Annotated in this window: 48 protein-coding genes (2 of these 48 running past the window's edge); 21 read left to right on the top strand and 27 right to left on the bottom strand. The window is 66.2% G+C overall.

Annotated features, from left to right (window positions below; all coding sequences use genetic code 11):
• Nucleotides 1-572, top strand: partial view of a serine hydrolase domain-containing protein gene (locus tag ACQP0C_RS06980; RefSeq protein WP_433731677.1) — the end only. 730 nt of this gene lie to the left of the window's left edge; 572 of the gene's 1,302 nt are visible here — the last part of the coding sequence; its start codon lies off the left edge, out of view; its stop codon occupies nt 570-572.
• A gap of 6 nt (nt 573-578) precedes the next feature.
• Here the strand turns inward: ACQP0C_RS06980 and ACQP0C_RS06975 are convergent, their stop codons facing one another.
• Nucleotides 579-1,790: a hypothetical protein gene (locus tag ACQP0C_RS06975; protein WP_433731675.1), complete on the bottom strand. Its 1,212-nt coding sequence runs from the start codon at nt 1,788-1,790 to the stop codon at nt 579-581.
• A 198-nt stretch (nt 1,791-1,988) separates the two neighbouring features.
• Here ACQP0C_RS06975 and ACQP0C_RS06970 point away from each other — a divergent pair, with 198 nt between their 5' ends.
• The 3 genes from ACQP0C_RS06970 to ACQP0C_RS06960 all read left to right on the top strand — a co-directional run bounded on the left by ACQP0C_RS06970 (nt 1,989) and on the right by ACQP0C_RS06960 (nt 5,834).
• Nucleotides 1,989-2,930 carry an esterase/lipase family protein gene (locus tag ACQP0C_RS06970; protein ID WP_433731673.1) on the top strand — a complete coding sequence of 314 codons (942 nt, stop codon included), beginning with the start codon at nt 1,989-1,991 and terminating at the stop codon, nt 2,928-2,930.
• A 117-nt stretch (nt 2,931-3,047) separates the two neighbouring features.
• The gene (locus tag ACQP0C_RS06965) at nt 3,048-4,169 is read left to right on the top strand and encodes a metallophosphoesterase (protein ID WP_433731671.1); all 1,122 of its coding nucleotides are present in this window, start codon (nt 3,048-3,050) and stop codon (nt 4,167-4,169) included.
• A gap of 459 nt (nt 4,170-4,628) precedes the next feature.
• Entirely contained in the window at nt 4,629-5,834 is a 1,206-nt protein-coding gene (locus tag ACQP0C_RS06960) for a permease (protein ID WP_433731669.1), read from the top strand.
• Here the strand turns inward: ACQP0C_RS06960 and ACQP0C_RS06955 are convergent.
• The 4 genes from ACQP0C_RS06955 to ACQP0C_RS06940 all read right to left on the bottom strand — a co-directional run bounded on the left by ACQP0C_RS06955 (nt 5,814) and on the right by ACQP0C_RS06940 (nt 9,689).
• On the bottom strand, nt 5,814-6,191 hold the full coding sequence (locus ACQP0C_RS06955; protein WP_433731667.1) for a hypothetical protein: 378 nt from the start codon (nt 6,189-6,191) through the stop codon (nt 5,814-5,816). The two genes, ACQP0C_RS06960 and ACQP0C_RS06955, sit on opposite strands and share 21 nt — an antisense overlap.
• Before the next feature lie 77 nt (nt 6,192-6,268).
• A complete protein-coding gene (locus ACQP0C_RS06950; RefSeq protein WP_433731665.1) occupies nt 6,269-7,198 on the bottom strand; it encodes a hypothetical protein in 930 nt (309 codons plus the stop codon).
• Nucleotides 7,195-8,643: a pyridoxal phosphate-dependent aminotransferase gene (locus ACQP0C_RS06945; RefSeq protein ID WP_433731663.1), complete on the bottom strand. Its 1,449-nt coding sequence runs from the start codon at nt 8,641-8,643 to the stop codon at nt 7,195-7,197. Before ACQP0C_RS06945 ends, ACQP0C_RS06950 begins: the two co-directional genes overlap by 4 nt.
• Nucleotides 8,640-9,689, bottom strand: coding sequence for a helix-turn-helix domain-containing protein (locus ACQP0C_RS06940; protein WP_433731660.1), 1,050 nt, complete (start codon nt 9,687-9,689; stop codon nt 8,640-8,642). Before ACQP0C_RS06940 ends, ACQP0C_RS06945 begins: the two co-directional genes overlap by 4 nt.
• Before the next feature lie 407 nt (nt 9,690-10,096).
• Here ACQP0C_RS06940 and ACQP0C_RS06935 point away from each other — a divergent pair, with 407 nt between their 5' ends.
• Complete coding sequence (locus ACQP0C_RS06935; RefSeq protein WP_433731657.1) at nt 10,097-10,429, top strand: hypothetical protein; 333 nt, start codon at nt 10,097-10,099, stop codon at nt 10,427-10,429.
• A gap of 115 nt (nt 10,430-10,544) precedes the next feature.
• On the opposite strand, the gene ACQP0C_RS06930 is transcribed toward ACQP0C_RS06935, so the two are convergent.
• Nucleotides 10,545-10,964 (bottom strand): MerR family transcriptional regulator, encoded by a 420-nt coding sequence (locus ACQP0C_RS06930; protein WP_433731655.1) that lies wholly within the window; start codon nt 10,962-10,964, stop codon nt 10,545-10,547.
• A 49-nt stretch (nt 10,965-11,013) separates the two neighbouring features.
• On the opposite strand from ACQP0C_RS06930, the gene ACQP0C_RS06925 reads away from it, so the two are divergent.
• Complete coding sequence (locus ACQP0C_RS06925) at nt 11,014-11,964, top strand: alpha/beta hydrolase (protein WP_433731653.1); 951 nt, start codon at nt 11,014-11,016, stop codon at nt 11,962-11,964.
• Nucleotides 11,965-11,973: 9 nt separating this feature from the next.
• Here ACQP0C_RS06925 and ACQP0C_RS06920 read toward each other — a convergent pair whose 3' ends face one another.
• Nucleotides 11,974-12,744, bottom strand: coding sequence for a hypothetical protein (locus ACQP0C_RS06920; RefSeq protein WP_433731651.1), 771 nt, complete (start codon nt 12,742-12,744; stop codon nt 11,974-11,976).
• A gap of 211 nt (nt 12,745-12,955) precedes the next feature.
• Here ACQP0C_RS06920 and ACQP0C_RS06915 point away from each other — a divergent pair, with 211 nt between their 5' ends.
• Nucleotides 12,956-13,675, top strand: coding sequence for a DsbA family oxidoreductase (locus ACQP0C_RS06915; RefSeq protein ID WP_433731649.1), 720 nt, complete (start codon nt 12,956-12,958; stop codon nt 13,673-13,675).
• A gap of 14 nt (nt 13,676-13,689) precedes the next feature.
• On the opposite strand, the gene ACQP0C_RS06910 is transcribed toward ACQP0C_RS06915, so the two are convergent.
• Nucleotides 13,690-13,854, bottom strand: a complete 165-nt coding sequence (locus ACQP0C_RS06910; protein WP_433731647.1) for a hypothetical protein — start codon at nt 13,852-13,854, stop codon at nt 13,690-13,692.
• 91 nt (nt 13,855-13,945) lie between these two features.
• Here ACQP0C_RS06910 and ACQP0C_RS06905 point away from each other — a divergent pair, with 91 nt between their 5' ends.
• Nucleotides 13,946-14,287, top strand: a complete 342-nt coding sequence (locus tag ACQP0C_RS06905; RefSeq protein ID WP_433731645.1) for a hypothetical protein — start codon at nt 13,946-13,948, stop codon at nt 14,285-14,287.
• A gap of 7 nt (nt 14,288-14,294) precedes the next feature.
• Here ACQP0C_RS06905 and ACQP0C_RS06900 read toward each other — a convergent pair whose 3' ends face one another.
• A complete protein-coding gene (locus tag ACQP0C_RS06900; RefSeq protein ID WP_433731643.1) occupies nt 14,295-15,629 on the bottom strand; it encodes an aspartate aminotransferase family protein in 1,335 nt (444 codons plus the stop codon).
• 87 nt (nt 15,630-15,716) lie between these two features.
• Between ACQP0C_RS06900 and ACQP0C_RS06895 the strand changes: the two genes are divergently transcribed.
• From ACQP0C_RS06895 to ACQP0C_RS06865, 7 genes are all read left to right on the top strand, one after another.
• Complete coding sequence (locus ACQP0C_RS06895; RefSeq protein ID WP_433731641.1) at nt 15,717-16,676, top strand: LysR family transcriptional regulator; 960 nt, start codon at nt 15,717-15,719, stop codon at nt 16,674-16,676.
• Between the two features lie 414 nt (nt 16,677-17,090).
• The gene (locus ACQP0C_RS06890; protein ID WP_433731639.1) at nt 17,091-18,725 is read left to right on the top strand and encodes an acyl-CoA carboxylase subunit beta; all 1,635 of its coding nucleotides are present in this window, start codon (nt 17,091-17,093) and stop codon (nt 18,723-18,725) included.
• Nucleotides 18,726-18,736: 11 nt separating this feature from the next.
• Nucleotides 18,737-18,925, top strand: coding sequence for an acyl-CoA carboxylase subunit epsilon (locus ACQP0C_RS06885; RefSeq protein ID WP_433731637.1), 189 nt, complete (start codon nt 18,737-18,739; stop codon nt 18,923-18,925).
• Nucleotides 18,926-19,249: 324 nt separating this feature from the next.
• Nucleotides 19,250-19,657 (top strand): hypothetical protein, encoded by a 408-nt coding sequence (locus tag ACQP0C_RS06880; RefSeq protein WP_433731635.1) that lies wholly within the window; start codon nt 19,250-19,252, stop codon nt 19,655-19,657.
• Nucleotides 19,647-20,471, top strand: a complete 825-nt coding sequence (locus ACQP0C_RS06875; protein WP_433731633.1) for a hypothetical protein — start codon at nt 19,647-19,649, stop codon at nt 20,469-20,471. The genes ACQP0C_RS06880 and ACQP0C_RS06875 overlap by 11 nt, the downstream gene beginning before the upstream one ends.
• Nucleotides 20,468-20,953 carry a roadblock/LC7 domain-containing protein gene (locus ACQP0C_RS06870; protein ID WP_433731631.1) on the top strand — a complete coding sequence of 162 codons (486 nt, stop codon included), beginning with the start codon at nt 20,468-20,470 and terminating at the stop codon, nt 20,951-20,953. The genes ACQP0C_RS06875 and ACQP0C_RS06870 overlap by 4 nt, the downstream gene beginning before the upstream one ends.
• Nucleotides 20,950-21,321: a hypothetical protein gene (locus ACQP0C_RS06865; protein WP_433731628.1), complete on the top strand. Its 372-nt coding sequence runs from the start codon at nt 20,950-20,952 to the stop codon at nt 21,319-21,321. Before ACQP0C_RS06870 ends, ACQP0C_RS06865 begins: the two co-directional genes overlap by 4 nt.
• An 83-nt stretch (nt 21,322-21,404) precedes the next feature.
• Here ACQP0C_RS06865 and ACQP0C_RS06860 read toward each other — a convergent pair whose 3' ends face one another.
• Nucleotides 21,405-22,550 carry an esterase/lipase family protein gene (locus ACQP0C_RS06860; protein WP_433731625.1) on the bottom strand — a complete coding sequence of 382 codons (1,146 nt, stop codon included), beginning with the start codon at nt 22,548-22,550 and terminating at the stop codon, nt 21,405-21,407.
• Between the two features lie 273 nt (nt 22,551-22,823).
• Complete coding sequence (locus ACQP0C_RS06855) at nt 22,824-24,308, bottom strand: long-chain-fatty-acid--CoA ligase (protein WP_433731623.1); 1,485 nt, start codon at nt 24,306-24,308, stop codon at nt 22,824-22,826.
• A gap of 139 nt (nt 24,309-24,447) precedes the next feature.
• On the opposite strand from ACQP0C_RS06855, the gene ACQP0C_RS06850 reads away from it, so the two are divergent.
• Both ACQP0C_RS06850 and ACQP0C_RS06845 read left to right on the top strand, forming a co-directional pair.
• Entirely contained in the window at nt 24,448-25,098 is a 651-nt protein-coding gene (locus ACQP0C_RS06850) for a TetR/AcrR family transcriptional regulator (protein WP_433731621.1), read from the top strand.
• A gap of 361 nt (nt 25,099-25,459) precedes the next feature.
• A complete protein-coding gene (locus tag ACQP0C_RS06845) occupies nt 25,460-26,170 on the top strand; it encodes a hypothetical protein (RefSeq protein WP_433731619.1) in 711 nt (236 codons plus the stop codon).
• A gap of 21 nt (nt 26,171-26,191) precedes the next feature.
• Here ACQP0C_RS06845 and ACQP0C_RS06840 read toward each other — a convergent pair whose 3' ends face one another.
• Nucleotides 26,192-27,208, bottom strand: a complete 1,017-nt coding sequence (locus tag ACQP0C_RS06840) for an alpha/beta hydrolase (RefSeq protein ID WP_433731616.1) — start codon at nt 27,206-27,208, stop codon at nt 26,192-26,194.
• Nucleotides 27,209-27,682: 474 nt separating this feature from the next.
• Between ACQP0C_RS06840 and ACQP0C_RS06835 the strand changes: the two genes are divergently transcribed.
• Nucleotides 27,683-28,723, top strand: coding sequence for a hypothetical protein (locus ACQP0C_RS06835; protein WP_433731614.1), 1,041 nt, complete (start codon nt 27,683-27,685; stop codon nt 28,721-28,723).
• Nucleotides 28,724-28,763: 40 nt separating this feature from the next.
• Here the strand turns inward: ACQP0C_RS06835 and ACQP0C_RS06830 are convergent, their stop codons facing one another.
• Nucleotides 28,764-29,582, bottom strand: a complete 819-nt coding sequence (locus tag ACQP0C_RS06830; RefSeq protein WP_433731612.1) for an SAM-dependent methyltransferase — start codon at nt 29,580-29,582, stop codon at nt 28,764-28,766.
• 401 nt (nt 29,583-29,983) lie between these two features.
• Here ACQP0C_RS06830 and ACQP0C_RS06825 point away from each other — a divergent pair, with 401 nt between their 5' ends.
• Nucleotides 29,984-32,065 carry a serine/threonine-protein kinase gene (locus ACQP0C_RS06825; protein WP_433731610.1) on the top strand — a complete coding sequence of 694 codons (2,082 nt, stop codon included), beginning with the start codon at nt 29,984-29,986 and terminating at the stop codon, nt 32,063-32,065.
• 14 nt (nt 32,066-32,079) lie between these two features.
• On the opposite strand, the gene ACQP0C_RS06820 is transcribed toward ACQP0C_RS06825, so the two are convergent.
• Both ACQP0C_RS06820 and ACQP0C_RS06815 read right to left on the bottom strand, forming a co-directional pair.
• Nucleotides 32,080-32,772 carry a hypothetical protein gene (locus tag ACQP0C_RS06820; RefSeq protein WP_433731608.1) on the bottom strand — a complete coding sequence of 231 codons (693 nt, stop codon included), beginning with the start codon at nt 32,770-32,772 and terminating at the stop codon, nt 32,080-32,082.
• Nucleotides 32,773-32,813: 41 nt separating this feature from the next.
• Nucleotides 32,814-33,671: an SGNH/GDSL hydrolase family protein gene (locus tag ACQP0C_RS06815; RefSeq protein WP_433731606.1), complete on the bottom strand. Its 858-nt coding sequence runs from the start codon at nt 33,669-33,671 to the stop codon at nt 32,814-32,816.
• Between the two features lie 36 nt (nt 33,672-33,707).
• Here ACQP0C_RS06815 and ACQP0C_RS06810 point away from each other — a divergent pair, with 36 nt between their 5' ends.
• On the top strand, nt 33,708-34,217 hold the full coding sequence (locus ACQP0C_RS06810) for a MarR family winged helix-turn-helix transcriptional regulator (RefSeq protein ID WP_433731604.1): 510 nt from the start codon (nt 33,708-33,710) through the stop codon (nt 34,215-34,217).
• 165 nt (nt 34,218-34,382) lie between these two features.
• Here ACQP0C_RS06810 and ACQP0C_RS06805 read toward each other — a convergent pair whose 3' ends face one another.
• The 11 genes from ACQP0C_RS06805 to ACQP0C_RS06755 form a co-directional block, all read right to left on the bottom strand.
• Nucleotides 34,383-36,251 (bottom strand): MFS transporter, encoded by a 1,869-nt coding sequence (locus tag ACQP0C_RS06805; protein WP_433731602.1) that lies wholly within the window; start codon nt 36,249-36,251, stop codon nt 34,383-34,385.
• A gap of 47 nt (nt 36,252-36,298) precedes the next feature.
• On the bottom strand, nt 36,299-37,246 hold the full coding sequence (locus ACQP0C_RS06800; protein ID WP_433734459.1) for an SAM-dependent methyltransferase: 948 nt from the start codon (nt 37,244-37,246) through the stop codon (nt 36,299-36,301).
• A gap of 77 nt (nt 37,247-37,323) precedes the next feature.
• A complete protein-coding gene (locus ACQP0C_RS06795) occupies nt 37,324-37,563 on the bottom strand; it encodes a hypothetical protein (RefSeq protein WP_433731600.1) in 240 nt (79 codons plus the stop codon).
• On the bottom strand, nt 37,560-37,898 hold the full coding sequence (locus ACQP0C_RS06790; protein ID WP_433731598.1) for an antibiotic biosynthesis monooxygenase family protein: 339 nt from the start codon (nt 37,896-37,898) through the stop codon (nt 37,560-37,562). Before ACQP0C_RS06790 ends, ACQP0C_RS06795 begins: the two co-directional genes overlap by 4 nt.
• A complete protein-coding gene (locus ACQP0C_RS06785) occupies nt 37,895-38,212 on the bottom strand; it encodes an antibiotic biosynthesis monooxygenase (RefSeq protein ID WP_433731596.1) in 318 nt (105 codons plus the stop codon). The genes ACQP0C_RS06790 and ACQP0C_RS06785 overlap by 4 nt, the downstream gene beginning before the upstream one ends.
• A 2-nt stretch (nt 38,213-38,214) precedes the next feature.
• On the bottom strand, nt 38,215-39,048 hold the full coding sequence (locus tag ACQP0C_RS06780; protein ID WP_433731594.1) for an SDR family NAD(P)-dependent oxidoreductase: 834 nt from the start codon (nt 39,046-39,048) through the stop codon (nt 38,215-38,217).
• Nucleotides 39,045-40,295, bottom strand: coding sequence for a beta-ketoacyl synthase N-terminal-like domain-containing protein (locus ACQP0C_RS06775; protein ID WP_433731592.1), 1,251 nt, complete (start codon nt 40,293-40,295; stop codon nt 39,045-39,047). The genes ACQP0C_RS06780 and ACQP0C_RS06775 overlap by 4 nt, the downstream gene beginning before the upstream one ends.
• Nucleotides 40,292-41,554, bottom strand: coding sequence for a beta-ketoacyl-[acyl-carrier-protein] synthase family protein (locus ACQP0C_RS06770; protein WP_433731590.1), 1,263 nt, complete (start codon nt 41,552-41,554; stop codon nt 40,292-40,294). The genes ACQP0C_RS06775 and ACQP0C_RS06770 overlap by 4 nt, the downstream gene beginning before the upstream one ends.
• The gene (locus tag ACQP0C_RS06765; RefSeq protein ID WP_433731588.1) at nt 41,551-42,477 is read right to left on the bottom strand and encodes a cupin domain-containing protein; all 927 of its coding nucleotides are present in this window, start codon (nt 42,475-42,477) and stop codon (nt 41,551-41,553) included. The genes ACQP0C_RS06770 and ACQP0C_RS06765 overlap by 4 nt, the downstream gene beginning before the upstream one ends.
• Nucleotides 42,474-42,731 carry an acyl carrier protein gene (locus ACQP0C_RS06760; RefSeq protein WP_433731586.1) on the bottom strand — a complete coding sequence of 86 codons (258 nt, stop codon included), beginning with the start codon at nt 42,729-42,731 and terminating at the stop codon, nt 42,474-42,476. Before ACQP0C_RS06760 ends, ACQP0C_RS06765 begins: the two co-directional genes overlap by 4 nt.
• Nucleotides 42,732-43,121: a TcmI family type II polyketide cyclase gene (locus ACQP0C_RS06755; protein WP_433731584.1), complete on the bottom strand. Its 390-nt coding sequence runs from the start codon at nt 43,119-43,121 to the stop codon at nt 42,732-42,734. It lies immediately after the preceding gene.
• 968 nt (nt 43,122-44,089) lie between these two features.
• Here ACQP0C_RS06755 and ACQP0C_RS06750 point away from each other — a divergent pair.
• A complete protein-coding gene (locus ACQP0C_RS06750) occupies nt 44,090-44,704 on the top strand; it encodes a hypothetical protein (protein ID WP_433731582.1) in 615 nt (204 codons plus the stop codon).
• Between the two features lie 55 nt (nt 44,705-44,759).
• Here ACQP0C_RS06750 and ACQP0C_RS06745 read toward each other — a convergent pair whose 3' ends face one another.
• On the bottom strand, nt 44,760-57,671 hold the 3' portion of the coding sequence (locus ACQP0C_RS06745; protein ID WP_433731580.1) for an amino acid adenylation domain-containing protein. 5,202 nt of this gene lie beyond the right edge of the window; only the last 12,912 of its 18,114 coding nucleotides appear in the window; the start codon falls outside the window, past its right edge; the stop codon is at nt 44,760-44,762.

Genomic DNA, 57,671 nt, shown 5'->3' with positions numbered 1-57,671 from the left:
CCGACGATTTCGTCAAACTCGGTCTGCTGGTCGCCAATCGCGGAAATTGGCATGGCATCCAGGTCATTTCGGCCGACTACCTCGCGCAGGCGAGTCAACCGTCGCAGACCAGCCCGTGTTACGGCTTCCTCTTCGTCGTCAACGGACCCGAATGCGCCGCCGAATTCCCCGGTCTGCCCGCCGATGCCGTCAAGATGTCGGGGATGATGCGCCAGGACAGCTACATTGTGCCGAGCCTCGACCTGGTGGTCAGCTGGACCGGCGTCACCGTTCCAGGCGCTGCGGGGACCTTCCAGAACGACGCGCTGCGCGCCATCAATGCGGCCTTCCGGGAACCGCGGCTACCGGATCCGGGACCCTACGTGCCACAAGAGGGCGTCAGCCTGGACGATCCGATGATCACCAACCCCGACGCGGTCCTCGACGCCTTCGGCATCGGCCCCACCGCCTATTCGGGCTGCGGTCCGCTGCTCTGCCTCGGCAAGGCCCCGGCCGCGCCATTCGCGGATTGGCCGTCCGGCTGCTTCATCCTCGGCTGCGTCGGCCCCGCCCCGACTCCCGGCATCCGCTGAACCCGTTCAGGTGGCCGGAATTTCGCGTTGGAACCAGTCGAGGATCTGCGGCAGCGCGACGCGGGCGGTGGCGGAGTGGTCGATATCGCCGAGGTCGGTGAGGGTGGCGCGGTCGGTGTGCAGCGCTTGCACGCAGTGTTCGGCATTGGCGTAGAGCACATTTCGGTCGCCGGTGGCGGCGTAGAGGTGCACCGGGACGCGTGGGGTCCAGTCGCAGGTACCGTCGCTGGCGGCCACCGCCGATTGCGAGGTTCCGGTCGGATGTTGGGCCTGAGCCAGAAATTTCGGTGTCAGCAGCAGTTCCGGGCGCACGGGTAGGGCGGTGCCGATGGTGATCTCGTTCTGCTGTCCGTCGAAGAGTTGTTCGATGCGGTCGGCGATGGGTTCGGAGAATGCGTCGGCAGGTCGATCGTAGAGGTGGTAGATGCGGTTCATCGAGGTGATCCAGTAGGCCAGGAAGAAGACCGCGATCGCCGGGGGGACGCGTCCCTCGATGGCGCCGGGCGTCTCGACCTGCGCGAGGTCGTAGGGCCCGCTGATCGGCGCGAGCGCGGACAGGCCGAGGCCAGGGGCCTCACCGCCCTGTAGCGCCTTGCCCAGTGCCGTCGCGGCCTGTCCGCCCTGGGAGAAGCCGGTGACGAGAATGTCCGGGTCCAGATCGCGCTGCCGTTCGGCGGCCACGGTGCGGGCGGCGCGCAAGAGGTCGACCGAGGCGCTGACCTCTGAGGGCGCGTGGGTGTAGGGATGGAAGCCCGGACCTTCGCCGAGTCCGAGGTAGTCCGGCGCGACGGCCGCGTAGCCCGCCGCGGCGAACATAATGGTGCGGGCACGTTCTGGGCGGGTCGTGCCATTGACCGAGGGCGCGTCACTCTTCAGCACCAGCGTGCCGTGTTCGTAGGTGACCACCCGCAGTCGCCGGGAATCGGTGCGCGGCAAGGCGATAAGTCCGCTCGCCGTTGTCGCGCCGCCCGCCGGGGTGATAGTGCGATAGACGATGCGGTAGGCGTCGACGCCATTGCGCACCGGCGTACCGATATTCGCATCGGCCAGATACGCCGTGGTCTGCTCGGTCGACAACTGCTCGACCGGGGTGGTGGAGACCACCTCGCCGCGCGGTATCGCCGGAGCGGGTTTGTTATCGGAACCACAGGCGGTCAGCACCGAAACCAGCACTGCCGCGACGAACATTGCGATAACCGAACGCGGCGTGCTTGGCATGAATTCGGCTTCCTCTCCAACGACCACATCGATCGACAGCGGTGCTCAACTCCATCGTGGCACCGCATTTCCGCGACTCGCCACGCTGGCAAACATGTTTGCCCCGAATTCGCTGTCATGTTATGAAGCAGGAGGTCGACAGCCATATCGGCCCCGATCACCGAGCCGATGGCGGGTTTCGTTTGCAGGTCCTGATTTGTGAGCGAAAGGAGCGTTGCGCTGTTCGCGAAGGGTTCGTCTGTTCGGCGATCGTTGATCCTGCCCGCTCTGCTCATCGGCGCATTCTCGGGCGTGATCACTGCGGCGCACGCCGACGACAGCTCCCCGGATGGCAGCACGCCACCGGCCGGGGCCAATGATTGGGACTGCCGACCGTCGGCGGCGCATCCGGAACCGGTGGTCCTGGTCCACGGCACCTGGGGTAATCAGAATTCCTGGGACGTGCTCGCACCGCAACTGAAAGCGCAAGGCTACTGCGTATTTTCGCTCAGCTACGGTCGCGCGGCCTCCAGTATCCGCGGTGCGGAACCGGGCGTATACGGCACCGAGGACATTCGCAGTTCGGCCCGGGAAGTCGGGGGATTCGTCGACCTGGTGCGCGCGGCGACCGGTGTACCGAAGGTGGATATCGTGGCGCATTCGCAGGGCGGTCCGCTGGTCCGGCAATTCCTGCGCTTCGAGGGCGGCGCGAACTATCGCGATCCCACGCAGAACAAGGTGGACCAGCTGATCACCATTGCGGCGACCAATCACGGCACCACCGCGGAGGGGCTCGGTTATCTACTACCGACCGGAAGCGCACAGGCGCCCGTCCTCGACCTCGTCACTCAATATCTCGGCACGGCCGCGCTACAACAACTGATCGACAGTGAATTCCTGCACAGCCTCAATGCCGGGGGCGATACCGAACCCGGCATCAGGTACACGGTGATCGCCAGCCATCTCGACCGGGTCGTCACCCCGCCCGAGGCCACCTTTCTCACCGCCGGTCTCGGTGCCACGGTCGACAATATCTGGGTGCAGGATCTGTGCCCGGACGATGACTTCAACCATGGCGCGCTGCCGGAATCGCCCACCGTTGGCTTTGTCGTGCAGAAAGCACTCGATCCGTCCTATACCGGACTCCCCTGCCCGGGCTGACGTGCGCGGATGGTGGTCGCCGACGCGGTTGCGTTAACGCTGTTATCGTCGATAGCGCCCATGGCGCCGGGTGGTGGGACCGGGCGCCGCACCGCATCCCGCGAGAAATGATCGTCCGTGAAATACATTCCCCGCATCGCCCTGTTCCTGCTGATTCCCGCCATTCTGTTCCTGCTGCCGTGGTGGACTTTGATCGGCGCAACGACCGAGGGCCCGCTCTTCTGGTCCGGCTCAGCGGTTTTCCTGGCCGGATACGTGTGCTTGCCCGCGTCGATGTTTCTGGGTCATGGACCGAACCAGTCGGATGCGGCGTCCATTGTGGGCGACACGGTGCTGGGCGTGATGTGGGTGCTGTTCAGCTGGTCGGTGCTCGGCAATATCGTCGGGCTCGGGATGGCGGTCGGCGGGGTGGACGATCCGGCCCGCTCCCGAATTGTGGGCCTTGGTGTTCTCGCGATCGCCGCCGCGCTGACGGTTTGGGGTGTGATCGAGGCGCGCCGCGTGCCGCGGGTTCGCACCCTCGATATCGCGATCCGTGGGCTCGGCCCCGCATTCGACGGACTGCGCATGGTGGTCATCACCGATACCCATTACGCCGCACTCGACCGATTGCGCTGGTCGGAGAAGGTGGTCGACGTCGTCAATGCCCAGCAGCCCGATATCGCCTGCCACGCGGGCGATCTCGCGGATGGTTCGGTGGCGAAGCGGCATCCGCAGGTCGACCCGCTCGGCAAGGTCGAGGCCCCGCTCGGCCGGTTCTACATCACCGGCAACCACGAATACTTCGGCGATGCGCCGGGCTGGATCGACCATATGACCTCGATCGGCTGGCAGCCGCTGCACAACCAGCACGAGACGATCACCCGCGGCGATGATCGACTGGTGCTGGCCGGTATCGACGATCCCACCGGCGTCGGCCTGCCCGGCCACGGCCCCGACCTGCCCGCCGCGCTCGCGGGCGCGGACCCGGACGCACCGGTCGTCCTGCTGGCCCACCAACCCAGGCAGGTCACCGAGGCCGCCGCCGCGGGTGTCGCCCTGCAGATCTCCGGCCACACCCACGGCGGCCAGATCTGGCCGTTCCACTATCTGGTCCGCCTCGAACAACCCGTCGTGGCCGGTCTGTCCCGGCACGGCGACACCCAGCTCTACACCAGCCGCGGTACCGGTTTCTGGGGGCCACAGCTGCGCGTCTTCGCACCGAGCGAAATCACCGTCCTCGTATTGCGCAGCGCCTGAACGGATTCGGCCGGTAGCAAAGGCAGCCCGATCCACAGTGGCGTTGCATGTGCACCGAAGCAATGCCCGAGGGCACGGTGCCGAACCCCCGCGCTGACCGCCGAGTTCGGATGCTCTGCACGACGACCCGCCTGAGGACTCCGAGCTCGGGTGTAGGGCTTCGTGCCGACTTCGGCGATGCCACATGCACCGACGACGATGTGCGACCCCACGGTCTCGAACCCCGCGCTGAGCAACCACGGCGCGCCGAGTTCGGATGCTCTGCACGACGACGCGTCTGCGGGCTCCGAGCTCGGGCCGGTGTAGGGCCTTGGTGCCGAGTTCGGCCGTATCCGGACACCGGGCACACGGCTCAGCGCGACGACCGAGCGGCAGCTTGACCATTACCCGGTGGGGGTATAGCTTCGCCGCAGGGGCGGTCGGAGCGATCGCCCGGACCTCCACCGAGACGAGGTTGCGGTGAACGCTATCGGGCATGCGCTGTCGCTGGCCGGGTCGATGACCTGGGAGATCCTCTGGGCGTTGATCCTCGGCTTCGCGCTCTCGGCCGTGGTGCAGGCGGTGGTGCGCAAGTCGACCATCCTGCGGCTGATGGGCGATGATCGTCCGCGCACCCTCGCCATCGCGGCCGGGCTGGGCGCGGCCTCGTCGTCGTGTTCGTATGCGGCGGTGGCGTTGGCGCGTTCACTGTTCCGCAAGGGCGCGAATTTCACCGCGGCGATGGCCTTCGAGATCGGCTCGACCAATCTCGTCATCGAACTCGGCGTCATCCTCGCGCTGCTGATGGGGTGGCAGTTCACCGCGGCCGAATTCGTCGGCGGTCCGATTATGATCGTGCTGCTCGCGGTGCTGTTCCGCCTCTTCGTGCGGTCCAAGCTGGTCGACGAGGCCCGTCGGCAAGCCGACCGCGGTCTCGCCGGATCGATGGAAGGCCATGCCGCCATGGATATGTCGGTGGCGGCCGACGGCTCCTTCGCACACCGGCTGCTGTCACGATCGGGGCTGACCGCGGTCGCACATGGATTCGTCATGGAATGGGCCGCGATTCTGCGCGACCTCGTTCTCGGTCTGCTCATCGCGGGTGCGATCGGCGCGTGGGTGCCGGAGACGTTCTGGCAGAATTTCTTCCTCACCGATCATCCACTGCTGTCGGCCATTTGGGGACCGATCGTCGGACCGCTGGTGGCAATCCTGTCGTTCGTCTGCTCGATCGGCAATGTGCCGCTGGCCGCGGTGCTGTGGAACGGCGGCATCAGCTTCGGCGGCGTGATCGCCTTCATCTACGCCGACCTGCTGATCCTGCCGATCCTGAATATCTACCGAAAGTACTACGGCACCCGAATGATGCTGACCCTGCTCGGCACCTTCTACGCCGCAATGGTCGGCGCGGGATACATGGTCGAAATACTTTTCGGCACCGCCGATCTCATTCCGAAGGAACGCAATGCCATGGTGATGGCGGAGGGAATCAGGTGGAACTACACCACCTGGCTCAATATCGCCTTCCTCATCCTCGCCGCACTGCTGGTCACGATTTTCCTCCGCACCGGCGGAATTCCGATGCTGCGCATGATGGGTGGTTCACCCGACGCCGAGCACGATCACACTCGGCAAGAGCACACCGGTCACGACCATGACCATGGATCACCGCACGTCGGAATGTAATCCGATCGCAGTAACCGAAACCAGACGCGTGACAGCGGCTTCCGCGGTAAGTTCGGCTGCGCCGCCGAGCGCGTGCAGACAATAGTTGGCCAATTCGTCGGCGGGGACGTCATCGCGGAGCTCACCCGCCTCGGCCCCCTCCTCGATCAGCTGCCGGATCATCCCGCGCAACTGCTCCTGCGCATTGGCGATCTGTTCGTCGGGATGCAGGAATCGCACCACTTCGCGGTCGTGGCTGTGGGTTTGCCAGGTGATGTGCGCGTAGGCGGTGAGTACGGCGACGAGGCGTTCGCCGACACTGCGGTCGCGGCTCGAGTTGGTCGCGTCGGTTGTGGTGGGCGCGTATTTCGGGTGCATGGGTGGCAGGCTGGCACTGGTTGTCGCGGCGGCCAGCTGCACCGATCAAGTGACCGTCCCTTGCTGAAAACATCAGGCTACCACTGCTTTTCAGTTATTGAATAGGTCTTCAGCAGAGCAGCGGTGGCCGCGCTGTAGGCAACGCTCGCTTCCAGCGGACGTAGCGTCGGATAGTTGGATCGATGGGTAACGATGACGCCATTGGGAAGGGTTACGTCCCGGTCCGGGATGGTAGCGACGCAATTGCCACCGGACTTGGCGACGAGATCGACGATCACCGTGCCGGGACGCAGTATGTCGAGTGCCGCGCCATCGAGCAGCAGCGGGCCGCGGTTTCCACGATGTACGGCGGCACAAACGATCAGGTCGGGCGGTTCGGCGGCGAGGTGCGCGAGCAGCCCGACCGGATTCGGTAGGAATGTCTTGGCACCGTGCTGGATTGCCAAAGACTCCTGATCGGGGCGATTGCCGATCGCGGTCGGCTCGTCGCCGTGCGCGACCGCCGCGGTGATGGCGGCGAGTCCGGCCTGGCCACAGCCGAGGATCAGGGCGCGCATCGCCCCGTGCGCCGAGCACAGCTGCCGGCCTTGCGCATAGGCGACCTCGCCGGCTATGCGGCTCATGGCGGAGAGGGCATCGATATCGGGGCGCGAGTGCGCAACGGTCTCATAGCCGATGGATTCGATGCCGCGGGTACGCAGTCCCGCGATCACATCGGAACGATGCAGCGGCTCCTGGAATCCGATCAGTGCGGTACCGGGGCGCACCGAATCCAGTGGATATGCGGGAGGTTTCACCCACACGACAATGTCGGAGCGCGCGAAAACCTCGGCACGCTCGGCTATCCGCGCACCGGACGCGCGGTAGTCCGCATCACTGAACCCGATCGACCGGCCCGCATCGCGCTCTACGATGACATCCACACTCGCGAGCCCGCGCACATCGTCGGGGATCAGCGCGACGCGTCGCTCATCGACGGCCGTCTCGCGCAGCACTCCGACAATCATTGTGCGGCAGCACTTTCCAGCATCGGCAGACCACTCTCGGCCAGCACTTTGGGATAGGTCAGGCCCTCCCCGATCTGCTGGATCAACTGCTCGAGCCGCTCGAAGAGCTCATCGACCAAATCGGCCGACTCGCGGCCCGGCGCCTTGCGCGGCGCCAGCACATTGAATCGCACGCCGAGTCGCTCGGATCCGGTCCGGTCCAATGCGACGGTGTCGATCCCGGCACCGGCGAGCAGCAGATCCTCCAGTTCCGCGCTGGTCGCGACACACGCCCGGTCGAGGAGCGCGTCGTCGAAGACCACGGTCAGGAACATGCCCTGCCGACTGCCCAGTGGCCGTATGACTTTCGCATCGAATCGAGCATTGATGGCGGCAATGCGGCCATGTGCTCGGTCGAGTTGTTCGAGCATGCGCACGCGATTGTGCGCGAAGTAGTCCGCTGGCGTGTGCTCGACGACGGCTCGCGCCAGATGCGTGGACTCGCGCTGGAAGGAAATGGTGAGCCGCTCCCGAACCTCGGCAAGCCATTCGGCATTGCCCGAGCACGCCGCGCCCAATTTGCACGGCCCGAAGGCGTTGTAGCCCTTCGAGTTCCCGGTGATGGTCAGCACCTGATCGTACAGCCGCCGCACACCATCGACGGTGGGGATCTGCAGTGCGGCGATCGGAATGTGCTGCGCCACCATGCAGTCGAAGGCCATATCGCAGATCACCGGCATGCCATGTGTCACCAGCACCCGGCCGATCGCCAGCAGTTCCTCGGCCGAATACTCGGTGAATACCGGATTTCCGGGCAGGGTGAGCAGCACCCCGCACAGTTCGCCGCGCTCGGCGAAGTAGTCGAGACAGGATGCCAGCAGCTCTGGATCGATCTTGAAGGAGTCGTCCGGTGCGACCGGGCACGCCTGCATCCGCAGACCGTACTTCTCCACGTGGATGCCCGAACTCTTGTACAGGCCTTCCGGATACACAATGACACCACCGGGACGAGCAAGCGTGGCGACCGCCTCCTCGAGCAGCATGGTGCTCGAGTACGCGCAGACGATGACCTCCTCCGGCGATACCCGCACGCCGGGCACCCCGGCGACCGGCTCGGACAACCGCCCGAACAGCTTGTGCGCCGCCAACTCGCGCAGTATCAGCGGTTGCCGCTTGTGATACAGCGTGCCGTCGGTGTACTCATCGGGCGGCTCGGTGTGCAGCAGCTCGCGCCAGGCCAGATCCAGTGCGGCGACGGCGCTTTCGGCCAATGCGAGACCGGTCTCGCCGTGATAGGCGTCGATGACATCCGAATACATCCGGTCGCCCGCACCCGCGAACTGTGGCCGTGCGCCCAGGTGTCGACGCACTTCCCGCTTACGCACCTCCGAGCGGTTGGTGCGGGCGGCGAGACTCGGCGCCGGGTGCTGCCATGGCAGCGAATCGACGGCAGCCTGCCGAGTCACGGCACCTCACCTTCGACGGGCGACTCCCCCGGCGCGGCCATCTCGCGCCAACTCTGTTCCAGCGCCGCGCGAAACAGCTTGCGGCAGTCGCCATCGGTCAGGCGTTCGAAACCGGCCAGCGCGGGTGCGGCCACAAGATCGTTGACGACGATGCCCGAACCGGCGAGTTTGAGTTCGTAGAGGCGCTCGAACCGGCGCACCGCGAACGCGACATCGTGCTTCAAGGCCGAGAACCGGGTCGCGACGCGCGCCTGTCGGGAATAGTCGTATTCACCTACGGCGACGTACTTTTCGTCCACCACGAGCATGCTCTGCGCATTGCGCGCGTGCTCGCGCTTGACCAGCACACTCTCCACTCCGGACCGCGCCTGTTTCCATAGCTTGTCGTCATAGGGCCATACGTCATCGATGGTGTCGAGGACATACATGCGTCTCACATCGATTCGGGGCGGATGTGTGTTGTCGGCCAGCCGCAGGATCGCGGCGTGATAGTCATCGCCGACGTCGCCGCCGATGGTGCCCAAGTCGGCGGTGTGGATCGCGCGAACGGACTGCTTGGCCTGTTCGAGGATCATCAACCAGTCGCTGACGGTATTCCATTCCCACACCGTCGCGCTGCGCGACGGGATCTGCGCCAGGATCTCCTCGGCCCGCTCCAACTGCCGATCCGCGATCATGCGCAGCGGTTCGATCTCCGCGCGCGCACCGGTCGCATCAATCAGGCTGCCCGCGATGCCGATTGCCCGCTCGACCAGTTCAGGGTCCTTGCCGAGCAGGACATTGAATCGCATGCGCAGATCGTGGTACGCGCCGCCAGCGAGATCGTCGGCGACACCGTCGGTGGTCGGCAATTCCCGGCCGAGCGCGAGGCTCAGACGTTCACGCAGCGGTAGCGGCGGCACCCGGGTGCCGTTCTCGATCTGCTGGATCAGACTGCGCGAACAACCCGCCTTGGCCGCGAGCGCGGCCTGGGTGAACCCACGTTCGGTGCGGAGCCGACGGACCAGATCTCCTACCTGCTCACCGTCCGGCCCTGAGCCAGCCATGCCGCGCCTCCATCCTGCGCTCGGATCCTAATGCTCACGATGTGTCATCCGCCGTCATCATAGTCACGTTACGATGCCGTCCGCCGATTCGAGCAGTGGATGTTTCCTGGATGATCGCTGAAAACCACACGCGCGGACGGATATTGCGCGTGGCAGCCCCGGTGTCGTCGGTGCAATTTCATCCGCACTGGCATGTCGCCACTCAACCTTGCCCGCATAGAACAGATTTCGGACATTCTTCACTCAATATGCTTGAATCTAAGCAATATTGATTGAAAGATATCATTGGATAGCATCTATGCTTAGTTGACATCCCGAAGTGGCGATCCATAGCATTGTTGTCAGCGCCACATCTGATTCGGAATCGCTTCCGGGACAGGTGGTTTCGATCGACCAAGGGAGGGGTCATGACGCTCGAACCGACCGACTGGTTGATCACCAGTGACATCACCCCCGAGACCGCCCACTACACCGGCGACGGCTGGATCCTCAGCTGGCTGCCGGGCCGACTGCTCACCCGTGAGCAGGCCATTACCGGCATGGTGCTCGACGAGACCCTGAGCGATCCGGATCCCGAGGATTACCTGCTGGCCATGGAAATCGCGGCCATGCGCGCCGCCGATCTCGGCCTCGAACTGGCCAAGGCGGTCGTGCTGCTGCACGCCCGCATCCTCGAACGCGACCGGCGTCGGTCCGGCGCCAACTGCCGCATCGCGGTACCGACCACACCGGCCGCGTAACGGCGGTTGGCGCCGCGGAGGGGTCGGCGCCGCCTGACGTCGCGCCGAAACAGGGTCCGGCGAGTACCACTCGCCGGACCCTGTTCTCATGCCCGGGAACGCCGAAATTATTCGGTTACACCCCGCCCCGGCGGCCGGCCAGGGCCGGTTCGGATCGGGTGTCGCCGAAGGTCTGCTTGAAGTCGGGGCACTCGACCAACGGTCGATGCGTGCAGGTGGCGGCGTGGCGGAGGCTGTCGCGCATGCGGGTGAGGCGGGCGATATCGGCGTCGAGCTCCATGGCCTTCGCGGCCATATAGCCGCGCAGCTCGGTGTCCGCGGGCGTCGCAACGAGAAATCGCGCGATCTGCGCGAGCGTGAAACCCGCTGCGCGAGCACAGGATACGAGCGCCAACCGGTCGAGCACTTCGGGCCGATAGGTGCGCCGCAAACCGTTTCGGCCCGCGGATTCGATGAGACCGCGCTTCTCGTAGTACCGCAGCGCCGATGCTGCCAATCCGGACCGCACGGCCACTTCCCCGATATCGAGCTCCATCGCATCTACTCCTTGACTTGAAGCGGACTTCAAGTCAGACGATAGACTCATGAGCGAAACAAAAGAAGAGCAAATCGCCTTGGACCCCCAGGTTCAGGCCTATTTGGACCGTCTCGCCCGCGCCGATTTCGGCTCGGTGCACACCTTCACCCCGGAGCAGGCGCGCGAAGGGTGGCGCCGGCAGATCGCCCTACTCGGCGAACCGGAACCCATCGCCCAGGTCGAGGACCGGACGATCCCGAGCGCGGACGGACCGATACCGATCCGCATCTACACCCCGGAGGGTGAGGGCCCCTTCCCGGCCTTGGTGTTCTTCCACGGCGGCGGCTTCATGCTCGGGGATCTGGACACCCACGACGGCCTGTGCCGCAGCCTGGCCAATGGCGCCGAATGCGTCGTGGTCTCCGTCGACTATCCACGGGCGCCCGAACACAAGTTTCCCGCGGCACCCGATGCCTGCTTCAGCGCAACCCAGTGGGTCGCCGAACAGGCCGCGAGCATCTGCGTCGATGCCACCCGGATCGCCGTCGGCGGCGATAGCGCCGGGGGAAATCTGGCGGCCGTCGTCGCGCGGATGGCACGCGACAGCGGTCCGGCGCTGGTCTTCCAACTGCTGATCTACCCCGATCTCGACTTCCGCAGAACGAATTTCAGCATCCGCGAGTACGCGGGCAAGTACGGCAATATCAGTCGCGATGCCCAGTCGTGGTTCATGGACAACTACCTGAACAGCGATGCGGAGAAACTCGACCCGAAGGTCTCCCCCCTGCTGGCCACCGACCTGGCCGACCTTCCCGCGGCACTCATCATCACTGCCGAATACGACGCGCTGCGCGATGAGGGCGAACAGTACGGTGAGCGGCTCGACGAGGCCGGAGTCCCGGTCACCGTCACTCGCTATCCGGGGATGATCCACGAATTCGTCCGGCACCCCTTCGATGCCAGTCAGCGAGCACGACTCGATGCCGCGACCGCGCTGCGCAAGGCATTCACTCGGTAGCGCATTGCGTCATGGGGTGCTGTCACGGTTCGATTGCGCTCGCGAAAGGACAATGGGCATCCGCCACGACAGACGGACCGGATTGTCGGCCGCGCGACGCACGAGCAGCCATTGGCCGACAGCCGCCATGGTCGAACCGAGCGAGGTCAATACCGCGAGAAATCCCCAGTGCGTGAGTCCGGCGGATGCGTAGTTGGAGGTACCGGTGCCCGGGATGACGAGCTTGCCCCTACCGGTAGCCCAGTTGACTATCTGTCCGATGCTGCCGCCCAGGTCATAGGTCCGACCGGTCATGGCCTTGAGTTCGGCGCCTTTGCTATTGAGGTAGATCAGACAGAGGATCACGAAAAGCGCGGCACACGCCAGTGAAAACGTCGTCAGGCGGGCGAGAGTCTCGGTGCGAAGGCGGATGTTCAGCACGATGGCGCAGAGCGCGATGATGATGGCGGCGCTGGCGAGGATGGCCCAAAGCCCGGTGAGCGGCGGGGTTTTGGGCTTCGCTTGCGACCAGACGTTCAGGTAGTTGGTGGTTATTTCGAGCCGGCCGAAGGCGTTGGCGGCGACCGTGCCGTCGGGCCCCTGTGCGGTGATCCACGACTGGAACAGCAGGATCAGGGTCGCCGTGCTGCCGATCGCGGCAACTATGTAGCCCCAATAACATCGGAACGGTCTCAGCTGCGCCCGGAGCTCGGCCAGCTCCGCGGCGCGGCTTTGCATCGGTCGCACCGGAGCGGTCGCGCGTCGAGATGCGATGGCTCTGGAGGAGTTCGGCTGCTCCATGAGCTCAGCTTAGGTGTCGCAGAACACAGAGACTCGGCGCGAACTCACCTCCAGTGGGAACCTCGGTCGGTGGTGACCACCGCCGTTCGACTACGGCATCGGAGTCATCGATGCGATCGTTGGCACCTGGCAGGCGTCGGTGACCCGCCGACTGGGAACAGATCCAGTAGCCGAGGTGTTGCCAAACCCGGGGGTTCGAACGAGAGCGAGGATGACCGTGCGGGTCGAGATCTGGACCGATATCAACTGCCCCTTCTGCTACCTGGGCAAGCAGCGGTTCGAGCAGGCCTTGGCCGACTTCCCGCACCGCGCCGAGGTCGAGGTGGTGCACCGCTCGTTCGAATTGGATCCGACCCTGCCCGCCGATGAATCCGGTCCGGTCATCGCGAAGATCGCCCGCAAATACGGCATCAGCGAGGCGCAGGCGGCGGCCAATGAGCGCGGCATCGGCGCGCAGGCCGCCGCGATCGGACTGCCCTATCTGACCGAGGGCCGCGACTACGGCAACTCCTTCGATATGCACCGGCTACTGCACTTCGCGCTGGCCGAGGGCAGGCAGGACGACCTGCTCGACGCCCTCTACCGTGCGAATTTCGCCGAAGAGCAGCCGCTGTTCGCCGATCACGAGCGCCTGGTACGGATCGCCGTCGCGGCCGGATTCGACGAATCGGCGGTGCGCGCCGTGCTCGCGGACCCGCATGCCTACGCCGATGCGGTGCGCGCCGACGAGCGGGAGGTCGCACAACTCGGGGCGACCGGCGTTCCGTTCTTCGTCTTCGATCGCAAATACGGCGTTTCGGGTGCCCAGCCGTCCGAGGTGTTCACCCAAGTGCTGGATAAGGCCTGGGCGGATCGCGAACCCGCTATCGCGACGATCGGCGGGGCCGAGGTCTGCGGTCCGGACGGATGTGCGCTGCCCGCGCGCAATTGAGCTGCGGGACAGCGCTATTCACTCGGTTTGTCCGTGGTCGAGGGCGCGATGGGCCCGAGGCGCACGACACCCGCGTCGAGGTCGATCTCGACGCGCGGCCGATGCGTCTGACCATCGCTGTCCTCGCTCCCCTCATCGGTCAGCTTCTGACCCGGGAACAGTTCACCGATAACGCCCACGTCTCCACGATAGTCCGCGCCATGATTCGCGCCATCCCACGGCGACCGTGAGCGACGTGCGGCCGAGGTGAGGCCCCCTACACTGGGCCGCATGCCTGTGCAACGGATGCTCGCCCTGTCCGCGTTCGCCCTGCTCACGCCCCTCGCAGCGGTGGCGTGCTCGGCCTCGGGGCCCGGCTACAAGTCCGCGTGCGAGGTCAGCGGTTGCACGGTCACCTTCACCCGCGGGGTCAATGCCAAGGCCAATGTGCTCGGCATCGATGCCGAACTCGTTGCGGTGAACGGCAATACGGTCACGCTGAAGGTGGGCGGCCAGGAGGTGAGCATCCCGGCCGGGCAGACCCGATCCGCCGACGGTCTCGGCGCGACGGTGCAGGAGATCACCAATGACGAGGTCGTGGTCCGGCTCACCACCGGTGTCAACGCCAACTGATCCGGTATCAGCCCTGAGCGACGACGTCGCCGATCGCCATGTCGAGGATGGACAGGCCGAGAGCGAGTTCGTCCTCGGTGGCGGTAAGTGGCGGGGCGATGCGGAAGACGCCGCCCATGCCGGGGAGCTGGACGATATTCATATGCAGGCCGAGTTCCAGGCAGCGGCGGGTGACGAGCGCGCCGAGTTCATCGGAGCCCTCCTTGGTTTCGCGATCCAGGACGAGTTCCAGTCCGACGAGTAGCCCGCGCCCCCTGATATCGCCGACGACGCTGTGCCGCTGGCCGATTCGCTCGAGACCATCCCGCAGGTAGGCACCGAGTGCGGCGGCACGCTCGGTGAGACCGTCGCGGATGAGCACATCCAGCACCGTATTGCCGACCGCGGCGACCAGCGGGTCCGATACATGGGTGGTGAAGAAGAGGAAGCCACGCTCGTGTGCCCGCCGCTCGATTTCGGCGCTGGTGACCACCGCCGCGAGCGGCAGCCCCGCGCCGAGTGTCTTGGACAGGGTGAGGATGTCGGGCACGACGCCGTCGCGCTCGAACGCGTACCAGGATCCGGTGCGGCACAGGCCGGTCTGCGCCTCGTCGAGGATGAGCAGCATGCCGCGTTCGCGACACTTGTCCCGCAGCGCGGCGAAGTAGCCCGGCGGCGGTTCTACGACGCCGCCGGAGCTGAGGATCGGCTCGACCAGGCAGGCGGCCAGGCTGCCGACCGACTGGGCATCGATCAGGTCGAAGGCGAAATCGAGTTGGCGACGCCAGTCGAATTCGCCATCGGCCGTGGTGAAGTCGGGGCGATAGGAATTGGGTACCGGGATGGCGAAATTGCCCGGTGCGGCGGGACCGTAGCCCTTGCGGCCCGCGCTGTAGGTGGCACTGGCGGCCGCCTGGGTCATCCCGTGCCAGGAGCGGGCGAACGAGACGATCTCGTGTTTTCCGGTGACCAGCTTGGCCATTCGGATCGCGGCCTCATTCGACTCGGCCCCGGTGGTCAGCAGCAGCACCTTCGCGAGCGGTTCGGGCAGGGTCTCGGCCAAGCGGCGGGCGAGGTCGACGACCGGGCGGCTGAGCATGCCGCTGAACAGATGGTCCAGCTCACCGATCTGGCGGCGCACGGTGGCAACGATATCCGGATGTCCGTGTCCGAGAATCGCACTCATCTGACCCGAGGTGAAATCCAGTATCTCCCTGCCGCTTTCGGTGTACAGGAAGCTGCCCTCGGCACGGGCGATGATCTCGCGGGTGAACTCGCCCGCACCCGCGTAGCGCACGAGATGGCGGTCGGCGTCGGCCCAGAAGTCGTCGGTGGACAGTGATGCGGAGGTGGGAGCAGCCATATCTGCGACGGTAAGGCGGGTCCGAGCATCACGTCCATCTCGCAATTCCGGCTGTGCTGTTCGGCTGAGCCGCACAACAATGGAGACATGCTGAACCCCTGGCGTCTGCGCCTGCTCAGCCAACTCGACTCACTTGGCACCGTCCGCGCGGTCGCGCAGGCGGCCAACCTCAGCGCGTCCAGCGTGTCGCAGCAACTCGCCGTGCTCGAGGCCGAAACCAAGACCCGGCTGCTGGAACGCACGGGCCGCCGGGTCCGGCTCACCCCCGCCGGGCTGATGCTGGCCCGCCGCGCCAGGGCGATTCTCGATCAAATGGACGGCGTCGAGGCCGAACTGCGCAGCCTCGGTGACGAACCGGTCGGACAGGTCCGGCTCGGCGCGTTCCAGAGCGCCATCCACTCGCTGTGTGTGCCCGCGGTGACACAGCTGGCACATACCCATCCGCACCTCGATATCGAACTGGTCGAGCTGGAACCGCACGCGAGCATGCCGGCGCTGCGGGTCGGTGATGCCGACATCATCATTACGACAACCGATTTCGTCGAACATCCGCTCGGTGCGGATGTCGATATCGTGCCGCTGGCCACCGACCCGATCGTGCTCGTGCTGCCACCCGGCCGGGCCGCCCGCGGCCCCGCCGACCTCGCCGCCTACGCCGACGAGCCGTGGGCCTTCGATATGCCGAAGTCCTATATGGCGAACCTGGCGACGCGGCTCTGCCGCGAATCCGGTTTCGAACCGCGCGTGGTCTGCCGCTTCAGCAACTACATGATGACCCTGCAACATGTCGAAGCCGGACTCTCGATCGCCCTGCTGCCCGGTTTGGCCGTCGACCCGCGCTATCGCGTCACGACCCGGGAACTCGCCACCCCCGTCACCCGCACGATCACCGCCGTCATCCGCCGCGGCGCACCCCCGCGCGCCGCCGTCAACCTCGTGCTCGACGCCCTGCGCCGCTTCCGTGACCTCCCGATCGCGGACTCGCGTCTCGGGGACAGTCGCCGGATCCTCGCGCCAGCAACGCGATCGCATGCCGGGCCCGGGTGAGCACATCCTCGACGAGGTCTGGCCGAACCCTCTCACAGGCCCATGAACAGGTAGACGGCGTTCATTCGGCCGTCGTTCCCACCGCAACGCCGCCGAGTCGTGGTTGGCCACCGCCCCGACCACGTCACGCTGCGCGCCGTCGGGGCGGCCGCGGGGGTGTCCAGAACCGCGCCCTACCGCCAGCGCGCGCGGCCATCGGCGTCGGCGATCACTACCTCGACGGCCTGGGCGAACATTCGCACGAGCCGAGAACCGTCGAGGGCAGAACGGTCATGCCGCGATTGATCGCGCTGACCCCGCAGAGTCTCGCCCCGCACTGAATTTTCGACCTCGGTTCGATCGGCACAGCAAACATTTCGACGCCCGATCGCGATTATCAATGCACAAGCCGCACCGACCAGGCGAGAGCAGCTGATGATCCCCGAACGACCGCAGGCCGACTACGCACCGGACGCCGACCGCGCTTCAGCACCGAGCATCGATCCGATGCCCGGTCCGGTCTCGATGCGCGCTCACGTCGCCGAACTCGTCGAACGCAAACGCGCCGCCGTCATCGGACCCGATCCGGCGGCCACCGAACGCCAGCACGCGCGCGGTAAGCAGACCGCCCACGAGCGGATCGCGATGCTGCTCGATCCGGGTTCCTTCGTCGAGATCGAGGGCCTGCGCACGCACCAGGCCACCGGCTTCGGCATGGACCGCAAACACCCACCCGGTGACGGTGTCGTCACCGGGTGGGGCACCGTCGAGGGACGCCAGGTCTTCGTCTACGCGCACGACTTCCGGATCTTCGGCGGATCACTCGGCGAGGCGCACGCGCACAAGATCCACAAGGTGATGGATCTGGCCGCCACGGCGGGCGCGCCGCTGGTCAGCCTCAATGACGGTGCGGGCGCGCGCATCCAGGAGGGGGTAACGGCGCTGGCCGGATACGGCGGTATCTTCCGGCGCAATACCCGCGCGTCCGGCGTCATCCCGCAGATCAGTGTGATGCTCGGACCGTGTGCGGGCGGCGCCGCCTACAGTCCGGCGCTGACCGATTTCGTCTTCATGGTGCGCGGCACCGCCCAGATGTTCATCACCGGCCCCGAGGTGGTGACCGCGGTGACCGGCGAGACCATCACGATGGAGGGCCTCGGCGGTGCCGATGTGCACGCGCAGACCTCCGGGGTCGCGCATTTCCTGTACGACGACGAGGCGAACTGCCTGCACGACGTGCGATTCCTGTTATCGCTGCTGCCGTCGAACAATCGCGAACAGCCACCGGTGCACGCCAGTAGCGACCCCGCCGACCGGCGCAGCGAATCGCTCTACGACCTGGTGCCGACCGATAGCAACCGGCCCTACGACATGCGCGCGGTGATCGAGGAAATCGTCGATGACGGCGTGCTGTTCGAGGTGCACGAGCATTGGGCGGCCAATATCGTCTGCGCGCTGGCGCGTTTGGACGGACGGGTGGTCGGGATCGTGGCCAACCAGCCCAGCGTCCTGGCCGGTGTGCTCGATATCGAAGCATCGGAGAAGGCGGCCCGATTCGTGCAACTGTGCGATGCGTTCAATATCCCGATCGTCACGCTGGTGGACGTGCCCGGCTTCCTGCCCGGCGTCGCACAGGAACACGAGGGCATCATCCGGCACGGCGCGAAATTGTTGTACGCCTACTGCAATGCCACCGTCACCCGGATCTCGGTGGTGCTGCGCAAGGCGTACGGCGGCGCGTACATCGTCATGGACTCGCGCTCGATCGGCGCCGACCTGGCACTGGCCTGGCCGACCAACGAGATCGCGGTCATGGGCGCCGAGGGCGCGGCGAATGTCATTTTCCGGCGCGAGATCGCCGCCGCCGACGATCCCGACGCCGCCCGCCGCCAGAAGATCAAGGAATACCGCACCGAACTGATCCATCCGTACTACGCGGCCGAACGCGGTCTCGTCGACGACGTCATCGACCCCGCCGATACCCGCCCCGCACTGATCGCCGCACTGGCCGTGCTCACCAGCAAGCACGCCGATCTCCCGATGCGCAAGCACGGCAATCCACCCCAGTAGGAGCAGCCCGGATGACCACCTTCCTGAAGATCGAGCGCGGCAACCCGACCGATGAGGAACTCGCCGCACTCACCACCGTCCTGCTGTCCGTCATCGCCGAAGCCAGCCGCCCCACCCCTGCGCCCGGCCCGGCATCGGTGCAGTGGCTACGCCCCGAACGCCGCCCCGCCTTCGTGGTCCCGCACAGCTGGGCCGCCTAGTCACGGAATGTTGCCAGCCGATAGCCGTGCAGGCTATCCCCGTTTGCTGATCAGAATGTCGGAGTAGCGCAATCGCCGCACCCATCACCTTCCGGCACCGAAAGCTATTAACACCGAAGGGTATTCGACCGTCCGGTGTCGAAAACTGCTGATTCCGAATCACATTCACGTTGAGCGAGGCGTTGGATACCGAAAGGTATTGATACCGAGGGGTATTCTTAGCGGCGTATCCGGGGGAAATACACCCATCGCCCAAATTTGCGCGGAATTCACCTTCCGTCACCCGTCCACACTGTGTAGCGTCGGGTTCGCTGGAATCCCCGAATGATAGGCCGGGCCGCGGTGATCGGAATCGACGACTGCTTGAAACGCATCATGGACATTCCCGGTGCGCGCAGCGTGACGATGGTGGACGGGGCAAGCGGTCTGGCGATCGCCGCGGCGGGCAGGCACGACCTCGTCGACGAACACGAGGACGCCGCGACCACCACCGACGTGGTCCGCGCCGTACTCGGCTGCCCGGCACTGGCGACCGGCCGCGATGACGACCTCACCGAGATCATCGCCTGCGGCACCCGCGGCTATCACCTGTTGAATCTGGTGAACGGCGACTTCGACGGTCGGCTTTTCGTCCATGTGCTATTCGATGACGACACCGGAAATCTGGCCATCGCGAGATTCCGGCTCCGCGCAATTCTCGCCGAATTGGCGGAGGGCGCACATGGGCGTTGACGTCGCGGCCGAGCTGCGGCGATTGGAAAAGGAAAGAAGTACCGGGGTGCTGTGCGTGGGCGACGGCGCATTTCATCTCGCGAATGGTGCGATAACCGCCGCCGACTGTCTGCGTACAACGAATCTGGACCTGCTTGTTGTCGCGGCGGGGGTGGCGACCACGGAGGAACTGCGAAGGGCCGCGGCCGGGGATCCACACGGTGTGCTGACCCGGACGCGGCTGGAAACCCTGGCATTGCTGTCGGTCTTCGACGCCGCCTACTTCCTGCTCGCCACACCCGTCGTTCCCGAATTCCGACCGGCGCCGCCGCACTGGCTGGCCCCGGTCTGCCATATCCCGCCGCGGATACTGCTGCACGAATGCGCGCGGCGGGGTGATCCGGAGGCCGAACCATGGCCCGCCGATCTGGTCGACCGCGCTCCCGTGGTGCCGGTGCGACGGGTCCGCCGCCGACGCGTCGCACTCACCGGCGGCCAGACCGAGGTGCTCGCCGCCGCCGATGGTCGGCGCAGCGTGGCCGGGATCGCTCGCGACCTCGGCCGCACCAGCTATGGCGCGCTGGTGGCGGTGCGCGAGCTGACCGCGGCGGGGCTGATCGAGCCGCCCGACCTGGCGCCGGTCCCGGCCGGATGGTCCGAACCGATATCGCATGCGGCGACCGCCGTCGCGGTCACCGGGCCGCGGCAGTTCCTGCCGCGCCGGGTGCGCCAGCCGGTATCGGCTCCGGCCACGGCCCCGGCACCCGACAGCTGGGAGCCCGTCGACCGCGACCTGCTCATCCGTCTGCGTGCGGCGTTGGAGGAGCTTGCGTGAGCGCGCGGAAGAAACTGCTCAGCGAACTGATGGGAAGGTTTACGAAGGTGGCGATGACCGGACCGGAACCGAATGCGGTGGTGCTGGCGGAGCTGAAGGCGCTACGCGATCGCCTGCCTCGCGTGACCGGCTCACTGGTCGCCTCCAGCGACGGACTGCTCATCGCGCACGATCTGCCACCCGATATCGAGCCGACCAGAATGGCCGCGCTGGCGTCGGCGCAGCTGTCGCTGTCGTATCAGCTGGCCGCCACCGCACACGGCGGCGGATTCCATGAGGTCGTGGTGCACGGCTCCGGCGGACACGTGGTGATCTACGCCGCGGGCTGGTCCTCGCTGATGGTGCTCGCCGGACCCGAGGTGAATGTCGGCCGCCTGCATCTGGAGTCGCGCCCGGTGGCCCGCGCCATCGCCGATCACCTGACCGCTACCGACTCCGGAAAAGACCGGACCCAGAAAACCGATCGAAAGGAACGAATATGACAAATATGGATCTGGCGCTGAAGGACATGATGGGAATCGATGGCGCGATCGGCGCCGCCGTCGTCGATTACGGCAGCGGCATGGCGCTCGGCATGCTCGGTAGTTCCAAGAGCCTGGACCTGCAGATCGCCGCGGCGGGTAATACCGAGGTCGTGCGGGCCAAGCTGCGGACCATCGAGCAACTCCAGCTCAAGGACGATATCGAGGATGTTCTGATCACGCTGAGCGGCCAGTACCACATCATTCGGCCGATGACCGGCCGAAAGTCCAAGGGCCTTTTCCTCTATGTCGCACTGGACCGCGGCCGGGCGAACCTCGCGTTGGCGCGACACCGCCTCAAGGGCATCGAAGAGGATCTCGAGGTGTGACGTTGCCGCACACCACCTTTCACGGGCGGGCGGCGCGGGCATCTGCCGCGCCGCCCCCGCGTCCGGGCGAATCGCGTTGCGGGCTAGAGCTTTCCGCCGCCGCCGATCATCCAGGGATTGAAGGTGCATGCCAGATTCGGCGCGGCATCCGGGTCCAGTGCGTGCAACGCGATCGAGGCCGACCGCGGCGAATACATGATCGTCAGATGGTCGGACATATCCTGGACGCAGCCATCCTGGAGCGTGATGTTGTGCACCGTGGCATCCGGACCGGGCTGCAGGAAGGTCCACTCGTAGGGGTTCGACACCTCATCGTGGCTAGTGCCGACGGCCGTGTATTCGATGCCGGGAACGGTGTCACCGTATTCGTTGAGCGTGGCGTAGAACCGTGAACCCACGGCCTGCTGAATATTGGCGACACCGACGATCGGTTCGTAGAAACCGAGAATGTTCACGCCGAGATCGGTGATCAACCGGCCCAGTGTCGCCATTCCCATCAGGGAGGTGCCGTGATTGGTGGCGCCGAAGCTGATCACCTTGCCGACCTTGTCCGCACCGCCCTCGAATTTGAGATACCGGCTCGATACCGGTCCGCCCTGGGAATGCGCCACGATATCGACCCGATCCGAACCGGTGGCGGTACGCACGCGATCGATGAATTCGCCCAATTGCCGCGCGGAATCCTCCATCGGCCCGACGCCGTAGCGGCCCGGCAGTATCGGACCGATGCCGCCGCCCTCCAGCAGATTCGAGCGACCGTAGTTGAAAGCGAAGACGCAGTATCCGGCCCGCGCGAGTTGCGGCGACAGGTAGGCGAAGGTGTCATAGGCGTTGAGCCAGGTGCCGTGCACTAGTACGACCGGCCGCGGATGTGCGGCGGACGGGGTGCAGTCGGCCCGGTTCGCACCGGGTGGGGCGGCATCCGGATGAGTCAGGCCGTAGCCGAATGCCGCCAGATAGGCGGATACTTCGGGGCCTTCGCCGACGGCGGCGGTGGCGTGGCTGCGCGCGGCGGATCCGGAGCTGCTGCCGGTATCGACGATCGCCTTCGGCTGGTCGCCATTGGCCGCGGGCCGCAAGCCCGCGTCGAGGTAGTCGGTGAGTTCCTGCTGGGTGAACTGCGGAGCCGAATCCGCGGCCGATACGCCGACATCGAAATTCATGGCGAGCGCGACAATGCCCGAAACAATGGCTGTCACGAGCACTCTTCGGCCAATTCTGTGCTTCATTGCAAAACCTTTCCTGCCGCTCCGTGATCAAATCGTAATAAAGCGGCCAATTCATCATCACTGCCCGATCTGTCGATGTCACTGCGCTCTCGGAACAAGAACACGGTCGACAGACTGTCGTGGAAAACTATAAATAAAAGGGATTCGGGCAGCGCCAAAAGATTTCGCGATCGCAAAAATAACGAACGGTCGAACCGCTCGGCACATATTGAATTGTGTGTCGCCGGGAAATTCTCACCTCATCGCGGTTGGACGTAAAGCGCCCAACGGTCCTCAGCCGAAGCGCTTTTTGAGCTCTCGCTTGAGGACCTTATGGCTGGGACCGAGCGGAAGTTCGGTGACGAATTCGACGCGCCGCGGGTACTTGTGCTTGGCCAAATGCGCACGCCCGTAGGCGATCACCGCTTCGGCGGTCACCGTCCGCGCGGGCACGACGACCGCGCAGACCTCTTCGCCATAGGTGTCATCCGGCAGACCGATGACCGCGACCGCGGCAATATCCGGATGCCGCAGCAGCGCCTCTTCGACCTCGGTCGGGTACACATTGAAGCCGCCGCGGATGATCATGTCCTTGATCCGGTCGACGATCGTCAGATAGCCGTCGGCATCCTTGATCCCCAGGTCACCGGTGCGAAACCAGCCGTCGACCACGGCGGCGGCCGTGGCCTGCGGCTTCCCGAGATACCCATTGAAGAGGTTGTGGCCGCGAATGACCACCTCGCCGAGTTCACCGGTGGGCAGCAGCGCAATCCGTTGCGATTCGGACGGATCGGCGATTTCCACCTCGACACCCCAGACCGAATGTCCGACCGTACCCGGCCGCGCACCGAAATCGGGCTGGTTCACCGCCGCCGTCGGCGAGGTCTCCGACAGTCCATAGCCTTCCAGGATCGGCGCACCGAAGACCTCCTCGAACGCCTCCAGCACCGGCTGCGGCAGCGATGCGCCACCCGAGATGCACAGCCGCAGTCGCGGCGGTTGCGCCAACTCGCGAGCCGCGGCGATCAGGCCGACATACATCGTCGGCACGCCGTGAAATGTATTGACGCCCTTGTCCTTCATCAACCGTATCGCCGCGGCCGCGTCGAATCGGGGCAGCAGCACGAGGGCCGCTCCGGCACGCCAGGTGGCGTTCATCGAGACCGTCTGACCGAAGACGTGGAACAGCGGCAGCGCGCCGAGCGCGACATCATCGCTGCGCACGTCGTTGGCGTCGAAGGCATTCACCGTCGCGTTCATCACCATATTCAGGTGACTCAGCTCGGCCCCCTTCGGCCGACCGGTTGTCCCACTCGTATAGAACACCACCGCCGGATCGTCGGGCCGCCGCGCCACGAAGGTCGCAATGGGTTGTCCGGCAAGGGAATTCGGTTCGACACAAGGTATCGGCACCGCCCCCGCCGCGGTCGCGCCCACCTCCGCGAACCACGGATGGCACACCAGCAGGCGAGCATCGCTGTCGCGCAGCACATGTTCGGCCTCACCCGCCGTCAGCAGCAGATGCACCGGAACCACCACCGCCCCGGCGGCGAGAATCGCGTAGTAGGCAGCCGGAAAGTCGGCGGTATTGGGGCACATGAGCGCCACGCGGTCGCCGGGGCGCACGCCGAGCTCGATCAGGGCCGCGGCCTGACGCCGCGCCCGTTCCCACAGCTCGGCGAAGGTGATCCGCGCCGTGCCCTCGATCAGCGCGATCCGGTCCGGTCGCCGTCTCGCTTGTTCGGCCAGGATGCTCGCCAGGGACAGTGTCGCGTTCATAACGCTCGCCCGGTGAATCTCGTCATCGCTCTCCAAAAAACTAGCAGCGCAAGTTTCAACCAACCGTAGGGCACTGAAACTAGCGGCGCAAGTTTTTGGTGGCCCCTGGAAGAATGCGAGCACCGAGAGGAGGCGATCCATGGCCCGACCCCGCCGACCACTGCTCAGCCACGAGCGCATCGTCGAGACCGCGCTGGCCCTTGTCGACGCGGAAGGACTGGCGGCCGTTTCGACCCGCCGCCTCGCCGCCGAACTCGGCGTACAGGGGCCCTCGCTGTACAACCATGTCGGCACCAAGGACGAACTCATCGATGCTGTGGTCGATTCCGTACTCGGCGAGGTGGACACGTCGATGTTCGGCGAGCTGTCGGCCGACAATCCGGACTGGCGATCGGCCTTGCGACGCTGGGCCCATTCGTATCGCAACGCCGTTGCCGCGCATCCGCACATCGTCCCGGCACTGGCGAGCGGACCCGGCCATCGGCCCAATGCGCTGCGCATGGCCGATGCCGTCTTCGGCGGCCTGGTGGCGGCGAACTGGCCGCGCCGGGAGGCGACAACCGTCGGCACGCTGATGCGCTACTTCCTCACCGGCTCCTCCCTCGGCTCATTCGCCGCCGGCTTCCCCGCCGACGCTGGGGTGTACGCCGACGAATATCCACACCTGAACGAGGCGCACCTGCTCGCCGATCGGCAGCGGCGCATCGATCGGGTCGCATTCGAGGTCGGTCTCGAATCGCTATTGGACGGACTCGAGGGCCGATACCAGTTACTACTCAGTAGTCAGTAGCGGAATCCCTTGCCGGAGCTGTTGATCGGGTCACAACCGGTGCGCCGAGGCCGTAGTGGCCAGCGCCGCACCGGCTCGCTTTACGCGGTCGCACAACGACCACGAAAACGCCTACGAGAGAGCGCGATTCACCGCAACCATGCGACCGATCGGCGCTCGGACCGGGGCTTTTGCTGCCGAGTTCGCGCCGTTGTCTGTGCATGGGATCACGTTGCTCCTTCAGAGCTCAGGGGCATAACGTAACGTCCCGTTAACAGGACGATGTCGTCCTGACCAATTCCTTTATTCGGTCCCGCAGGAGGACATGCCCCGCAGTGCCCGCTCCCTCGATCAGGAAGCGGCGCAGCAGGTGTGGTTAGAAATGGCATACGCAACGCCTTGGCAAGTCAATGAAGTTCAGCTCGGCCGGTCCGAGAACGGTGGCTACCGCATTCGCGAACTGACCGCGCAACGTTTCGATCTACGATCCGACTGGGGCTACCTGTGCGCAGCGGGCCTGAGTCTGCTCACCTTCCTACTACTGTTCCAGCCCTGGGTTTCGGCAACGGGACCGAACGGCACGGTCAGCGCCAATGCCTTCGGCCGCATCGACGGTTTCACCAGCAGCAGTTGGCAATCGGGCGAGCCGGACGCGGTGAGCATCAGCGGCGCCTGGGCCGTCCTCACCACCATGGCGGTCGCTGGCACGGTCTTTTCGGTCGTGCTGTACTTCCGGGTGCGCAGCCGGGCGCTGTCCCGCCTGGTCATGGTCACCAGCGGTGCGGCCGCGCTTCTTGTGCTCATCACCCTGCTGTACCTCAACAGCAAGGCGCCCGAACTGCGCGCCCTTACCGAATCCGCCACTCACGCCGGACTTTTCAGCTGGCTCTTCGGCAATGACATGACCTCGAACCTCGGGATGGGTGAGCATCGAATCGCCAGTGCCGGAATCGATACCGGCGCGACGCTCAGTGCCTTCTCCGCATTCGGCGCCGCGCTGGCCGCCGCTGCCATGGGACTGCGCAAACAGCCGATCAGCGCACTGCGCGTGATCGCGACGCAGCGGCCGTATCGCGCGAAGATCGCTGCCTGACAACCCGACTCGGGTCGACCATCACTTGACGGTCGTATTCACCCAGTCGACAACAGCCCGCTGATAGGCAGCGGTATTCGGTGCGAGATTCACCGAATGTCCGCTGCCGGGCAGTACGAAGGTGTGCAACTTCGCGGCCGGGGCGAAGAACGGCGTCTCCGCGGCCAGCAGGGTGGCCGCGTCTTGGCAGATCGAATACGCGGGGCCGCAAGACAATCGGTCCACACTGCCATTGGCGATCATGACGGGCGCCTTGATGAAACTGGACATCCCCGGCAGCGTGGAGGTCAGGCCGTCCGGATATTCGCTGAGCGAGAAGACTTCCTTGGTCCGCTCGTCCAGCTCGACCACCTTGGGGTCGGCATCCGGGCCGAAGAAGTCCTTGGCCCGGGTGCCGGGCCGGGTCGTGAGATAGCCTGAATCCAGTGCGCGACCAGCGAATATGGGATCGTTGATGGCCTGGTAATAGGTGGCGATGACGCCGAGCACCTCGGGGATATTGAGGGTGTGCGAATAGCCGGTGAGCAGTACGCCGTCGACATCGTTGTGCGCGGTCGCCTCGATGACGGAGGTGCCCGAGGTCAGCGAGTGGCCGACGGTGACGACCTTGCCGAAGGGCTGTGCGCCGGCGAATCCGCGCCGCAGCGACTGGACGATCTCGTGCAGGGCGTCCGCGGTGGCGGTGGCGGTCAGTGTCATGGCCGGGGGGTGACTGCTGTCACCATTGCCGAGCCGGTCCATGGTCAGCGTCGCGAAACCGGCTCGGTTCATTGCCCGCCGGAAGCTGTAGGTCTCCGGCTGGTAGGCGAAGTCCCAATAGGTGGCGTTGTAGTTGGAGCCCGACATCAGCACCATCACGACATCGGTCGGCTGTTGCGGCAGGCACAGCGTCCCGGCCAGATTGCCCTGCGGCACCGGGAACGAGACGGCCTGGCAACTGTCCGGCGCCGCGGTATCGTCGGCATGGGCTACCCCCGGCGCGAGGCAGAGCAGTGCTGCGGCCGCGAATGCGGCAATGGACCGAACCGAGCTTCGCACGGGACGCGCTCCCTTTTGCTGAAATGTGAAAATCGCCAGGCTGGCATCCTGATCAGTCGTTCAGTTAGGCAGGCTATAGCGCGAGTTCGTCGCCGCGCAAGAATTGCTGCAGGCGTCATGGAAAATGGCGGCTTGCACTCCCGATTCCATTGCGGCACAGGATCGGAAAGCGATCGCACCGCCAACACATCCAGTACCCGTGCGTCGAGCGGCGGGCACCCGAGTTCGGCCGGGCTGGCATAACGGTATTCGCTGTCGGCATCGGGCATGGCGTTGGCCAGGTCTTCGTCGGTGTCGTCGTTGGTGATCGAGAGGACCGCGCCATCCCCGCGCCACTTTCTGGCGAATCACGCTACCGCGCACAGTGATTCGTTTGCTGCGAGAAGGCGGAATCCGGCGTCGGCGACAGATCCGAGCAACCGACATGCCGGGCGTAAGACCGGATGCGGGACGTTTGCGATCTACAATCCGGACGTGAGCGCGCGAGCTGTGCATTTTGTTGGAAGCTACCCGGCCGAGAGTACCGACGACGCGATGCGGGCGATGTTGGACGGAGCGGGAGCCCGGCTACGCACGCTGCCGACCGGCGAGACCAGCCGCTATGAGTTCTATATCCAGCCGATCATCGCGGACCTGGTGTCCCAGGGCGCATTGGAGGTGCGCAAGCCCGGCAGCTGGCGGACCAGCCAGGAACGCACCATCCACCGCGTCGCTCACGGCGCCGAACTCACCGGCGACATGATGGACCTCGGCTACCTCCGCGAGACGCGGGAGGCGTTGCCGGTCTTCCAGAAGTTGCGCGAAGCACGCGATCTGCCCGACGTCTCGCTGCAAATGGGCATGCCAACCGATTTCACGCTGACGTTCATCGCCCTCGGTCCAACCGGCCTGCGATCACATAAGCAGGCGTTCACCGACGCCTCCGTGCGCGATATCGCGGCGATCCGCGAACTGGTCGGCGACAATGTGGTCATCCAGTTGGAGGCGACCGCCGAATTGGTGCTGCTGGCGAAAACCCAACCGGCACACCGGCAGGTGGAGGCGGCACTCGGACTCGGCCGCGGCATTGCCGCGCTGGCCGCCGCGGCACCGGCAGGCACCCGATTCGGGGTACATCTGTGCCTGGGCAGCATGAACAACAAGTCCCGTGCCAGAATGCGCGATACCCGGCCGCTGGTCGATCTGGCCAATTCCATTGCGCGGCACTGGCCGTCGGGGCGCGTACTGGAGTACGTGCACGGACCGCTCGCGGCGGGCGATGTACCGCCACCGACACAGCCGGAATTCTATGCGCCACTGCAGGATCTGCGGCTGGGCGAAGGCACGGCCTTCTATGCCGGTCTGGTGCACGACATTCCGACCGAGGCGCAGCAGGTGCAGACATTGCACATGGTCGAAAGCGCGCTCGGCCGATCGGTCGACGGCGTTGCCACTGCCTGCGGACTCGGCCGCAGACCTCGGGAGATCGCCGACGCGCTGGCGGCACGCGCCGATGCCGTCGCCCGGGCGGAGTAGGCGGGCCGCCCCGAATACCGTTGCGGCCCAGAAATTCCGACTAGTTCTTGCGGCCGACGCCGCCGATGAGCACCAACCCGGTTTTCGGCGTATCACCGTCGAGCCACTGTTGTACCGGCACCAGGCCGGGCTCGAGCATTTCGAAACTGTCGAAGTACTTGGCCACTTCGGCCCGCGACCGGAAAAGCACCTGCGCCGTGCTACCGGCGGCCTGCGCGGTCGACTGCGCGATGAAGTCCGGATCGCTTTCGTCGGACCCGTGGGTGAAGATGAAATAGCTTCCTGGCGCCAGTTTCTCGTGAAAGCGCGCGATGATCTCGGCCGGACGTTCGTCGTCCATGATGTAATGCAGCACGCCGACCAGCACGATCGCGACCGGTTGCGAGAAATCGATCTGCGCCTCGGCCTGCACCCGCTCGATGATGTCGTCCGGACGGCGCACATCGGCCAGCATCGGAGTCACCCCGGGCAGCCGGGCCAGCAGCGCGTTGTTGTGCGCGAATACGACCGCGTCGTAGTCGACGGCCACCACCTTCGACGACGCATCGATCTGCTGCACCGTCTCGTGCAGACTGGGTGAGGCCGGAATCCCGGCACCGATATCGATGAACTGACGCACGCCCGCCTCGGCCGCGATCTGCGCGCCCTGGAGCATGAACTTGCGGACCAGCCAGGCCAGAGTTTTGGTATCCGGTGCTATCTGCAACATGCGGTGGGCCAGCATCTGGTCCACCTCATAATTGTCCTTGCCACCCAGCAGGTAGTTGTACACCCGAGCCGAGTTCGGTTTCGATGGATCGACGCCCGCCGGTACCCGCTTGACGTCCGACACCGCACCTCCCTCGATATCCTCGATCATCGTAACAAGCCTTTCCTGCCATCCGGCGGAAAAATGTCGGCGATATGGGATGTCCCCCGCCCCGGCCTCGTTCGGCCGGCGCGGGCAACGCGAATCCGTAAATGATAGCGCTACAACGGCATTCGTCGATCTCACCACCACGTTTCCCGCACGCTACGCGGTGCTGGTCATTTGCCCGCGTATCCGACTCGCACCACCGCGACGCTCAACTCGCCCGCCCACCGACGGCCGGAGAGCACCTACGCTGACCGATCCATCCACTGCCCGCATCTGCCACCGGGTTCGCCTACGACTTCGAGGTGATGCGGCGGGTTTGTCAGGGTCGATACGATAGATACACAACCGTTTCACGAGGCAGATCCTTCGCAGGGCATGCGATCGATCGGTGCGGGAGGTGGTTGGTGGACGACATATCGTTCGGTCGCTACCGGTTGCAAGAGCTGATCGGTGAGGGCGGCATGGGCCAGGTGTGGCGGGCCTACGACACCGACACCGACCGCATCGTGGCGGTCAAATTACTGCCCGAACGCTGTGCCGCCGATCCCGGCTTCCGGGAACGATTCCGGCGCGAGGCACACGCCACCGCCCGGCTACGCGAACCACACGTGATCCCGATCCACGGCTACGGCGAAATCAGCGGCCGCCTCTACCTCGATATGCGGCTGATCGACGGCATCGATGCGAAAACCCTGCTCGCCCGCGACGGTGCGATGCCGCCAGCGACGGCGGTCGCCGTGATCAGCCAGGCCGCGTCGGCGCTGGACGCGGCACATGCCGAGGGTTTGGTGCACCGCGATATCAAACCGTCCAACCTGATAGTCACCGACAGCGGATTCGTGTACCTGATCGACTTCGGCATCGCCCGCGCGATCGACGATCCCGGACTGACCAGCAGCGGCGCGACGATCGGCACCCTGGCCTACATGGCGCCGGAGCGATTCGCCACCGGTATCGCCGATGCCCGATCCGATGTCTATTCCCTGACCTGCGTACTGTGCGAATGCCTCACCGGACTCCGGCCCTACCCGGGTAACAGCTTCGAACAACAGATCGCGGCCCACCTGACGGCCGACCCCCCGACACTGAGCCAGCGACGACCCGATCTGCCGGGCGGGTTCGATGACGTCATCGCCCGGGGCATGGCGAAAGACCCCGACCACCGCTACCCGACCGCCGGAGCACTCGCCGCCGCCGCCCGAGACGCCCTGCCCGGAACCACCGCCCCCATCGCCCGGAGCCCCAGCAGCGCTGGCCTCACGGTCCCGAATCCCCGCTTCGCGGACCGCGATCGACTCGGCGCGCCGCCGCCGATTCCGTCCACAAGACCCGATACTCCGGAACCCCCAGCCGCCTTGAACTCCGACCAAGCGCCTACGACCGCCGCCTCACAGTTCGATAGCCTGCAGCTTGCCCAATCCGAAGCGGAGCCGATCCTCCGAGACCATCCCGCACCGCCACGGCGTAAACGGCCCGTCAGCTTCATAGGGTCGGCCCTGGCTGCCGTGCTGATCGTCGGCGCGGCGGTGCTCGGAATGTGGGGGCTGAACCACACCAGCGCGGCACATACCGGCGCGGCGCATACCAGCCAACCTTCGAAATCCATGCCCGCCTTCGACGGCAAATACGAGATCACTCGCACGACCCGAACCATCAACGGGAAGCCGGTCCAGAATCCGCCCCGATACAACAAGACCTGGTCGGTCCGGTCGTACTGCCCATCACAGGGCGAGCGCTGCGTGGCCTCGATCACCATCCAGGACCCGTCCGCACCGGATAAAGCCCCGGGTCAGGCCATTGCCGACTACCGCGACGGCGGATGGCTCATGACAAGAGAGCGGCCGCCCGCGCCCGTTTGCACCAGCAATGTCAACAACGCGCCCGTCGACGCCACGGTGTGGGAGCGAGTCGTCATCCAATTCGCCGATCAGTCGTGGACCGGTACGGCCACCAGCTACACCGCCGGAGCCTGCACGATGATCCAAGAGGAAGCGATGACGATTCGCCGCGTCGGTGAGATCGATCCGAATGTCGCCGTCGTCGCGCCGGAAACCATCCCCGCCCGTGCCGATCCCCCGCCACCCGCGCGGATCAGCGGAGTCTACGACGTGACCATCACCTACATTTCGGTACCAAACCTTCCCGAAACCCCGGCTCCGGAGACAGCCCGACTGCGATACGACATCATCTGCCTACGCAGCGCAGACCGCTGCGCCGCAGCGCCCCACCTAGATCCCAGTAACAGACTTATTCCGACGCTCGTGCTCGAAGACGGGGCTTGGCGCAGCGTCTACACCGTTCCCTTCGCGTGCTATCTGGCATCGAACGACCCATATACCGACGCAACTCTCCATTGGGACCTGTTCCCATCCGATCCGGGTTCCGACCCCATCAAATCCCTGACCGGCACCTGGGCCCTCGACAAGAACGACCCGTGCCGCAGCTCCAGCCGCGCCACCGTCGACATGCAGCGGGTCGGCGACTGACCCGCGGCACCCGATCATCGCCCCGGGAGTGGGGCAGTGATCGTGGTGAAGTACTGGATCGCGGCCGCGACGATCACCGGGGCGGTGACCAAGAGCTGACCGGCGATGGTGCCGAGCGCGCCGACCGCGAGGACGCCACCGAGACAGCCGATCGCGGCGGCGGGCAGGATCGGACCGAACAGCCCGATGATGGTGGCGGTGGCGGCCGCGGCTCCGGCGGCGCCGCCGAGCACACATCCCACGGCCGCGCCGCCGAGTCCGCCGACCACCGTGCCGACGAGTGCCCCCATGGCGATGGTGCTGCTCATCCGATTCCAGGCCGCGACCTCGCGCTCGTATTCCGATCGAAAGGGCGCTTGATCCTCGAAGGGCAGCGCCACCGGCCGATAGACCGCGCGCGTCATATCGAATTGCGGCACCAGGGTCGCGCTGTGCCCCGAAATCGCTGCCGCGATGGGGAATTCGAAATCGTCGAGCCGCAGCCGCAATGGCATCGCGGCGACCACCGTCCCGTCGGCGGCCCTGATCTCGAAGACATCGTTGCCCGACGACAGCGTGCCCGAGTCGATATCGATAACACTGGCGCCGTCGACCGCGCGTGCGGTGAAGGCAACGCCATCGGTCTGTGCCGGGGTTTGGGCGGCGGCAGTGCCCACGGCAGTGGCGGCGGCGAGTGTGCAGGTGAGGATGAAGGTGGTGACGCGCATGCTTGACCTTTTCGAGTGTGATGCGAAACCGGGATATCGGTTCAGGACAGTTGAGCCAGCGTGACGAGGACCGCCGCACCGATCTCCTGTTGGCCGGAGATGCTCAGGTGCACACCGTCATCGAGGTGTCCGTCGAAGCCCGAGGCGGAGGCGGTTATCGCGAACACATCCACGGTCGGTTCCGGCTGATCGATCAGCACCCGGGCGGTCTCGGCCATATCGGAAGCGCGCCAACCGATTCCGGCCCGTTGGAAGTGTGGGAACGCGGCCGCCCTGCCCTCGTCCACCGCGGCCGGTGTCAGCCACACCCAGCGCGCGCCGGTGGCCAGCACCGTCGATTCGCGCAGCATCAGCAGATTGCGAGTCGTTTCCGAGATGCTCACCAGCCGAGGTCCGTCGAGCCCGCCCAGGCGCTGGGCATCGTTCGCGCCGAGTTGGCACAGCACCCAGTCGGGCCGCTGACCGACCAGCGTGGCCAGTGCGGTGAGCGCCTGTGTGGTGGTGCAACCGGATACGGCCAGATTGCTGAGTCGGATGCCGTCATCCGGACGGCGCAGGGCCAGCAGCGTCCGCAGTATCTCGAACCAGGACAGCCGATCCGCCGTCGTGCTCTCCCCGATGGCGACGACGTGCTGTCCCGGCTCGAACGGGAGCTGGTCCACCGCGTCGGCCACTTCGGCATCGGCCAGGAGTTCGGCGGCCGCGGCTCGGGTCTGGTCGTCGAATCCGGCGCGCAGGCGCTTGTACTCGGCCGGATCAAGTCCGAACAGGCCCGCGGTGCGGATGTCGTCGAGCCCGTTCAGATAGGGCAGCGCCCGCTCGGGCCGCTGGAACCGGATCAGCTTCTCGATCAGCTCGGCATGCACGTTCAACTCAATTCTCTCAAGTGAATCGTTCACCTCAGTGAACGATACTGGCCTGTGTACGATAACGTCGTGAGCGAAGCCGAGCAAGGGGATGTGCAGCACCCGCCACGCACACGGGCAGTGAGCTACCTGCTCACTCAGATAGGCGCGCACGCGGCACAACGATTCGCCGAACTCATCAGCGATCTCGAATTGACCCCGCCCGACATCGGACTGCTGCGCATGATCGCCACCCAGCCCGGACGCAGTCAGCGGTCACTGTCCGCCGAACTCGGCGTCGTCCCGAGCCGCATCGTCACCCTGATCGACCACCTCGACCGCAAGGGCCTCGTCGAACGCCGCCGCAGCGCCACCGACCGCCGCAACCACGAACTGCACCTCACCCCAAAGGCACAAGAGCTGATGGGCCAGGTATGGCAACTCGCCACCACGCACGAGGCCGATATCTGCGCAAGCCTGAACGACGCCGAATACGAACAATTGGCAACCCTGCTCAACCGCATCGCCGACCAACAGCACCTGAAACCGGGTGTGCACCCCGGCTATCGGCGGACTCCGTTCCTCCCGAGCGATACGTAACCGAAACCGCCTTCCGACGAATCCAGGACCGGCCTGGTCCGCGAACACATCGTGATCGATGCCCACCACCGACGGAGTAGTCGCAGGTCGCGGTATGCATTTGGCAAGTGCCCCGGTGCGGCTCCAGCTAGGAGGACATCCGCCCGGACCGGGCATCGACGCGTGCTACCCGCGGATGCTCTGGTCAACTGGAGCGGCACCACTGTGCGCATCGACCCCGGGCCGATTCGGACTGCGCTGTCCTACATGTCGAGGGACCGCGAACAATCCCGCAAAGACAGCAACGAGAATTCCCACCGCCCACCACAGCGTGCGCCCGAACGTGCGGGAGAAATTCTGCGCGTTGGCCATTCTGCCCGCTTCGCTGAGGATTTCGGCTACCCGATCAGGCCGGCCGGGCTGGGTGGCCTGTCCCTGGATGCCCGGGCAGCTCATGGGCGTCTCGGTGGGGTTGATGCTGGCCGATCTGTCCTGCACACAACCTCGGAAGTCGGAGATGATCCGCGCCTGCGTCTGCTCGTCCAGGCCCGCCACGGCAAGTTCGGTGCGGACCCGCGGTATGACCGTATCGACGCTGCGATCGGAGCCGCTGTCGAGCTGGGTGAAGAAGATCACCCCGGCGAGCGCGACGCCGAGCGCGACGCCGAGTTGCTGAGCGGTGTTCACCAGGCCGGACGCCGAACCCGCATCGTCTTCGGGGACCGCAGCCAGCACGAAGTCGATGGTCGGCGAGACGATCAGGCCGAAGCCGAGTCCCGAAATGACAAGCGGTGCAATCAACTGCCACGATGTGATCGCGGGACCGTACCGCCCGGCGGCCCATACGAAGCCGGCGAAGCCCGCCGCGTTGAGCAGCGCTCCGGCCATCAGCACTCGCCGCCCGTACCGGGGTACGAGCACCTCCACGGACAGGCCTGCCGCCACAGCGGCGCCGACGGCGAAGGCGCCAGCGGTCAGACCGGCCCGCAGTGGCGACCAGCCGAGACCGAGCTGCATGTAGAGCGTCCAGACGAGGAAGAATCCGCCCAGCGCGATCCAGAAGATCAGCCAGAGCACGCTGCCGATCGTGAATGATCGCGCACGGAACAATCCGAGAACTACCAGCGGCGAACCGATCGTCCGGGCGCGTCGATGTTCGTAGACCACCAGGACCGCAAGCACTGCGACCGCACCGGCCATCATCGCGAAAGTCCATGCCGGCCACCCGAATCGGCGGCCTTCCATGAGCGGGTAGACCAGCATCGCGATCGCGGCCGTGACGAGCCCGGCGCCGACGAGGTCGAGCTTCGGAGCGGTCGCGGACTTCGATTCGCACATCACGAACCGGGCCGCGGCGATAGCGGCGATACCGACCGGGACATTGACCAGAAAGATCGGCCGCCAGTCGAGGCCGAACACATTCCAGTCGACGAGGACACCACCGAAGGTCGGCCCGATGACCGCCGCCGATCCGACGATGGCGCCGAAGATGCCGAACACCCTGCCCCGCTCGTTGGGCGGGAAGGTGACGTGGATGATCGCGAGGATCTGCGGCACCATCAGTCCGGCGGTGCCTCCCTGAAGAAACCGGGAGACGATGAGCATGCCTGGGCTGCCGGCGATGCCGCACAGCGCCGAGGCGATGGTGAACCCGGCGACTCCGGTCAGGAACAACCGACGGCGGCCGTAGATATCGCCGAGCCGGCCACTGGTGATGAGGACAGCGGCGAACGCCAGCACGTATCCCGCGACGATCCATTCGAGCTGCGCATACTGCGCCTGAAGGTCGCGTTGGATGCTCGGTACCGCGATGTTGACGATGGTGGTGTCGAGCAGGTCCATGAACCCAGCGACGAGGACGACTACGAGCGCGATCCAGCGTCTGCGCTCCGGCGGCGTCGAACGACGCTGGGATATCGGCGCGCTCGCCACGGCCTGACAGACATTGCGAGCCTCCGAATCGCGAATCGACGGGTGCACCGTGTCGACCTGCCAGCTGGTCGACACGGCGGCTGCGGCCCGTTCGGTGACAGTACAACTCCACTGCCACACCATCTATGGCCCTCCCATCGTTGAAAGTGCGGTAGCCCAGGTGGTTTCGGTCACGGCCGAGCGTTGGCCGACGTCGGCTTCCGCAGGGTCGCGAGGCTCATCAGGGACGGGTCGAAGTGCCCCACCGCGGCACCGCCGCCGGGGACGGTACGGCCGTGGGATCGCAGGTAGTCGACCAGGCCGATAGCGGCGCCGGTCCAGCCCTGCGGTGTGAACGATTGCACCGCTTGGGTTTTGCGATCGTTGTAGATGAGCCCGGCCCAGCGTGCGCCCTCACCGCGGTCGTAGCTGTGCGGATCGGCGGACGGCGTGGTCATGGCGGAAAAGACGTCGGAATCGATGGTGGCCATTTCCTCGATGCCCAGCCAGCTGCCGGGGGCGGACAGTGCGTTCAGGGTGTCGAACAGCTGACCTTGATCGGCGGGGGTGAGGTAGATGACGAGACCTTCGACCAGCCATGCGGTCGGTAGCGATGGGTCGAAGCCGTTGTCGCGCAGGGCAGTTGCCCAGTCGTCGCGCAGATCGACGGCAACTTCGTGACGTTCGGCGGTCGTCGTCGCGCCGGCGTCGTCGAGCACGGCGCGTTTGAATTCGAGTACTGGCTGGCGGTCGAGTTCGTAGATGACCGTGCCGTCCGCCCAGGGCAGGCGGTACGCGCGGGAGTCGAGTCCGGCGGCAAGGATGACGACTTGACGCACACCCGCCTCGGTGGCGGAGCGCAGATAGTCGTCGAAGTACCGGGTGCGTCCGGCCTGGAACGCTTGGAACAGCGATCCGAAGTCGGCCGAGCGCAGCGGATGTTGCTTCGTCCGTTCCGGGTCGGCGGTGAACAGCTCGGCCCATTCATCGCCCGCGGCGCGACAGAACACTTCGGCGAACTCGTCGACGGCCAGGGCCTGCGGCTGCCGAGCTGCCAGGCCGCGGGCTGCCGCGACGAACAGCGCCGTGGCGCCGACGCTCGTCTTGATGTCCCAGGAATCGTTGTCGTTGCGCGTGATGCTCACTTTTTCTCCAATCAGGGTCGTGTTACTGGTGCGATGGGCGGGGGATGTTGTCGTAGGCGGCGAAGAACTGGTCACGGCGTTGCACCGGGACCGTGATCCACCCGACGACGCGGTCCGGTGTTGTGGTCGGCGGCCATGACCTGTTCGGGGCAGTAGCCGTGCATCGTGAGCCCGTAGATGCTGAAACCTTCGAGAAGCCACCGCAGTGTGCGGACGAGGGCGGACGACAGGGTGAAGGTCGATGGGCGGGGGTCGGATGAGTCCGGGTCGGCGGATTCGATGAGCGGGTCGGGTGGGGCGTTCGCGGTCACGGGAGTTCTCCGCCCGACGCCGACGAGGGGGTGTTCGCAGTGCTGGAGTGCGCGACGATGTGGATGTCGCGGCGGACTCGCCCCGCCCAGTACGGACGCATGGGGGTGGTGGTCTGCCGGTGGATCGGGGCGTCCTCCCAGGCGAGGAACGCCGCTTCGTCGGTCCATTCCGAGAGCAGGATGTAGTGGTCGTCGTCGGCGCACGGCCGCAGCAACTCGTCCCGAATATGGCCTGGTGTACCCGCCACCTGCGCAGTGACCTGCGCATATGCGGCTTCGAATGCTGCTTCCTCCCCGGCCCGGATGCGGGCTCGGACCATCACTCGCGCGGTCATGCGATCACCTGGCCCGGTTCGTTCACCGTGCTCAGTCGCATGTCGTTGCTGGTGCGGACGGCCCGCAACGCAGCGGTTGCGGCGTCCTGTTTGCGGCTGCGTTCGAAGGCATGGAAGCAGCCCTCGTCGGCCCAATCGCTGATGACGACGAAAGTGCGCATGTCCGGATCTGCGGATACGGCTCGGGTGATGCGCTGCTGGAGGAAACCCGGGGACTGTGCGGCCAAGCTGAACACCGCCCGCAGGCCCTCGAGCAGGCGGGCAGCGTCGCGTCTGGCGACGGTCATGGTAAGGGTGGCGCGCAAGGCGGTCATGGTCAGATTCCTCCGTCGACGTTGAGGCAGACACCGTTGACGAACTGTGCGAGTTCGCTGGCGAGGAACAGCACGGCGCCGGCGACGTCGCCGGGGCGGCCGAGACGGCCGAGGGCCGCCAAGGCCGCGTAGCGCTGTCTCTGATCTTCGGCCAGACCGATGATCTGGTCGGTTTCGATGATTCCGGGGGCGACGGTGTTGACGCGGATGCCCTGCGGCCCCAATTCCTTGCACAGCGAGCGAGTCAGGCCGTGCACGCCGGCCTTGGATGCCGTGTAGTGCGTCCGGTTGGGCATTCCGACATTCGCGACGGCGGAGGAGATGTTGATGATCGACGCGGACTTGCCAAGGCGAGGCAGAAGCGCGCGCACCATCAGGTACATCCCGGTCAAGTTGGTGTCGACGACACGGTGCCATTCAGCCGGATCCATCTTCAGCAGCGGCGTATTCGACACGACCCCTGCGTTGTTGACGACGATGTCGACGGTGGCCGGGGCAGTCTCGACGATGGCGGCGACTTCCGCGGGGTCGGCGACGTTCGCGAAGCACACGCGGCCGGGTGCGGTGGCCGTGTCCAGTTCCCGTGCGAGGTCGGCGGCGGCGGCGCTGGGTCTGCTGCCGATCGCTGTCACTTGCGCGCCTTGCGCGGCCAACGCGCGGACGATGCCCAGGCCGATGCCGCGGGTGCCGCCGGTGACGATCGCAGTCTTGCCGGTCAGTCGCAGGTTCAGCGGCGCCTGCTGCACGGCGGCGGGATTGTCGGTTGTCGGATGCTCACGCAGTCGCACAGCAGGGCATCCGAGCCGGCTGGCGAGGGTGTTCTCGTTGTCGTTCACTGTCGGACTCCTTCGGGTCGGCGCAGAATCAACGCGCTGTTGAAGCCGTCGTATCCGCGTGCGGCGACGGCGGCGACATGGACGGCCGCTCGTTGCGGAGCAGCGATGAAATCGAGTTCGCAGCCCGGGGCTGGGTTGACCAGCGCCCCGAACGCGGGCAGAGTTTGCTCCCGCATTGCCAGCACGGCGGTCGCAACGTCGAGTGCGGAACTGCCGTGGGCGGCTCTGCCCAACAGCCCTTTCTGACCGGTGACCGGTACCCCGTCGGGGAAGACAGTCCGGATCGCGTCGGCTTCGGCCCGGTCGGCAGCTGGCACGCCGGCTGAGTCGGCGAACAGGACATCTGTTCGTCCCGGCGCGGTCTGCGCACGCTGCAGCGCTGCTCGTAGTGCGGCGGCAAGGTACTTCGACGGCTGCTCGCCGGTCGCGTCGCCGCAGGGGTGGGAGGTACGTCCGTCGTGGTTGGCGGCATACCCTGCGACCTCCGCGTAGACGTAAGGTGCGCCGCGCCGCAATGCGTGCTGCTCTTCTTCCACGACGAAAATGGCACCGCCCTCGCCGGGGACATATCCGGCGGCATCGGCATCGAAGGGGAGGTACCCGCGTGCGGGGTCCTTTCGCCGGCTCAGCCATCCGCTGCGCTGCAAGCAGGTGAGCGCGTAAGGGCCCAGTGGCGCCTCGGTGCCGCCGGCCAGGACGACGTCGGTGCCGCGACGGATGGCACGAGCCGCGTATCCGAGGCTGTCCAGGCCACCCGCCGCTTCGGAGACGAGCACGCTCGACGGACCTTTCATCTGATGCAGAATCGAGGTTTGCCCAACACTTGCCGCATAGAACCAGGCGATCGATTGATAGGTGCCGACGGTGCGTTTCTCTCCTGACCACAGCCGCTGCAACTCCTGCTGGCCGAAGTGATTTCCGCCCGACGAGCTCGCCAATGCGACCGACATCTGGTACGGATCCAGACTGGACGGATCGAGCTCCGCATCCGCCAAGGCCTGCGTTGTCGCCGCCATCGACATCCACGTCCACCGGTCGGTCTGCACGATCAGGCGGCGGTCCATGTGCAGTTGCGGCACGAAGTCGCGGACCTCTCCGGCCAGCGTGGTCGAATACCCGGAGGCATCGAAGTGGGTGATCGGTGCGATCCGGTTCTCACCTGCCACAACGGTTTTCCAGTGCGCGCTCGCCGACGTGCCGCTCGGGGCGACAACGCCTATCCCGGTGATCACTGCTCGGCGGGTCATCGCAATTCCTCCGGACGGGTGAAGACCATCGCGGACTGGAAACCGCCGAACCCACTGCCGACCGACAACGCCGTATCGACGGTGGCGTTGCGCGCGATGTTCGGGACGTAGTCCAGGTCGCACTCAGGATCTCGGTTACTCCAGTTGGCGGTCGGCGGTATCACGCCGGTGTCGATCGCCAACGCGCACGCAGCCATTTCGATAGAGCCGATCGCCCCGAGCGAATGCCCCACCATCGACTTGATCGAGCTGATCGGCACCTCGTACGCGGCCGCACCGAGCGCCTTTTTGAAGGCGGCCGTTTCGTGGCGGTCATTTTGCTTCGTGCCCGAGCCGTGGGCGCTGATGTATCCGATCGCGCTGGGATCGCGCCGGGCTTGGTCCATCGCGGCCCTGATGGCAATGCTCATCTCGAGCCCGTCCGGGCGCAGGCCGGTCATGTGGAAGCCGTTGCAGCGCGAGGCATACCCGCCGATCTCGCAGTAGATGTGGGCACCCCGATCCAGTGCGTGTTCGAGCTTCTCCAACATCAGCACCGCCGCACCTTCCCCGAGCACGAATCCGGCCCGCGTCATATCGAAGGGTCGAGACGCGTGCTCGGGATCGTCGTTGTCATCGGTGGTCGCCCGGATCGCGTCGAACGCGGCGACGGAGATCGGTGAGATAGGCGCGTCCGACGCACCGGCAAGAACGAAGTCGGCGTCACCGTCTTCGATCATGTGAAGTCCGTACCCGATCGAGTCGATGCCGGATGTGCAGCCCGTCGAGATGACCGCTGCCGGACCGTGCAACTCGTACAACGCCGAAACCTCGGCGGCCATGCTGCTGGGGACGAGGGCCTGATACATGTGGGGCAGCACGGACCCCTCGTCGACCAGCCATTCCCGGCCACCGTCACTGGCGATGACGTACTCGTTCTCCAGGGTGATGGTCGCTCCGACCGCCGAGCCCAGCGACACCCCGAATACGTCACGCGCGGCGTCGGACAATTCCAGACCGCTGTCCTGCATCGCCTCGCGGGCGGCAACGAGCGCGAACTGAGTCATGCGATCACAGCGGCGCGCCTGCCTGGGCGACAGCCCGTATGCCTGCGGATCGAAATCGCATTCCGCCGCCACCTGCGAGCGAAACCCCGTCGGATCAAATGCACTGATCCGACGGGTCGCGGTGCGCCCGGACGACAAACAGTCCCAGAACGACCTGCGTCCGATTCCGCCCGGCGCGACGACGCCGACCCCCGTGACGGCGACCCTGGTCATCGAGCTCTCTCCGCGGCCACGGGGGCACTGTCCGACGGTTCGGTGTCCACGTGGCCGAGTTCGGGTCGTGGGGCGAGTGGTCCGAGATGGAAGACGACGCTCGCGGTCTCGGTCCCGATATTGCGCAACCGGTGCCGGACACCGATCGGGATGAACAGTCCCTGCCCCGCTGTCACCGGCCACTCCTCACCGTCGAGGTCGACGGCGAGTTCCCCTTGTACGCAGAACAGGAACTCTTCCGAATACGGGTGGTAGTGCTCGGCGATGCGCTCACCGGGCTCCAATGTGGCAACGCCGGTGAACCCGGACGTGCTGCCGACGGTTTTCGGGCTCAGCACAGTCCTGATCTCACCTCCCCGGCGGCGGTCGGCGGGAAGGTCGGAAGCATCGACGCGGCCCGGTCGAATGCTCGGCACGGTGACAGATTCGCTCGATGGGTGATGCGTCGGTGTAGCTTGCGCGGCGGATTCCAGGGTGTGGCGACGTTCGACCTTTTCCTTGATGAGCTGCATCTGGATCACGCTGTTGGTGTTGATTCGGTCGGTCATGCCAGCGTCGTCGAGCGGTGCATTCGGTCGCATGTGAAAGTCCTGGATCCAGGTCATTCGGGTGCCCGCTCCGGACTCGGCATAGTGCCAGTGGATGCGCATGTACTCGAACGGTCCGGTCTCCACGCGATGTGCGTTGACGGTTCGGTTGATCGGATCAACGGTTCGTTCGCTGACCCAGCTCCATACTCGACCCGCCTCGTCCGGGTGCATCGTGAGCCGGAATCGGACAGTGTCGCCGTACTGTGCGAGAACGTCGACGGCGGCGTATTCGGAGAACAGGTCCGGCCAGCTTCGCACGTCGTTGGTCGAGTTCCACACCACGTCGAGGGGCGCGTCGATGTGAATCGTGTTTTCTGTGTGACCGGACATCATGCGACCTCCACGCTCTCTGCGCGCTCGACGTACCGGACCAATTCGGCACCGGTCATCTCGATCAGCTGAGCGGGCAACCTGACGTCGAAGTCGCGTTCCACAACACTCTGGATCTCGAAGACGGCAAGCGAATCCACGCCGAGTTCCGCCATTGTCGAACTGTCTACCGACTGCAACTCGTGCGGGCTGATATCGACCCCGACATGCTTGTCCAGGATCGCGCGGAGGGTTTCCATGGTGAATGTTGTGGACACTTACTTCTCCTCATTCCATTTTGTGTCGGCATCCGACGCCGATCGGCTCGGAATTTCCAGCGTGGGACCGGTTTGCGGTGTCCAGCTGTAGAACATGTGGGCGCGCGCATCCGCCGGGGATTGCCATGTCGGGAGATAGGGTGAAATGAATTCACCCAGCCGGGAGCTCACCCGCGCGAACTCCGGATGCTGCTGAGCCGCACCGATTGCGGCCGCGCCGGGTTCCGCGGTCTCCAGCAAGTGCACATAGAGATCACCCAGGACATAGAGTTCCCGCCGGGCGACGCCCGCGATCTCCGGCAGAGCTGTCGCATCGGATTCGGCGAAGATGTCGGCAACGCGGGAAGCGGCGTGCGGAAGTATTCGAGCGATGATCAGTGAACGATTCATTTCACGACCTCACGTCTGCCGAAAACGACTCGCTCGGGCACGCGTGCCATTGCGGCATAGTTGCTACAACGTTGAAAAAACATAGAGCTTCTCCTGTCCAGATTCGTTTGGGAAATGGGCTGGACGCCGGGACTGGATTGAGGCGTGCCATGAACTTTATTGGCGGAGCCGGGCGGCGATCCACACCCCTTGATGTGCACTACCCAGCACCTTTGGGGTGAGATTAACAACACCAAGGTGGTACTGGGCGGTGGATTACATTTCAACGACTTTCGCAGCGACAATCATGTAATACCGTCGAAATGAGTGTTAACGACAATGCAGTTGCACGCGATTCGCCGACGCTAGAATGATTACTGAAATAATTAATGCTAATTGCAATAGTTGATAGCGGCACAGCGGTCGTGCGCCTGATCCGGGCGGTCCGGGAGGTCAACGCCGAGCACAGCCACGGCATGCGCACCGCATTGACCACTGGGCGCACTCAGTGTGCGGGATGGCTTGGCCCACAACTGATCTCGAAGTCATGCACAATGGTTGACAATGACGGGTTGATAATCGCGCCCCAGCCCCGGCAGGGCCGAGCCGTCGCGCTCGAAGACATCATCATCGACACCCGTAGCGCACGGTCTACGCGCGCTCGCTGTCCATCGCCAATGTCTTCCTGCGCCGACAGGACTGGAGGCTCCGGCCGCTGCCGTTCGCTCGGCGGGCCGGTGTCAGCGCTCGGCGGGCCGACAAGCACAGCGGGAACCGATCCGGCGCATTCGGATAGCGCGGCATGCTCGACATAGCCACAGATTTGCGGGCGCACACGGGATTCGGCAGTTCTCCCCGCCCCAGCCGCGCCCGCCGCTTAAGCTGACTGCGCCGCAACATGCGACAAATACGAGAGTTAGACGTCCAGGAGGTGCGGAATGCCGGAAGCCGTTCGTTGGCGCCGATCACGTCCACTATTGATTGCGAGCATGTTGCCGCTTGCGGTTTTCCTCGGAACCGGAGTAGCCAACCCAGCCCCGGATGACACCGCGCAGCCACCTGCCACGCCACCGGCGACAGCGGACCGGCTATCGCTGACGCGCTATGAGCAGGGGCAGAGTTCTTTCCCCTCGCCGACCCTTCTCGCTCTACTCGGCCAGTCGCCGGTCGACATGCACCGCGCCGATCGAGCTGTCGGCCCGGCGAACCCGCTCGCCGCCTACCGCCGGACCCTGCTCGGGACGGTGGACGCGCCGGACGCGCCGTCGGCCATGGATCCGGAGCCGATTCAGGCGTTCTGCGAACACTTCCCTGTAGATCCCCGCCGATGCTCCATCACCGCCGTCGACGCGAGCGTCGGTGCGGCAATCGGTGCGGGCCTCGCCGCGGGAGTGTCCGCGCCCGTCGCGGTAGCCGCCGGCGCGGTCGGCGCGGCCGCCGGGTTCGTTGCCGGTATCCCGTTCATGCCGACCGGCTTGGTTGCCGGCCCGCTCCTGGGCGCGGCCGTCGGCGCCGCTGCCATCGCCGGACCTGCCGCCGTGCTCGGTGGGGCACTCGGGGCGTCGGTCGGGGCGGTAGTGGGCATCACCACGCCCCTCCCGTAAGAGGACGGCCGAACCGACGGATCCGGTACCCACCATCTCGCCGAGATAGCCGCGATCATCGATCCAGTCGGGCATTGAGGATCCGGGCGATCTGGGCAATCGCACCCGGTTCGGTCATTGCGAGGTGGCTCGCATCGATGTCGAAAATCGACATCTGCCCGCGGACCACCCGCGCCCACCCTTCGTGACCCGCAGCATCGGATCGCCTTTCCCGGGTCGCGGCGAAGTAGAGCATGTCGCTGTCCAAGACCGCGGGCCGCCACTCACTCGCTGCCCGGATCGCCAGGTTGTAGGCGTCGGTCAGGCGCTCGATCCGTGCGGCGTCGATACCGAAGCTGCCCCCGAGGTGCCGTTCGATCAGTTCGGCGGCCTCCTCGGCGGTCGCATCGGGGCTCACGAAATCGACGCCCATGACCGGGCCGAGATTGCTGATCAGTTCTCCGGCCCTGACGGCGCGCAGCGTCGACTCGTCGACACCATCCACCTCGGCGTCCAACAGTGCCAATAGCGCAACCTCTGCACCGGCGGCGCGCATCTCGACGGCGATGGCATGGGCGATGGCACCACCCAGCGACCAGCCGAGGAGGTGATAGGGGCCGTCCGGCTGAACCGCGCGAATCTCGTCGAAGTAGCGTTCGGCCATTTCCTCGATCGACGTCGGACCGGGGAGCTCGCCGCCGATCTGCGGCGCCTGCAGGCCGTAGATCGGTCGACCGTCGGACAAGTATCGGTCGAGTGTGCGGTAACACCACGACAGGCCCACCGCCGGGTGGATACAGAACAGTGGTGGCAGCTCACCGCCGGTCCGGATCGGCAGCAGCACGTCGAAGCCGTCATCGGTCCGGTCGACGGCGGGACCCGAGCGCATTCCGGACTCGATCCGCTTTGCCAGGTCGGCCGGACAATGATCCGACAGCATCCAGCTGATCGGAATCTCGTAATCGAGTTCCTTGCGCAACTCGCTCACCACCTGCACCGACTTCAGCGAGTTACCACCCAATGCGTAGAAGTCGTCGTCGACGCCAACCCGATCCACGCCGAGCACCGCTCCGAAGGCCCGTGCGACCTCCCCTTCCAGCCACGACGAGGGCTCCCTGAACTCCCTGACCGCGAGCACCGCCTCCGGTAGCCGCGGACGGTCCAGCTTGCCCGACGCGGTGAGGGGCACCGTGTCGAGCACCATCATCGTGGTGGGCACCATGTAGTCGGGCAGTTTGGTTGCCGCGTGCGCCGAGATGACCGCGGTGTCGACCGTGGCGCCCGCGGCAGGCATGAGGTAGGCGACGAGGTGGTCCACCGCACCGGTGGAGCGCACCACCGCGATCGCCCGGGCGATGCTGGGGTGCTCGGCGAGTACCGCCTCGATTTCACCGAGTTCGATACGCAGACCGCGCAGCTTCACCTGGAAGTCGGTGCGGCCCAGGTATTCCAGTTCGCCGCTGTGGCGCCAGCGCACCAAGTCGCCGGTGCGGTACAGGCGCCGGCCGTCACCGAACGGGTCGGCCACGAACCGCTCCGCGGTGAGGCCCGGACGTGACCGATAGCCGCGGGTGAGTTGGGCGCCCGCCAAGTACAGCTCGCCGGCGACACCGGGCGGCACCGGATGCAACCGGTTGTCGAGTACGTAGGCCCGCGCGTTCCATACCGGTATGCCCATCGGCATGTTCCCGGTGTCGGCTTCGGTCACCCGATGTGCGGCCGCGCACACGGTGAACTCGGTCGGCCCGTACAGATTGTGCAACTCGACCCCGGGCACCAGTCGCCGCACCGCGGCCACCACCTCGGGTCCGAATGCCTCACCGCCCACCAGGAGCGTCCGCACCGACGCCAGCGACTCCGCGGGCGCCGCGTCCGCGAATACCGCCAGCATCGACGGCACGAACGCGGTGATCGTGACCCGCTGGGTGGCAATGGTTTCGGCGAGGTAGGCCGGGTCGGTATGCCCGTCGGTTCGCACGATCACCAGCCGCGCGCCCACCGCCAGTGTCGCGAACAGCTCCCACACCGACATGTCGAACGTGGCCGGGGACTTCAGCAGCACCACGTCATTCGACGTCATCGTGTAGGTCTCGATGACCCACCGCAACTGGTTCACCACCGAATAATGTGATACTGCAACACCTTTCGGGCGCCCGGTCGACCCCGACGTGAAGAGCACGTATGCGACGTTGTGCGGTCGCAGCGGCGCGAGCCGATCGGCGTCGGTGACCGGCGCGTCATCGAATCCGGACAGCTCCAGCCCGTCGAGGGACGACAGCTCCAGCACCGGTGCGGCGATCGAAAGCATGTAGGCGATGCGGTCGGCCGGCAGGTCCGGATCGACCGGCACGTATCCACCGCCGGCGGCGTGCACCGCGTACATGGCGGTGACCTGGTCCACTGAACGCCGCATCCGCAGCGCCACCAACGACTCCGGACCCACTCCGCGGGAGATCAACCACCGCGCCAACCGGTAGACGCGAGACGCGAATTCCGCATAGGTCAGCGACTGTTCGCCGAATATCAGCGCGGTCCGGTCCGCACACGACTGCACGGAGTGGGCGAAGATCGAGGTGAGCGTCTCGCCGGGAGGGAGCATCCGATCGGTCGAATTCCACTGCGTCAGAACGGCTTCCCGTTCATCGACGTCGAGCAGATCCACCTCGTGCACCGGCTGCGCCGCATCGGTCACCAGTGCGCCGAGCAACCGCAGCAGACGATCGACGATCGTGGTCACCGTCGTCGCGTCGAAGAGGTCGCTCGCGTAGGTCAACCCGCCGCTGATGCCGGCCGCGGCACCGGTGCAGTCGTAGGAATCCGACACCGTGATCTGCAGATCGAACAGCGCGGTGTCGGTGTCGGCCGTCACAGCCGACGCCGAGAGCTCCGGAAGTTCGAACTCGGCCCCGCCGACGTTCTGGAATGCCAACATCACCTGGAACAGCGGATGGTGTGCGTGCGACCGCACCGGATTGAGCTCCTGCACCAGCCGCTCGAACGGAACATCGGCATGCCCGAACGCGGCCAGATCGGTCCCGCGCACCTGCTCGAGCAGCTGTGTGAAGGTTATCCCCGGGGTCAACCGGGTCCGCAGCACCAGCGTGTTGACGAACATCCCGACCAGATCGTCGAGTTCGGGTTCGCCGCGTCCCGCATACGGAGTGCCGATCGCTATATCGTCCGTGCCGGCCAGTCGGGCCAGCGTGGCCGCCAGCGCAGCGTGGAAGACCATGAACAGCGTCGTGTTGTGTGCTCGCGCGACCCGCTGCAATCCCGCGTGCAGATCGGCACCGACGGTTATCGGTATGCTCGCGCCCGCATAGCTCTGCACGGGCGGACGCGGTCGGTCGGTCGGCAGCTCCAGCAAAACCGGGAGCTCCGCCAATTCGAGTGTCCAGTAGTCGATCTGGGCGCGTAGCAGCGATTCCGGATCGTCTTCGGTTCCCAGCACCGTCTGCTGCCAGATCGCGAAGTCGGCGTACTGCACCGGCAGCGGCGGCCAGCTCGGTGTCTCCCCGAGCAGGTGCGCGGTGTACGCGGCCATCATGTCCCGTGCCAGCGGGCCGAGCGAGGAGCCGTCGCAGGAAATGTGGTGCACCACCGCGGCCAGGACCCACTCGTTCGGCCCGAGCTCGAACAACCGTACCCGCACCGGCGCCTCGACCGTCACATCGAACACCGTCGAGACGAACGCCGACAACGATTCGGCCAGTTCCGATTCCGTGACCGAGGTCGCCACTATCGGCGCAATTGCCTCGGCGACCGGAAGGACAACCTGCGCGGGCTCACCCTCGGCATACGGGTACACGGTCCGCAGTACCTCGTGCCGGTTCAGCACATCCTCGACGGCCGCGCGCAGCGCGTCGAGATTCAGCTTTCCGGACAGCCGCAGCACGATCGGAATGCTGTAGGCGGCCGAGTCGGGCTCGAGCCGGTTCAGGAACCACATTCGCTGCTGTGCGAAGGACAGGGGAATTCGCCGCGGCCGTGGCTGTGCCGTCAGCGCCACCCGACCGGTGTCGGCCTGCGATTCGGCGCGCGCGGCCAACCTCGCGACCGTCGGCGCCTCGAAGATCATCGACGCCGGGATGGTCGCGTCGAGCGCCGCACCGATCCGCGCGGCTACGCGGGTGGCCACCAGGCTGTTGCCACCCAGTTCGAAGAAGTCGTCGTCGGCGCCCACGGGACCGTCGATGCCGAGGAGGTCGGCGAATACGCCGGCCACGATTTCCTCCACCGGCGACGCCGGGGCCCGGAATCGCTTGGCCTGGACGACGGGTGCGGGCAGGGCCGCGCGGTCGAGCTTGCCATTCGGCAACAGGGGGATCGCGTCGAGGATCATTACCGCGGCGGGCACCAGATATGACGGCAACGCCTCGGCCAACGCCGCCCGCAACTGCTCGCCCGAGGCACTCGCCTTGTTTTCGGGCACCACATAGGACACCAGCTGCGCCGGACCCGTGCCCGCACGCCACGGCATCGTGATCGCGTATGCCACCTCCGCCCGGGCGCTCAACACCGCGTCGATCTCGCCCAGCTCGACCCGGTAGCCACGGATCTTCACCTGGAAATCGTTGCGCCCCAAGAACTCCAGGGCAGCGTCGGTATTCCAGCGCACCACATCACCGGTGCGGTACATGCGGCGTCCCGGTTCCCCGAACGGATGCGCGACGAACCGCGCCGCATTGGTAGCGGCCATGTTCAGGTATCCGCGCGCCAGCACCGGGCCCGCCAGATACAGCTCTCCGGCCACCCCCACCGGCACCGGCTGCAGCCGGGCATCCAGGACCAACGCCTGTATTCCGGGCACCGGGGCACCGATCGTCGGCCGGTCATCCGATTGCAGCGCAAACATCGCCGTGGCGACAATCGTCGCCTCGGTCGGCCCGTACAGCACCTGGAACTTCCGGGCGCCTGCGACGTCGGTGCTCGCCCATCGGCTCACCAGATCCGCCGGGACCTCCTCACCACCGGACATCACCAGCCGCAAGTCGCCCAGCCCGGCCGGATCCACCGACGCGAGCGCGGCCGGGGTCATGAACGCGTGGGTGACCCGCTGCACGCGCAGGAACTCGGCCAGCTCACCGCCGCCGTAGATCCCCGTCGGCGCCACGACCAGTGCGCCGGCCCGGCTGACCGCGATCAGGATCTCCATCAGTGCGGCGTCGAACGACGGCGACGCGAAATGCAACACCCTGGACGTGCGTCGGAGCTCGCGGTCGGCGCGCCACCCCGAGACGAAATCGGCAATGCCGGAATGGGTAACGGCGACGCCCTTCGGCACCCCGGTGGATCCGGAGGTGAAGACCACGTAGGCGACATTCGAGGCCCGCAACGGCCGCGTCCGCTCGTCATCGCCGATCGGGCCGCTCGCCGACGCGTCGATCTGCGCGCCGACGACCGGATCGTCGAGCACGATCCAGTCCACCGAATCGGGCACCTGGGCACGCGCCGAGGACACCGTAATCCCCAGCGTCGCATCGGAATCCGACACCATCTGCTCGATCCGGCCGACGGGATAGCTGGGGTCCACCGGCACGTATGCCGCACCGGACTTCACCACCGCCCACCACGCGATAACGGACTCCATCGACCGCGCCGCCGCAACCAGCACCGTATTCTCCGGTCCGGCGCCACGGCGGATCAGCAGTCGCGCCAGCCGGCTCGATCGTTCGTCCAGCTGTGCATACGACAATGTGGCATCCCCCGCGACAACGGCGATACCGTCGCCGTTGTCGCGGACGGCCGAGGCGAACACCTCCGGCAGCAATCCGGACGGCTCCAGCGCCGCCACGGTGCGGGTACCCACTCGCGAGATGAGCGCCGAGCGCTCGTCGGCTTCCAGCCAGTCGATATCCCCGACCACAACGGCCGGATCGTCGGCGACGGCTTCCAGTACCCGCACCAGCCGTCGGACAATTCCCGCCGTGCTCGCCTCGTCGAACAGATCCCGCGCATAGGTCATCATTCCCGAGATACCCTGCGACACAGCGGCATTGCCGGATGAATCGGAAAGCACCAGTTGCAGGTCGAACTGGCTCGCCCCGGTATCCACATCCGCGCGGGCAACCCGCACGTCGGGCAGCGCCACATCGACCGTCGACACATTCTGGAACGCCAGGGCAACCTGGAACAACGGATGCCGCGCCGCGGACCGCTCCGGGTTCAACTCCTCCACGACCCGCTCGAACGGCACGTCCGCGTGCTCGAACGCCAGCAGGTCCGTCTCCCGGGTGCGCATCAGCAACTCGGCGAACGGCTCGCCCGTATCCACCCGGGTACGCAATGCGAGGGTGTTGACGAACATCCCCACCAGATCGTCCAGACCGGGCTCGCCGCGCCCCGCGACCGGGGTGCCGATCACTACGTCATCGCTGCCACTGAGCCGCCCCAATACCGTTGCCAGCGCGGCATGCATCACCATGAACAGCGACGACCCCCGCGACCGTGCCAGCGTGAGCAGCCGCTCGTGCAGCCTCGCACCGATCTGCACCGGTACCCGGCCTCCCGACAGCGAGGCGACGGCCGGGCGTGGTCGATCGCCCGGTAGTTCCAGCCGGTCCGGTGCGCCCGCGAGCGTCGAGCGCCAGAACTCCAGCTGCGTGGACAGCAACGATGCCGGATCGTCCGCGGCCCCCAGCATCTGCCGTTGCCACCACGCGAAATCCGCGTACTGCACAGCGAGCGGCTGCCATTGCGGCGCGTGTCCGGCCACTCGCGCGACATAGGCCGCCATCACGTCACGAGCCAGTGGCCCCATCGACTGACCATCGCCGGCGATGTGATGGACCACCAGCACCAGCAGGAATTCTCCTGTGTCACTGTCGAGCTCGAACAATCCCACTCGCATCGGCACGCGGGCGGTCACATCGAATCCGCGCCGCACGAACTCGCCCACCACATCCGGGACCGAATCCGCCGGCACCCGCACCGGCTCCACCGGCACCGCGGCCTCGTCGAGAACGACCTGCCGCGGCTCACCGGAGGTTTCCGGATATATCGTCCGCAATACCTCGTGCCGCCCGACCACATCGGCGAGCGCGGCCGCCAGCGCCTCGGTATCCAACCGTCCCGACAAACGCAGCATCACCGGAATGTTGTATGCCGCAGAGTCCGGCTCGAACCGGTTCAAGAACCACATCCGCTGCTGTGCCAGCGACAGCGGTACGGGGTCGGGGTGTACTCCGGGCAGCAGGGGCAAGCGGCCCCCACCGCTGAGTGTCGCTGCGCGCGCGGCCAATTCGCCGACGGTCGGCGCCTCGAATACCGACCGCACGGGAACTCGCACGTTACGGGCCGCGCCTATGCGCGCCACCACCAGCGCGGCGCTCAGCGAATCACCGCCCAGCGCGAAGAAGTCGTCGTCGACGCCCACCCGGTCCACGTGGAGCACCTGCTCGAATGTCTGCGCGACCAACTCTTCCAACCCGGGCGAGGGCGCCCGGAATTCGCGCGCGACGGCAAGCGGCTCGGGCAACCGCTCGCGATCCAGCTTCCCGTTGGCGGTCAGCGGCACCTCGTCCAGCACCATCACCGCGGACGGGACCATGTACCGGGGCAGCGCCTCGGCCAGCGCCGCACGCAACTGCTCGCCCGATACCTCCGTCCCGGTCGCGGGCACGACATAGGACACCAGCAGCACCGGTCGCCCGCCATCGCGGCGCGGCACTGTGACCGCATATGCCACATCCGCACGCGCACCCAGCACCGCGTCGATCTCTCCCAGCTCGATCCTGGTGCCGCGCACCTTCACCTGAAAATCGTTGCGCCCCAGGAACTCCATCGCGTCATCGGCGCTGCGGCGCACCACATCACCGGTGCGGTACATGCGCTGACCCGGCTGCCCGAACGGGCAGGCGACGAACCGCGCCGCGGTCAACCCCGTCCTGGCGACGTACCCATCGGCCAGGCCGGCGCCGAACAGGTACAGCTCACCCGCGACACCGTGCGGCACGGGCCGCAACCAGGTATCCAGGATCGCGGCCGCGACGGGGCCGACCGGCCTGCCGATCGTGATCGCGGCACCGGAAGCCAGTGCATCGCTGGCGCTAGCCCAGATGGTGCTTTCGCTCGGCCCGTAGAGATTGACCATGGTGCGATCCGGCGCCCACCGATCGACCAGTTCCGGCCCGACCGGCTCACCGGCTGTTGCCAGCACACGCAGCCCGTCGAGACCGCTGCACGGAACTGTCGCCAGCGCCGAGGGAGTCACGACGGCATGCGAAATACGTTCGCGCCCGATCAGATCCGCCAACTCGGGTCCGGCGTAGACATCGGCCGGCGATACGACCAGTCGACCGCCCGAACCGTGCGCCATCAACAACTCGAACACCGAGGCGTCGAAGCTGGGCGAGGCGACCTGCAGTACCACCGACATCAGGTCGACACCGAGTACTCGCCGCTGTGCCGCGACGAGGTCGGCCAGACCACGATGGCTGACGAGTACGCCCTTGGGCGTTCCGGTCGAGCCGGAGGTGTAGCTCACGTACGCGGTCTGATCCCGCCGAATCGGTCCGCCGCGTTCGGCATTGGTGATCGGCGTGGCCGCAACCGAGTCCACGGCGCCGAGCGTCCGCTCCTGGTCGAGGACCAGCCAGTCGACGCCGTCGGGAAGATGCTTGCTGGCGGACGTGTCGGTCAGTCCGAGCACGGCGTCCGAGTCCGACAGCAGAAATTCGATCCGCTCCGATGGCAGGGTCGGATCGATCGGCAGGAAGGCGGCACCGGTCTTCGCCACGGCCCACACGGTGACCGTCGCCGCCAGGGATCGCGGAAGCACGGAGGCGATGACCCGTCCCGGCCGGGCGCCGTGCCGCAGCAGGACCCGAGCCAGCCGAGCGGATCGCTCGTCGAGCTGGCGGTAGGTCATGGCGGCCGTACCGCACCGCACGGCGATCGCATCGGGTTCGGTATGAGCCGAAGCGGCGAGTATCCGGTCCAACGTGTCCGGGATCGCGGCGTGCGCACCCGAAATCGGCCATGCCGGCCCCGGTTCCTCGTCGAGCGGCAGCTCGACCAGCCGCATGTCGGCGTTTGCGGCGATTCGGCACAGCAACTCGACGAAGCGGTCGAGGATGCGGCGCGCCGACGCGGTGTCGAATACCTGGTCGTGGAATCGGAGGGTGATCCGCAGTCCCTGTGCCTCGCCGTCCTCGGATTGCTTCGGTTCCACGGCCAGGCTCAGCGGGTACGGCGTTGCGTCCACACCGCTGAGTTCGTCCACTCGCAGGCCCGCCGAATCGACGAGTTGCTGCAGTGCCATCCGGTCGACGGGGAACGACTGGAAGGTGATGGCGGTGTCGAAGAGTTCGGACAGGCCGACGCTGCGGTGAATCTCGGGTAGGCCGATATGGTGATGCTCCAGCATGCGGGCGTGCCGCGCCTGAATGCCGGTCAGCAACTCGCGGACCGTCATCGTGGGTTCGAGCGGGACTCGCACGGGAATCGTATTCAGGAACATGCCGAGCGTCTGATCGACCAGCGGCAACTCGGGGGGCCGGCCCGACACCGAGGAGCCGAAGATCACATCGGTCTCACCGGTCAGCAGACGCAGATTCAGCGCCCAGGCCGCGGCGACCGCGGTGTTGATGGTGACGGCGGACTCCGCCGCCACTCGACGCAGTTCGCCGAAACGATCCGTCATCAGCTCGGCCACGACCTCGGCGGCCGATACCGAGCCGGCCGCGCCAGCGGCGCGGGACACCCGGGTGGGTGCGTCGACGTCGGAAAAGGCTTGCGCCCATGCCGCTTTGGATGCGGCGCTGTCCTGCCGACCCAGCCAGGACAGATAGTCGCGGTAGGAGGGGGCAGGTCCGGCGGCGTCGATGTGTTCGGGAGATCCGTAGTAGTCGAGCAGTTCTCGCATCAGCAACGGCATCGACCAGCCATCCAGGATCACATGATGATTCGTGACGAGTAGCCGGAAGGACCGCGCATCGAGACGGATCAGCGTGAAGCGCAGGAGCGGAGGCGCCGACAGGTCGAACCCCGCCGCCGCGTCCGCTGCGGCAATCGCTTCCGGGTCGGCCGGGGAGTCCGCATCGCCACCACCGGCGAGATCGATCTCTCGGAACGGGATCTCGGCCTGGTCCAGCACGATCTGGCACGGCCCGGCCGAGGTCTGCACGAAGGCGGCCCGCAGGATATCGTGCCGGTCGACCACGGCCTGAGCCGCACGTCGCAGGCGCTCACCGTCGAGCGCGCCGGAAAATCCGATCATCGTCTGGACGGTGTAGTTGTCCCCGGCATCCGGGTCGAACGTCGAGTGGAAGTGCATCCCGGATTGCGTGGGCGACAACGGCCATACGTCGGACAGGCCGCGGTACTGCCGCTCGAGCCGATCGATGTCCTGTTGCGTGAGCGCGACAAGCGGAGAATCCGAGGCGCGCTCCGCCGTCGGGAGTCGAGTGGGTTCCTCGATTGTCGCGGGAGGCGTATCACCGCCCGCCATGGCGGCGAGGGCGGCAACTGTCTTGCCTTCGAATACATCTCGCGGCGTGAGCGTGAGCCCGGCGGCTCTGGCCAGCGCCACGAGTCGCATAGAGACGATGCTGTCCCCGCCGAGCGCGAAGAAATTGCTATCGGCGGACACAGTGTCGATATGGAGCACATCGGCGAAGAGCTGCGCCACGACCTGCTCCAGCCGCGTCGACGGCGCTCTGCCGCCTGCGGCGTCGGAATCGAAGGCGCGCCGCTGCAATGCTTTCCGATCGATCTTTCCCGTAGGCGTGCGCGGCATCTCCTCGAGCCGCACGATCGCCGCGGGATTCATATAGCGAGGTAGCCGGACCGCGAGGTCGTCGCCGAGTGCCGCCACATCCAAGGCAACGCCCGGCGCGGAGACGACATAGGACACCAGAACCGGTTCGCCGGCAGGCCCTTGCACCGCAACGGTGGCAACGCTCGCCACGTCCGGGTGTCGGGTGATATGGGCATCGATTTCCCCCGGCTCGATCCGCAAGCCGTGAATCTTGACCTGCTGATCGCAGCGACCCAAGTATTCCAGGACCAACCCGGTGCGTCCGCGCACCCAGCGCACGGAATCGCCGGTGCGGTAGATCCGCTCGCCGCGGGTGGATCGCGGATCCGCGACCAAGCGCGACGCGGTCACGCCCGGTCGATCGACATACCCGCGGGCCAGTCCGGGCCCACCGATATACAGTTCGCCCGCGACACCGATCGGCACCGGTCGCAGCCACGTGTCGAGAACCATCGCGGACGCGCCTCGGATCGGGCCACCGATCGTCACCGGCTCGCCGGGTACCAGGGCATCCGACCCCGTCGCCCAGATCGTGCACTCGGTCGGTCCGTAATGATTCATGAGCCGTCGTCCAGTGCCCCACCGGTTCACGGTGTCCGGCCCGGTCGCTTCACCGACGACCGCGAGCGAAGTCAACGACGGCGTCCGGGACGGATCCAGGGTATTCAGCACGGACGGGGTGATGATCGCGTGCGAAACCTGCTGCGCCCGAAGCAATTCCTCGAGGTCGGCCCCGGCGTACGCCTCCGGTGGCGCAACCACGAGACAGGCGCCACTGCCGTGCGCCAACAGCAACTCCGACAAGCAGGCGTCGAATCCCGGCGACGCGACCTGCAACACCACCGAATCCGGGCCCACACCGAAGGCGTCGACTTGCGCCGCGACCAGGTCGGCCAGACCTCGATGGCTGAGGTGGACCGCCTTCGGTGTGCCGGTCGATCCGGACGTATAGATCACGTAGGCCGCATTGTCGGCCGACAGCCGGTCGGCCCCGGTCGGGACATCGGACGGACGAAGTAGACCCTCCTGGGCATCGGAATCCGAAGCGTCCAGGATCAACCAGTCGACGGAATCCGGAAGCTGCGGTGCCACAGCGCTGGTCGTCACGCCCAGACCGGTCCGCGAGTCGGACAACAACTCCGCGATCCGCGCGGCGGGATTGCCGGGATCCAAGGGCAGGAAGGCGGCACCCGTCTTCGCCACCGCCCAGATCGCGACGACCAGTTCGGCCGAACGGGGCACGGCCAATGCGACGATCGACTCGGCGCGAGCACCGTGGCCGGCCAGCAGGCGAGCGAACCCATCGGCGCGTCGCTCCAGCTCACGATAGGTCCAGGTGGTGTCGCCGCACCGGACGGCAACGGCATCGGGATACCTGCGCGCGGTGCCCCACAGGATGTCGCGCAGCACGAGCTCCGCGGCCGGCTCCGCGCCACCGACCGAAAGTAGTTCCGCGCGTTCGGAATCCCAGCAGGACGAGATCGCGGCGACCGGGCGGGCGGGATCCATGACGATCTGGGTGAGCAGCAGCTCGAATCGTTCGAGCAGCGTGCGGGCGGCGTCCGCATCGAATCGGTCGGTGGCGAATTTCAGCGTCACCGTGTAGGTGTCGGGCTCGTCGGCGTCCGGTCGCCGGTCGCGACTCGACCGCGGCGGCCTCACCTGCAAACTCAGCGGATACGGCGTGGCATCGTGTGCGTCGATCTCGACGAACCGCAATCCGGCGTCGGAGAGATTGCGCGCCAACAGTTCCCGGTCGAGCGGATAGGACTCGAGCACCGTCGCGGTGTCGAACATATCGGTGATACCGGTGGCCCGTTGCAGCTCCGCCAAGCCGATGTGCTGGTGGTCCAGCATCGCGGCTTGCTCGGATTGCACGCGGATGAGCAGGTCGCCGACGGTTTCGTCGGGTTGGAGCCGGACTCGGACGGGCAGCGTGTTGACCAGGAGCCCGACCATGCGCTCGACATCCGGAATCTGCGGCGGCCGGTGCGAGATCGTATTGCCGAACACCACGTCCGACCGTCCGGTCAGGACGGCCACCAGCAATGCCCACGCCACCTGCAGGGCCGTGTTGGCGGTGACGCCGTGCGAGCGGCCCAGATCGACAATCGCGGCGGTGGTCGCGGCGTCCAGGTTCAGGCCGACTTCACCGGCGTCGGCGGTGACCGTCCGTTCGGACCCGCTCGTGACCCGCGTCGGACTGTCGATTCCGGCGAGCAGCTCCCG

The sequence above is a fragment of the Nocardia sp. CA-129566 genome (genome assembly GCF_050956075.1).
Lineage (GTDB): Bacteria > Actinomycetota > Actinomycetes > Mycobacteriales > Mycobacteriaceae > Nocardia.
The sequence above is the reverse complement of the archived record's forward strand: the minus strand, read 5'-3'. Positions and strand labels throughout refer to the sequence as shown.

What these genes read in the sequence shown, in the direction of transcription:
- ACQP0C_RS06890 (WP_433731639.1), top strand. Translation starts at nt 17,091, where the DNA reads ATGATCCCCGAACGACCGCAGGCCGACTACGCACCGGACGCCGACCGC.
- ACQP0C_RS06915 (WP_433731649.1), top strand. Translation starts at nt 12,956, where the DNA reads ATGACCGTGCGGGTCGAGATCTGGACCGATATCAACTGCCCCTTCTGC.
- ACQP0C_RS06935 (WP_433731657.1), top strand. Translation starts at nt 10,097, where the DNA reads ATGACGCTCGAACCGACCGACTGGTTGATCACCAGTGACATCACCCCC.
- ACQP0C_RS06860 (WP_433731625.1), bottom strand. Translation starts at nt 22,550, where the DNA reads ATGAAGCACAGAATTGGCCGAAGAGTGCTCGTGACAGCCATTGTTTCG.
- ACQP0C_RS06865 (WP_433731628.1), top strand. Translation starts at nt 20,950, where the DNA reads ATGACAAATATGGATCTGGCGCTGAAGGACATGATGGGAATCGATGGC.
- ACQP0C_RS06830 (WP_433731612.1), bottom strand. Translation starts at nt 29,582, where the DNA reads ATGATCGAGGATATCGAGGGAGGTGCGGTGTCGGACGTCAAGCGGGTA.
- ACQP0C_RS06955 (WP_433731667.1), bottom strand. Translation starts at nt 6,191, where the DNA reads ATGCACCCGAAATACGCGCCCACCACAACCGACGCGACCAACTCGAGC.
- ACQP0C_RS06765 (WP_433731588.1), bottom strand. Translation starts at nt 42,477, where the DNA reads ATGATGTCCGGTCACACAGAAAACACGATTCACATCGACGCGCCCCTC.
- ACQP0C_RS06950 (WP_433731665.1), bottom strand. Translation starts at nt 7,198, where the DNA reads ATGATTGTCGGAGTGCTGCGCGAGACGGCCGTCGATGAGCGACGCGTC.
- ACQP0C_RS06940 (WP_433731660.1), bottom strand. Translation starts at nt 9,689, where the DNA reads ATGGCTGGCTCAGGGCCGGACGGTGAGCAGGTAGGAGATCTGGTCCGT.
- ACQP0C_RS06880 (WP_433731635.1), top strand. Translation starts at nt 19,250, where the DNA reads ATGATAGGCCGGGCCGCGGTGATCGGAATCGACGACTGCTTGAAACGC.
- ACQP0C_RS06855 (WP_433731623.1), bottom strand. Translation starts at nt 24,308, where the DNA reads ATGAACGCGACACTGTCCCTGGCGAGCATCCTGGCCGAACAAGCGAGA.
- ACQP0C_RS06975 (WP_433731675.1), bottom strand. Translation starts at nt 1,790, where the DNA reads ATGCCAAGCACGCCGCGTTCGGTTATCGCAATGTTCGTCGCGGCAGTG.
- ACQP0C_RS06895 (WP_433731641.1), top strand. Translation starts at nt 15,717, where the DNA reads ATGCTGAACCCCTGGCGTCTGCGCCTGCTCAGCCAACTCGACTCACTT.
- ACQP0C_RS06875 (WP_433731633.1), top strand. Translation starts at nt 19,647, where the DNA reads ATGGGCGTTGACGTCGCGGCCGAGCTGCGGCGATTGGAAAAGGAAAGA.
- ACQP0C_RS06885 (WP_433731637.1), top strand. Translation starts at nt 18,737, where the DNA reads ATGACCACCTTCCTGAAGATCGAGCGCGGCAACCCGACCGATGAGGAA.
- ACQP0C_RS06850 (WP_433731621.1), top strand. Translation starts at nt 24,448, where the DNA reads ATGGCCCGACCCCGCCGACCACTGCTCAGCCACGAGCGCATCGTCGAG.
- ACQP0C_RS06845 (WP_433731619.1), top strand. Translation starts at nt 25,460, where the DNA reads ATGGCATACGCAACGCCTTGGCAAGTCAATGAAGTTCAGCTCGGCCGG.
- ACQP0C_RS06790 (WP_433731598.1), bottom strand. Translation starts at nt 37,898, where the DNA reads ATGACCGCGCGAGTGATGGTCCGAGCCCGCATCCGGGCCGGGGAGGAA.
- ACQP0C_RS06905 (WP_433731645.1), top strand. Translation starts at nt 13,946, where the DNA reads ATGCCTGTGCAACGGATGCTCGCCCTGTCCGCGTTCGCCCTGCTCACG.
- ACQP0C_RS06750 (WP_433731582.1), top strand. Translation starts at nt 44,090, where the DNA reads ATGTTGCCGCTTGCGGTTTTCCTCGGAACCGGAGTAGCCAACCCAGCC.
- ACQP0C_RS06930 (WP_433731655.1), bottom strand. Translation starts at nt 10,964, where the DNA reads ATGGAGCTCGATATCGGGGAAGTGGCCGTGCGGTCCGGATTGGCAGCA.
- ACQP0C_RS06775 (WP_433731592.1), bottom strand. Translation starts at nt 40,295, where the DNA reads ATGACCCGCCGAGCAGTGATCACCGGGATAGGCGTTGTCGCCCCGAGC.
- ACQP0C_RS06925 (WP_433731653.1), top strand. Translation starts at nt 11,014, where the DNA reads ATGAGCGAAACAAAAGAAGAGCAAATCGCCTTGGACCCCCAGGTTCAG.
- ACQP0C_RS06920 (WP_433731651.1), bottom strand. Translation starts at nt 12,744, where the DNA reads ATGGAGCAGCCGAACTCCTCCAGAGCCATCGCATCTCGACGCGCGACC.
- ACQP0C_RS06770 (WP_433731590.1), bottom strand. Translation starts at nt 41,554, where the DNA reads ATGACCAGGGTCGCCGTCACGGGGGTCGGCGTCGTCGCGCCGGGCGGA.
- ACQP0C_RS06820 (WP_433731608.1), bottom strand. Translation starts at nt 32,772, where the DNA reads ATGCGCGTCACCACCTTCATCCTCACCTGCACACTCGCCGCCGCCACT.
- ACQP0C_RS06785 (WP_433731596.1), bottom strand. Translation starts at nt 38,212, where the DNA reads ATGACCGCCTTGCGCGCCACCCTTACCATGACCGTCGCCAGACGCGAC.
- ACQP0C_RS06805 (WP_433731602.1), bottom strand. Translation starts at nt 36,251, where the DNA reads ATGGTGTGGCAGTGGAGTTGTACTGTCACCGAACGGGCCGCAGCCGCC.
- ACQP0C_RS06755 (WP_433731584.1), bottom strand. Translation starts at nt 43,121, where the DNA reads ATGAATCGTTCACTGATCATCGCTCGAATACTTCCGCACGCCGCTTCC.
- ACQP0C_RS06900 (WP_433731643.1), bottom strand. Translation starts at nt 15,629, where the DNA reads ATGGCTGCTCCCACCTCCGCATCACTGTCCACCGACGACTTCTGGGCC.